Below are 56123 nucleotides of genomic sequence, written 5' to 3'. Positions count from 1 at the left end.
CCAACCCTCTCCCCCGCAGGCATGCGGGGGAGAGGGCTACGACAAGGTGACAACATGAACACTATTGACAATTCCACAATCCTCGACGACCGCGGCGGCGGCTACGCCCCCGCGCTGATCTGGTGCGCCGTCCTCGTCGTCTTCTGCGGCCTCTTCTATCCGGTCGTTTCGACCGTGCTCGGCGGCGCGCTGTTTCCGCATCAGGCGACCGGCAGCCTGATCGAGCGCGACGGACGCGTCGTCGGCTCGCGCCTCGTCGCGCAGCCGTTCGCCGACGCGCGCTATTTCCAGCCGCGGCCGTCGGCGGCCGGCTACGATCCGAAGGCCGCGTCGGGCAGCAACCTCGCGAGCAGCAATCCGGCGCTGCGCGAACGCATCGCGAAGGATTCCGCGGCCGTCGCCGCGCGCGACGGCGTCGCGCCGCTGCAGATACCGAGCGATCTCGTGACCGCGTCGGGTTCGGGCCTCGATCCGGATATCTCGCCGGCGGCGGCGCACGTGCAGGCGGCACGCGTCGCGCAGGCGCGCGGCCTGACCTACGCCCACGTCGAAGCGGCGATCAAGGCGCATACGCGCAAGCCGACGCTCGGCGTGTTCGGCGCGGCGCGCGTGAACGTGCTCGAACTCAATCTTGCGCTCGACGCGTCGCAGGGCACAAAGTAGCAACGTCTCCCTCTCCCCCAAGCTTGCTTGGGGGAGAGGGCTGGGGTGAGGGGGCGACGCTGCGGTTTTCCTCGACCTCGACGAAGTGCGATACGCCACCCCCTCACCCAACCCTCTCCCCCAACGGCAGTTGGGGGAGATGGCTTTGACCGATCGGTGACAATTTCAACATGGCAGAAAGCACCGACACCGACCGCGAACGCCACGCCAAAGCCGACGCGCTGCTCGGCCAGCTCGATCACGACGGCGCCGGCCGGCTCAAGGTGTTTCTCGGCGCCGCGCCCGGCGTCGGCAAGACCTACGCGATGCTGTCGGCCGCGCGCGATCTCGCGCGCCAGGGCGTCGACGTCGTCGTCGGCCTCGTCGAAACGCACGGCCGCGCCGATACCGCGAGCCTGCTCGACGGTCTGGAAATACTGCCGCGCCGCGCGATGACGCACGCCGGTCGCACGCACGACGAGTTCGACGTCGACGCCGCGCTCGCGCGCCGTCCGCGCGTGGTGCTCGTCGACGAACTCGCGCACCGCAACGTGCCGGGCAGCCGCCACGAGCGCCGCTACCAGGACATCGAAGACCTGCTCGCGGCCGGCATCGACGTCTACACCACCGTCAACATCCAGCATCTGGAAAGCCTGAACGACGTCGTGCAGCAGATCACCGGCGTGCGCGTGCGCGAAACCGTGCCCGACGCGTTCGTCGACCGTGCGCGCGACGTGGTGCTGATCGACCTGCCGCCGCGCGAGCTGATCGCGCGGCTGCGCCAGGGCAAGGTGTACCTGCCCGAACTCGCGGCGAGCGCGCTCGAACGCTTCTTCACCGCGTCGAACCTGACCGCGCTGCGCGAGCTTGCGGTACAGGCCGTTGCCGATCGCGTCGATGCCGACCTGCGCGAATACCAGACCGCGCTCGGCGGCGGCGCGGTGCCGGTGCGGCGCCGCGTGCTCGCGGCGATCGACGGCAGCGAGAATAGCGAATACCTCGTGCGCATCGCGCGTCGCGTCGCCGAACGCCGGCAGGCGCCGTGGACGATCGTGCACGTCGAAACGGGCCGCGAGGCCGCCGACCCGGAGCGTCGCTCGCGCCTGGACGCATCGCTGCGCCTGGCGCAACGGCTCGGCGGCGACGTCGAGACGCTGCGCGGCGTCGACGTCGCCGACGAACTGCTCGGCTACGCATCGCGCAACGGCGTCGCGACGATCGTGATCGGCCGCACGCGCGATCGGCCGTTCGCGCGATTGTTCAACCGCACGCTGACGCAGCAGCTGCTCGCGCGCGGCGCGCACGTGGAACTGACGATCGTCGCCACGCCCATCGCGCGCGCGAAGTCGCGCCGCGCGCTGCAGACGCCGCGCGGGCCGTGGCGCGACTACGGCTTCGCGCTCGCGGTGTCGCTCGCCGCGCTCGCGCTCGCGCATCTGGCCGACCGCTATCTGTCGGTGTCGAACCTGTCGCAGATCTTCACCGTCGCGGTGCTGATCGTCGCGGTGCGCTCGCGCATGAGCGTGGCGGTGTTCAGCGCGGTGGTGTGCTTTCTCGGCTACAACTTTTTCTTCGCGCCGCCGCGCTACACGCTCGCGATCGCCAACGGCAACGACGCGCTGACCGTGATCCTGTTTCTCGCCACGGCGCTGATCTGTTCGCGGCTCGCCACGCGTCTTGCCGCGCAGGTGCAGATGCTGCGCGACTCGAACGCGCACGCGAGCCTGCTCGGACGTCTCGGCCGCGATCTCGCCGCCGCGGCCGATGCGGGGCAGGTCGCCGCGATCGGCGCGCGCACGCTCGCGCGCGCGTTCGACGCCGAGGCGGCCGTGCTGACGCCGGCCGCCGCGAACGAGCCGCTCGCGATCGCCGCGGCGATGCCGGCCGCGTTCGCGCTCGGCGCGACCGACCGCGCGGCCGCCGACTGGGCGCTCAACCACGACCAGCCGGCCGGCCGCTACACCGACACGCTGAACGCGTCGGGCTGCTGGCTGCTGCCGATGACGGGCGACGGCCGCAAGCTCGGCGTCATCGCGCTGCGCCTGCCGCGCGAGGAAACCGTGCTGACGCCGCAGCGGCGCGATCTCGTGCAGGCGATCGTGCAGGACATCGCGCAGGCGCTCGCGCGCACGCTGCTGGCCGACGAGCTGGAGAACGCGCGCGTGCAGGGCGAAACCGAGCGCCTGCGCGCGGCGCTGCTGTCGTCGGTGTCGCACGACCTGCGCTCGCCGCTCGCGGCGATGCTCGGCTCGGCCGAGAGCCTGCAGCGCTACGGCGAGCGCATGGCCGGCACCGAGCGCGACGAACTGCTCGGCGGCATCGTCGCCGAAGGCCAGCGGCTCGACCGCTACATCCAGAACCTGCTCGACATGACGCGACTGGGTCACGGCACGCTCAAGCTCGCGCGCGACTGGGTCGCGCTCGACGAGATCGTCGGCGCGTGCGCGCTGCGTCTGCGCAAGGCGTTTCCCGAAACGCCGCTCGAACGCGACATCGAGCCCGGGCTGCCGCTGATGTACGTGCATCCGGCGCTGATCGAGCAGGCGCTGTTCAATATTATGGAAAACGCGGCAAAATTTTCACCGGCGGGCGCGCCGGTGCGCGTGCGCGCGACGCGTTCGGGCGGCGAGCTGACGATCGACGTGACCGACGCCGGGCCGGGCATTCCCGAAGACGAGCGCGCGCGCATCTTCGACATGTTCTATTCGGTCGAGCGCGGCGATCGCGGCAAGCACGGCACCGGCCTGGGCCTGTCGATCTGCCAGGGCATGATCGGCGCGCACGGCGGAGCGGTGCAGGCGTTGCCGGGCGACGACGGCGTGGGCACGACGATACGCGTGGTGCTGCCGCTGACGGCCGAACCGCAGCCCGACGTGGACGCCGACACCTGAGCGTCGACACGCGCGCGCGCCGCTGACACACTCCGCGCATGAACGACGCCGCCCTGCCGTGCGTGCTCGTCGTCGACGACGAGCCGCAGATCCGCAAGTTTCTCGACATCAGCCTGCGCGCGCAGGGCTACGCGACGCTGCTCGCGGCGACCGGGCACGAAGCCCTCGAACGCGCCGCGACGCGCAGCATCGACCTCGTCGTGCTCGACCTCGGCCTGCCCGACATCGAGGGTCACGATGTACTGCGCCAGTTGCGCGAATGGAGCGCGGTACCGGTGCTCGTGCTGTCGGTGCGCGCGAGCGAGTCGGAGAAGGTGCGCGCGCTCGACGCCGGCGCGAACGACTACGTGACCAAGCCGTTCGGCGTCGAGGAACTGGCCGCGCGCATTCGCGTGCTGCTGCGCGGGCGGCCCGGCGAAACGGCCGCGCCGGTGTACGACGACGGGCGTTTGCGCATCGATCTCGCGCGGCGCGAAGTGACGCTCGACGGCGCGGCGGTGCATCTGACGCGCAAGGAATACGCGATCGTCGCACTGCTCGTGCGGCATGCCGGACGCGTGGTCACGCAGCAGCAGCTGCTGCGCGAACTGTGGGGACCGACGCATGTGGAAGATACGCACTATTTGCGTATTGCCGTCGGCAAGCTGCGTCAGAAGCTCGGCGACGACGCCGCCGCGCCGCGCTGGCTCGAAACCGAGCCGGGCGTCGGCTACCGCTGGCGCGGCGTCTGAGCGACGCTACAGTCGCAGGTTCGGAAACAGCCCGATCACGCCGATGATGATGAGATACAGCGCGACGATGTAGTTGAGGAGTCGCGGGCTGATCAGAATCAGAATGCCGGCGATCAGGGCGATCAGCGGTGCAAGCGCGAAGTGGATGGTCATGGCGGCGTCGCTCGTCGTGGTGCTCGAACGCTAGCGGTTGCGCCGTGTCGATGGCAAGCGCGACGGCCCCGGCGGAGCCGTCGCGCCGGCAGTCACAACCCGAGCGCGGCTTTTACCTTCGCGCCGTATTCGCCGTCGGCCTTGGCGAAGTGCGCGATCGCGCGCAGCTTGATGTCGTCGGGCACGCTCGCGATATGGCGTGCGATATTGCCGACGAGCGCGTCGCGCTGCGCCGGCGTCATCAGTCGATACAGCGCGCCGGGCTGACTGTAATAGTCGGCGTCTTCGCGATGCTCGTAGCGCGCGACCGTGCCGCCGAACGCGGCATGCAGCGGCGGTTCGGCGTAGGCGGCGTCGTCGGTCGGACCGCCGCGCCCGTTCGGCTGATAGTTCGGATCCGAGCCGCCGTTGTCGTCGAATCGCATCGCGCCGTCGCGGTGCGCGCTGTGGTACGGGCAGCGCGGCTTGTTCACGGGCAACAGGCCGTGATTGACGCCGAGGCGGTAGCGCTGCGTGTCGCCGTACGAAAACAAACGGCCCTGCAGCATGCGGTCGGGCGAGAAGCCGATGCCCGGCACGACGTTCGCGGGATTGAACGCGGCCTGCTCGACCTCGGCGTGATAGTTCGCCGCGTTGCGATTGAGTTCGAGCACGCCGACGTCGATCAGCGGGTAGTCGGCGTGCGGCCACACCTTCGTGAGGTCGAACGGATTGATGCGATACGCCGCGGCGTCGGCCTCGGTCATCACCTGCACCTTGACCGACCAGCGCGGAAAGTCGCCGCGTTCGATCGATTCGTACAGGTCGCGCTGCGCGCTTTCGCGGTCTCGTCCGACGAGATCGGCGGCCTCTGCGTCGGTGTAGTTTTCGACGCCCTGCTGCGACTTGAAGTGGAACTTGACCCAGAACCGCTCGGTCGCGGCGTTGACGAAGCTGTACGTGTGCGAGCCGAAGCCGTGCATCTGGCGATAGTTCTTCGGCAGGCCGCGGTCGCTCATGAGGATCGTGACCTGGTGCAGCGATTCGGGGTGGCGCGTCCAGAAATCCCACGCGGCGGTCGCGTTGCGCAGGTTCGTCGCCGGATCGCGCTTTTGGGTGTGAATGAAGTCCGGAAATTTCAGCGGATCGCGGATGAAGAACACTGGCGTGTTGTTGCCGACGAGGTCCCAGTTGCCCTCGTCGGTGTAGAACTTCAGCGCGAAGCCGCGCACGTCGCGTTCGGCGTCGGCCGCGCCGCGTTCGCCGGCGACGGTGGAAAAGCGCAGAAAGACCGGCGTTTCCTTGCCGATCGCCTCGAACACCTTTGCGCGAGTGAAGCGCGTGATGTCGTGCGTGACGCGCAAGGTGCCGTAGGCGGCGGAGCCCTTCGCGTGCACGACGCGTTCGGGAATGCGTTCGCGGTCGAAATGCGCCAGCTTCTCGATCAGCCAGAAATCCTGCAGCGTCACCGGGCCGCGCGGGCCGGCGGTTTCGCTGTTCTGGTTGTCGGCGATCGGGCGGCCCGCGGCCGTGGTCAGGGTCTTGTCGGTCATGGCTTGCGGCTCCGTAGGGGACGAACGAACCTTAGCGGCCGCGTGACGATAGGGAAAATCGAATGATCGAATCGTATCGATAGCGGTTCGCTATCGGCTTGGCGCGGCAGCCGTGGCGCATTCGACGCGAAGCCGCCGGACGATCTTGTGAAAGGCGTAGGGACGCGAGACGTCGACCGCGCGGCGCATCGCCGGTCGACCGGGCGTTTTTAGTGCTGCGCGAGCCGCCGCCGACGCCGCGCCTTCGCGATGTACGGCTCGACGAACAGCCAGATGCCGCTCAATGTCGCGAGCAACAATCCGATCGCGCTCGTCGCGAACCAGCCGAACTTCACGGTGCCGCCGAACCACGAGCCGTCGTGCAGCGCTTCGATCGTGTCGGACCGTCGCGGCAGCACCTGCAGCAGTTCGCCGGTGTGCGCGTCGAACTGCGCCTCAAAGCCGGATTTCGCGATCAGCTTGATCAGGCCCTTCGACGGACGCAGCTCCACGCGTTCGACGTCGCGCCATTCGTCGACCGCGAGATCGGGATGCTCTTGCGCCGCGGCCAGCAGCACGGTCCAGTCGGCGATCGGCAGCGCGAGTTCGCGCTTCTGCTCGGGCGGCTGCACCCACGGCAGCGATTTCTTGAACTGCAGCAGCAGCCCGGTGACGGCGATCAGCGCCATCGGCAGCGCGAGCCATACGGACAGCCAATAGTGGATTTTGCGGTTGAGAAGTCCGGCGCGCATGGCGTTCACGATTCGTTCCAGCGGCGGACTATCTCACGGCTGCCGGCGCCGAATATTCCGTCTTGAGACCCAGTGCTGCCGGTTCCTCTGCTTGCCGGGCGGTGCGGCGGTGCCCCGCGAGAATCGATTGGTACAAGCCGTTCGTTTTGTATAGCGTGGCCCGCACGAGCGGCGGGAAAATCCGCCACCCGTGCGGTTCGAGGCGATCAGTCTTCTTCATGCCTCGGCTTGTACGCGTCGACGAGCTGTTTCTGCACCTGCGGCGGCACCGGCTCGTAGTGGCTGAACTCGATCGCATAGCGACCGCGACCGCCGGTCATCGACTTGAGTTCGGTCTGGTAGTCGGAGACTTCCGCGAGCGGCACCTGCGCCTTGATGATGATTTCGCCGCCGCGCGCCGAATCGGTGCCGCTGATGCGCGCGCGCTTGCTCGCAAGGCCGCCGGTCACGTCGCCCATCTGCGCGTCGGGTACGAACACCTCGAGATTCACCACGGGTTCGAGCAGGGTCGGCCGCGCCTTGCTGATCGCGTCGAGAAACGCTTTCTTGCCGGCCGTCATGAACGCGATTTCCTTCGAGTCGACCGGGTGATATTTCCCGTCGTACACAATGACGCGTACGTCCTGCATCTGGTAGCCGGCCACCGCGCCGTGTTCGAGCACCTGGCGCACGCCTTTTTCGACCGCCGGCAGGAACTGGCCCGGGATCGTGCCGCCCTTGACCGCGTCGACGAATTCGAAGCCGGCGCCGCGTTCGAGCGGTTCGATGCGCAGGAACACTTCGCCGAACTGGCCCGCGCCGCCGGTCTGCTTCTTGTGGCGGTGATGGCCTTCGGCGTTCGCGCCGACCGTTTCGCGGTACGCGATGCGCGGCGGGCGCGACTTCACTTCGACGCCGTAGCGCTCCTTCATGCGTTCGAGCGTCAGTTTCAGGTGCAGGTCCGAAAGGCCGCGGATGACGGTTTCGTTGAGCTCCTTGTTGTGCTCGACGCGGAAGCACGGATCTTCCTCACCGAGCTTGCCGAGCGCGGTCGCGAGCTTCTGCTCCTGTCCCTTGTGCGCCGGTTCCACCGCGAGTCCGAACATCGGGACGGGGAAGTCGAGCGGCTTCAGGTGGATCTGGTCCTCGTCGTGCGAGTCGTGCAGGACGGCGTCGAAGTGGATTTCTTCAATTTTTGCCACGGCGGCGATGTCGCCGGGGATCGCCTGGTCGATCTCGGTGTGATCCTTGCCCTTGAGTTTGAACAGGTGGCCGACCTTGAACGGCTTCTTGCCGTCGTCGATGAACAGCTGCGTGTCTTTCTTCACCGTGCCCTGGTAGACGCGGAACACGCTGAGCTTGCCGACGAACGGGTCGTTGACGATCTTGAACACGTCGGCGATGACGTGCCCCTTCGCGTCGTTCGTGGCCTCGATCTGCACCGCGTCGGCGCCGCTGCCCTTGACGAACGGCGGCGGGTTGCCTTCCTTCGGGTTCGGCAGCAGCCGGTCGATGAGGTCCAGGAGTTCCTTCACGCCGGCGCCGGTGCGCGCCGAGACGAAGCAGATCGGCACGAGGTGCCCTTCGCGCAGGCATTGCTCGAACGCGTCGTGCAGTTCCTGCCCGGACAGGCCCGACTCGCCCTCGTCGAGATAATGGCCCATCACGGTTTCGTTGATCTCGACCACCTGGTCGATGATGCGCTGGTGCGCGTCGGCCACCTTGTCGAAATCGGCGACGCCGTCGGGCTTGAAGAAACAGTCGACGACCGACTTGCCGTCCTGCGCGGGCAGGTTGATCGGCAGGCATTCCGGGCCGAACGCCTCGCGCAGCTGTTCCACGACCTTGCGGCAGTTCGCGCCGTCGATCTTGTTCACGATGAGCATTCGGCACAAATCGCGCGATTTGGCATATTCCATCATGCGATGCGTGCTGTGCTCGACGCCGTTGTGCGCGTTGACGACGATCGCGCAGGTTTCCACCGCGGCGAGCGCCGACAGCGTCGGGCCGCGAAACTCCGGATGTCCCGGCGTGTCGACGAGATTGATGTGGCAGTTGCCGACGTCGATCGACGCGATGGCCGCCGCAACCGAATGGCCGCGCTCCTTTTCCATCGGATCGAAGTCGGAAACCGTCGTGCCGCGCTCGACCGAGCCTTGCGTCTGAATGACGCCGCCGGCCTGCAGCAGCGCTTCGAACAGCGTGGTCTTGCCCGCGCTCGCGTGGCCCACGAGCGCGATGTTTCGGATGCCGTCTGTGGCGTAAGGCATGACGTGACCCTCCCAGCGGATGCATGGTTTCAAGGGCCGTCATGGTCGTCCGCTCTTGTCGAGCGCGACCGCAGCGAGCGAAAGCGCTCGGGCGGGCGGTCATGGCGGGTACGGCCGCACCCGCTTCGGGGCTGCCGTGGGTCATAGCCTTGCCGCTTGTCACACAAGCGTCAAGTTGCGATGCGCAACAGGATGCGGTGTAGGAACGGAAAATGGAAAACGCCCCGCGCCGGGGATACGGCGCGGGGCGGCGAAACGGCGGCGCGCGGGCCGGTGGTGGAGGTTCGGCCCACCCCTGTCGGGCCGAACGCTCGCACGCCGCGCTTTCGTCAATCTTCGAAGCGGCCGCAGAAGATCGCGCACTCGTCTTCGATCGTGACCGATTCGAGCATCATCGACATCGAGAACTGCCCGCCCTGGCCCTGGAACACCGACCAGCCGACCTTCTCGAACAGTTCCGGTCCCATCGTGCGGTTGACGTTGTTGATGTCGGTCGAGTCGAACAGGTTGCCGCCCGGGTTGAACAGTTCGAACTCCATGCTCGTGCCGGCGGTCGCGAGCGGCGATTCGAAAATGTGGATGCCGTCGGACAGCGGATAGTCGTTGGCGATGCCGAGCAGCGGACCGGCCTGCGTCTCGACCAGCGTATCGCTGCCGTTGCCGGCTTCGAGCTTGAACGTTGCGACGTCGATCGGGTAGCGCACGAAGCTGCCCGGATCGATCTCGATGCCTTCCGGGTTCGTCTTGAAGCTCATCGTGACCGGCGTTTCGAGCGGCAGGCCGGCGAACGGGCCGGCGGTCAGGTCGTTCCACACGACCGTGCCCTTGGCCTCGACGACGGCGCGCTGCGCCGGCACGCGATCGAGTTCGACGATGAACGAGTTGAACTGGTTGGTCGCGTCGAACCCCCAGCCGCCGAGCACCTTGCCGTCGCCGGAAACGGCCGTGACCGAGTTCAGCGTCCAGCCGTCGGGCACCGCGATGTTGCGCGCGGCGAGGAAGTCGGTCAGCAGCTGCATGCCGCCGGCCGGCGTCCATACGACCGCCTTGCGGTCGAAGCCGAAGCCGCTCGCGCCGCCGATGAGGTTGCCGTCGTCGCTGACGCCGAACGCGTACGCGCGATCGAAGAAGCTGCCGCTGCCGATGATGCCGATCGCCTGCACGCCCGTGGCGGCGGTCCAGCGCCATGCTTCGTCGCCCATCTTGCCGGCGCCTTCGCCGACGACCACGCTGCCGTCGCGGTTCGTCGCGAGCGCTTCGCCGACCTGCAGGCCGTCCGCGTCGAGAAACTCGGTGATGTTGCCGTCGACCCATTTCACCGCGCGGCGAAAGCCTTCGGCCGTGTCGTTCCAGCCGACGATCACCTTGCCGTCGCGACTGATCGCGTTGGCGCGCGACGCGCCGTCGGTGTCGATGCGCGGCAGCTCGACCATGCCGGTCGGACCCTGCCAGCGGAACGCGACGGCGTTGTCGGCGGTGAAGGCGAGGCCCACGGCGGTGCCGTCGTCGGCGACGTCGTACGCCGAGCTGAGCGTGCCGTCGAGCGCCACGCCGCCGGGCAGGCCGCCGAGCAGCGTCGGTTCGACGAGGTTGGAATTGCTGTAGGCGAGCGCCGCGACGAGCACGCCGTTCGCGTCCTCGTGCTGGCCGGCCTGCGGCTGGCCCCAGCTGTTCATCCCGTTCATGCCGGAGTAGCCGTCGAAGTCCTGCGCGCCGCGTGCCGCGGTCCAGCGCCAGGCGCCGCCGCCCATGTAGCTGCCGCCGGCGACGCGGCCGTGCTCGGACAGCGTGACGAGCTGGCTGTTCGGCAGATTGAGCGACGTGAAGGTACCTGCCGCGCCGGCGGCGCCGCACAAGGTCAGGCTGATCAGCCCGGCGATAACGCGAATGCGCATGAACGAAATCCTCGATGGCCCCGAAAGAGTTCCCGCCGCGGGGTCGCCGGGCCGGTCGCGGCTGGAGCGATCGACCCGGAGCGGCGGGCCGTTCGAGTATTCGCCACCGACCATCGGGCGCTTTCGCGCTCGATGCCGGCAGGTTTCACGTTGCCTTACTTTTCCATCACTTCGTTGATTCGACGGTGTTTTTTGTCGAGGCCGAAGCGGAACTCCGTCACATTCGAGTGCTACGGCGACGACAGAGGCCGTGGCGGTTCGGCCAGTGCGGTCGGAATCGGGCGCTCGCCGGCGAGCCGGCGCGCCTTTTCCAGCGCCTCCTGCCAGCCGCGCTCGTCGCCTTGCGCCCAGTACGACCACACCTGCAGCATCGAACAGCCGTAGTCGGCGTCGGCCCAGCGCGCCACGCGCGCGATCACCGGCGCCGCCGCCGCGCGGTCGCCGGCTTCGAGCAGCGCGCCGCCGTAGCTCTGCACGACGGCGGCGAGGTCGATCGGGATGTTCGCGGCCTCCGCGTCGCTCAAGACCTTTTCGTACGCGGCGCGCGCCTCGTCGCGCCGGCCCGCGTGCCAGGCGAGCTCGGCCGCGGCGAGTTGCGCGTAGATCCGTGCCGACGGGTTGCCGTTCGCCTCGGCCCATTGCGTGAACTCGACGACGAGCGCGCGCGCCTCGTCCGCGCGTTCGAGCAGCAGCAGCGCGCGCAGTCGCAGCCGGCGCAGCTCGGCGAGTTCGCGCTCGAACTGTTCGCCCGGCAGCGTTTCGATGGCCGCGCTCGTCAACCGCAGCGCTTCGACCGTATCGCCGTCGGCGAACGCGAGCCGGGCGAGCACGGCCTGCGCGCGCGCCAGCGTGTCGGCTTCGGCGGTCGGATCGATTTCCTTCATCAGGCCGCCGAGCAGCGCGCGGGCTTCCATCAGACGGCCGCAGTGCGCGAGCACGTCGGCGCGCACGACCGCCATCTGGTGCCGCAGCGGCGGACTCGCGCTGCGGCCGGCCAGCGACCAGAACGCGTCGGCCGTCTGCATCGCGTCGGCGGGCGCGAGCGATTCGAGCTGCGCGCGGGCGAGGCCGATCAGCGTCGTGAGCTGTTCGTTGACCGCGCCGAACGCGGCGAAGCGCGCCGCGGCGCGGCGCAGCGCGGCGATCGCTTCGGGATAGCGCGCGCGCTCGACGTCGACGATGCCGAGGTTGGCGTCGACGCGCGCGACCCCGAGCGCGTCGCCGGCCGTCTCGAGCGTGACGCGCGCCTGCGCGAACGTCGCGAGCGCGGCGTCGAACTGACGCTGCGCGGCCTGCGTGATGCCGAGGCCGGTATAGGCCTGGCCCAGCGCGCGCGTTTCGTTCAGCGGTTTCAAGCGTTCCACCGCTTCGCCGTACCAGCGCTGCGCGTCGGCCATGCGGTTGCGCCGCACCGCGGCGGAGCCGAGGCCGTTCAGCACGAAGCCCCGCAGGCGCGGTTCGCGCGCGGGGTCGAGCCGGTCGAGCAGCGGCAGCAGGCGCCGGTCGAGCGATTCGTAGTCGCCGGCGCGAAAATCGATCTGCGCGCGGCGGTAGATCAGTTCCGCGTCGTCGTCGGGTGCCGCGATCGCAGCGATTTCGCGGCGCGCGGCGTCGACGTTGTCGGCGAGCATCGCCGCCTCGGCGCGCTGCAGGCGTTCGGCGCGCTGGTCGGGGGCGGCTTCGCCGTGCGCGGGCCCGACGATCTGGTCGAGCGCGAGCCGCGTCGCGTCGAGCACGTTTGCCGCATTCGCCTCGACGCGCTGCAGCGGCGCGTCGCCGGCGTGCGCGTCGATCCGCACCTGCCAGCGGCCGTCGATCAGGCGCGCGCGTGGCGCCAGCACGAGCGGCGCGCCGCTGTCCTGCGCGAGCCTGAGCGCGTCGCCGGTACCGTCGCGCCGCGCCAGCAGCACGAGCGTCGTTTCGCTCGGCAGCACCGCGCGGCCGCGCGCGCGCAGGCGCGATGCGGCGAAATCCATCACGCCCAGGCGCACCCACGCCCACTCCGGACCTTCCTCGACGTCGACAGGCAGCACGATCGCCGCGCCCTGTGCGTTCGCCCTGGCCGCGGCGGCGGGCGGCGGCGCGGCCGACGGCCACAGCGCGATGCCGAGCGAGGTCGCCGCGATCAGCGCGACGGCGGCGAGGGCCGGCCAGATGCGGCGCGGTCGCGGCGGCGCCGCGATCGCCGGCGGTTCGGCGGCGACGGGTGTCGCGGGCGCGACCGGTGCCGTCGTCTCCGCGACCGGTGCGGTGTCGTTCGTCAGCGTTTCGGTCGGCATCACCCAGCGATAGCCGAAGCGCGGCACGGTGCGGATCGCGTGCTGTTCGTTGCCGGTGTCGCCGACGGCACGGCGCGCGCGCAGGATCGTCTGTGCGAGCAGCGTGTCGGAAACGTCGGCCTTGCCCCACACCGCGGCGATCAGTTCGTCGCGGCCGACCGCGCGCTCGCGCTGTTCGATGAGATAGGCGAGGCATTCGAACGCGCGCGGCGGCAAAGCGACGAACGCGCCCGCGCAGCGCAGTTCGCGCGCCGCGGGATCGAGTTGGTAGTCGCCGAAATGATGGACGCGCGAGCGCATAACCGCGGCAGGGTAGCGTGCGCGTCCGATCCGCGCCATCGCATGAGGCGTTCGCGCCGCCGATAATCGCGCGATGCGAACGATCGAACGAGCGCCCGTACGCGATGCACTGCTGATCCACGGCGCGGGCGGCGGCGGCTGGGAGTGGAACGTGTGGCGCCATGCGCTCGGCGTCGCCGGCTGGCGCACGCAGGCGCCCGATCTGATGCCGACGCCGGCAGGAATCGCACGAACGCATCTGGCCGACTACGTCGATGCGATGCGCGCGTGCGCGTCTTCGCTGACGCGTCCGGTGCTGATCGGCGCGAGTCTCGGCGGTCTCGTCGCGGCGATGGTCGCGCGCGACATCGATGCCTCGGCGCTCGTGCTCGTCAATCCCGTGCCGCCGCTCGGCTTCGCCGCCGCGCCGACCGCGCCCGACGCGCGCGCGGTCGTGCCGTGGGGCACGGCGCGGTCGTGGCGCGGCACCGTGCGTGCGATGCCCGATGCGGACGAACCCGCCCGGCTGTACGCGTTCCGGCGCTGGCGCGACGAGTCGGGCGCGGTACTGCGCGAGGCGCGCGCGGGCGTCGCGGTCGCGCCGCCGGCGTGTCCGGTGCTCGTGATCGCGAGCGGTCGCGACGACGACGTGCCGGTCGGCGCGAGCGTCGCGCTCGCGCATGCCTGGGGCGCGACGCTCGTCGAATTGCCCGAGGCGAGCCATGTCGGGCCGTTGCTGGGGCGTTGTGCGTACGACGTCGCACTCAGAGCTGCCGACTGGTTGGCAAAATCCACTTTGCAGTTAGTTACAAGCGCAACCCGCAGCTGAATGAACGCGCGGCAACCGCCGGAATTAACTGGTAATTCAGTCCGCGGAGCCTACTTTGATCGCCACGCAAGCGGGCATTGGGCTCGCAGGAGGCGTCAGTATGAAGCGTATCCACACCACCCTGGCTTTGGCGGCGGGCCTTGCGTTCGCCGGCTCCGCGATGGCGTGGCAGGACGGCTACTACAGCCGCGGCCGCGACGTCGGGTACGACTGGGCGACCGTCGTCGACGTCGATCCCATCGTCGAGAGCAATCGCCGTCCGGTCAGCCGCGACGTGTGCTATGACGAACCGGTCGATCGCTACGTTCCGGGCTATACCGCGCGCCGCGACTCCACCGGTTCGACGCTGCTCGGCGCCGTGATCGGCGGCGCGCTCGGCAACCAGGTCGGCAAGGGCGACGGCCGCAAGGCCGCGACGATCGCCGGCGCGCTGATCGGCGGTTCGATCGGCCACGACCGCGCGCGTCGCGACGGCGGCTACTACGAGACGAGCGGCTACTACGAGACCGACTACCGCACGCGCTGCCGCACGCAGACCGAATATCGCGGCAGCGACGAAGTGGTCGGCTACGACGTCACGTACCGCTACGAGGGCCGCACCTACCACACGACGATGGACCACCATCCGGGCAACCGCCTGCGGGTTCGCGTCGACAGCGATGTGACACCGGCCGAGTAACGTCGGCCGCACTACGGCGGCACTCCAACGGCCGCCGGCCCGGTATCGGGATGATGCCGGCTTCGGGACTACGGGCACCTTCGGGTGCCCGTATTTTTTTCGAGTGTGGAATATTCGTGGAAATATTCATTCGCGGCGCCGGTTAGCCGCGATTTAGCCGCGCTCGGCTAAGCTCCCCCGACTTCCCGCGGTCGCCCTCCATGTCCTCGCAGCCGGTTTCGTCTCTCCGCGACAGCGAGCCTGCGGGCGCGCCGGGCGATCCTGCGCGGACCGCGGCGCTGGCGCTGCCGTTCGACTATGAAGGCCGCGCCTGGCTGCGCAGCGTGCGCTGGCGCCGGCCGCCGTACGACCGCCGCGGCATTGCCGTCGCGTTCGTCGTCGCATTGCTGCTGCATCTGATCGGGCTGTGGTTCGTGCGCGACTGGATGCGGCTCAGGGTCGCGCCGGAAGACCGCAGCGACGTGATCGTCGTGAGCCTCGTCGAGCCGGTCGAGCCGGTGCTGTCGCCGCCGCCGCCGATCGACGAAGTCGAACCGCTTCAAGTATCCGCGCCGACGCCGGCACGGCCGTCGGCGCGCCGCGCGCCGCCGCGCACGAATCGCGCACCGGCGACGCCGGCCGCGCCCGTTGCCGATTCGACGCCGCAAGTGCGGCTGTACGCGCCCGACGGCCGGCTCGACCTGCCCAAGCTCGAGGCCGAACCCGCGATGGGGCCGTTCTTCGAGTTCCGCGCGCCGAAGGTCGTGGCCTCGCCGATCCTGCGTCACGACTCGCCGTTGCCGTATACGGCGACGAAGTTCGAAGAATACTGGCCGTCCGACGACGAAACGCTGCTCGACGAATTCATCCGGCGCAACATCGTCAGCAAGACCATGCGCACGAAGGACGGCGGCCAGATCACGTGCACGTGGGTGCTGTTCATTGGCGGCTGCGGGTTCGGTTACGCACCGCCGAACCCGGAGGGTCTGAAGAAGCTGCGGTTCGAGGCGCCGCTGAAGGCCGTGACCGTGCGGCGTGCGGAGCAGGCGGCTGCTGCGGCTGCGGCGGCGGAAGAGACGCCGCCGGTGTTGAATCTCAACCTGCCGGTGCCGGAAGAGAAACCCGTCGAGGGTGACGGGTTTCGTTAAATATTCAACGAAATATCAAAACGTAAGGAGGATGGCTCCTCTCCCCCAACTGCGGTTGGGGGAGAGGTCGGGTGAGGGGGATGACGCCGGAATTTGCGTCGAGTTCGACGAATTGCGACGCGTCGCCCCCTCACCCAACCCTCTCCCCCAGGCAAGCCTGGGGGAGAGGGCTCTCGTCACTTCCGCTGCGCCGCCGTCGCATCGCGCGCCGCGCGGAACTCCGAGTTCGCATCCCAATTCGGCCAGCGCGTGGAATTGGCGAGATCGGCGCCCACCGCGTGCAGCACCTGCAGGTCGCGCACGAGGCCCGTGAACGGCCAGCTCGCCTCCCATTCGTCGGCCGGCTGGTGATAGCGGTCGGCCGTGTACGCGTCTTCGGCCTTCTTGCCCGCTTCGACACCGCCGTCGATCCAGTCGTCGCCCGAGCCGTACGAAATCGCCGGCACGCCGCGCTTGGCGAACGGGAAGTGATCGGAGCGGAAGAAATGGCCCGCCTCCGGCTTCGGGTCCGTTTCGTAGGCGAGATTCCACTTTTTCGCCGTTTCCACGAGTTGGTCGAGCAGTTCCTGCTTGGCGCTGCCCGACGTCGTGAAGTTGCGCGTCGGGCCGTACGGGCTCAGCGCGTCGACGTTGAGCACCGCCACGGTGCTGGCGAGCGGGTAGAGCGGATTGGCCGAGTAGTATTCCGAACCGAGCAGGCCCTTTTCTTCGGCCGTCACCGCGAGGAACACGATCGAGCGTTCCGGCTTCGGGCCCTTTGCGAACGCGCGGCCGAGTTCGATCAGCGACGCGATGCCGGTCGCGTTGTCGACCGCGCCGTTGTAGATCTTGTCGCCCTTCGCGTCGGGCGCGCCGACGCCCAGATGATCCCAGTGGCCGCTGTAGACGATCGTTTCGTCCGGACGCTTCGTGCCCTCGAGCCGGCCCACGACGTTGTGCGACGTGATGACTTCGCGGTTGACCGCGTAGTTCGCCGACAGCGTCGCGTCCTTGAGCACCACGGGTTTGAACTCGCGCGTCTGCGCCTGCTTCTTGAGCGCGTCGAAATCCAGGCCGCTCTTTTTGAACAGGTCGACCGCGAAGTCGCGCTGGATCCAGCCTTCGAACGCCGGATGCGCCGCGGCGGGCTTGTCGCGCACGATGTCGAACATCGTGTTCGTGTTCGAGTTTTTCACCGTCGCCCACCCGTACGAGGCCGGCGCGGTTTCGTGCACGATCAGGAGGCCCTTGGCGCCCTGGCGCGCGGCTTCCTCGTACTTGTACGTCCACCGGCCGTAGTACGTCATCGCCTTGCCGCCGAAGTCGCCCTTGCCGGTCTCGAAATCGGGATCGTTGATCAGCACGATCGCGATCTTGCCCTTGAGGTCGACGCCCTTGAAGTCGTCCCAGTTGCGCTCCGGCGCCTTGACGCCGTAGCCCGCGAACACGAGCGGCACGTCTTCGAACGACACTTGCGCCGAGCCGTCCTGCGCCGCGCGCACGGCGATCTCTTCGCCCTGCTTGAGCAGCTGCTCCATGCCGCCGGCTTTCAGTTCGAGCTTGATCGGACCCTGGATCTCCGAGCGCGCGAGCGGCACGGCCTGCGTCCATTCGCGCTTGCCGTTCTTGAGATCGCCGCCGGGCGCGAGACCCACTGCCTTGAACTGGGCGCTCAGGTATTCGACGGTCTTGGTTTCGCCCGCGGTCGCCGGGCCGCGGCCCTCGAACGCGTCGGACGACAGGGTTTTGACTTCTTCGGACAACAGCTTCGGATCGATCGCGGGGCCGTCCGCGGCCTGAGCGCACGGAACCAGCGATACGAGCAGCAATGGCGCGAGATAAGACTTCACGACGAATCGCCTCACGGGGTGGGGACGGCCATGGTAGACCGCCGTCGCGCCGCGCGCGACGCCCTCTCGCGGCACTTGACCTTCGCGCGATCGGCGCAACACCGCTGGCTTCGCTGTCTCGTTCGTGACCGCGCGAACGGCGTGCGGCTATTTCATGCAACGGTGCCGACTACACTTGGCGGCGCATGTCCTCGAATTCGACCGCCAGCGCCGCCGCGCGTCACGCCGACCCGCACCATGCCGACCCCGCCGTCGCGGCCGGTCGCGTGCTGCCGGCGCGGCGCCAGTTGCTGCACGAGATCCGCTGGCGCCCGCCCGAGATCGATCGCCGGCGCATGCGCATCGCGCTCGCGATCGCGCTCGTCGCGCAGATCGTGCTGATGCTGCTCACGCGCGAGTGGATGCGACCGCCCGCGTTCGGCGATCGTCATGCGAGCGGCGTCGTGCAGGTGCGCCTGATCGAACTGCCGCCGCCGCCCGATGTCGCCGAAACCGCCGTACACGAATTGCCGCCGCTCGCCGTGACCGCGCCGCCGGCCGGCACCGCGCGCAACGCGCCGGCGCCGCCGAGGCCCGAACGCGCCGCGCGGCCGGTCGCGCCGCCCGCACCGGGCGAGGGTGCCGAGGCGGTCGTCGAAACGCCAGCGGCGCCGACGCTGTACAACGCCGACGGCTCGCTGAAGATCGCGCCGCGGCTGGCCCTGCCCGCGCCGCCGCGCGATCCGATCGAGCGCGGCAAGCTCGCGGCGCGCGAGTTGTCGCAGCGCGGCCACAACGTCGTGCGCTGCAAGCCGACGCGCTTTGCGCGCGCCTACAGCCCGGACGAAAGCGCCGGTGCGGAATTCGCGCGCAAATACGGCGCGTACGTGGGCCTGTACAACGCGCATACGGCGAAGGAAACGGCCGATCGCGCGATGGAGGCGGTCGAGAACTGCGACGCGGAATAGTCGCGGCTCCCGACCGGTGCGTCGTCAAAGTTTGCGCCGCAGCTCCGGCAGAATCGGCAGCTCGCGCACGCGCACGGTCGTCGCCGCGTAGATCGCGTTGGCAAGCGCAGGCGCCACGGTCGGCACGCCCATTTCGCCGGCGCCGGCCGGCTCGCGCTCGCTCGGCACGACGATCACTTCGACGTCGTTCGGCATCTGCGCCATGCGGCCGATGGGATAGTCGGCAAAACTGGATTGTTGTACCTGACCGTCCTTGACCGTGATCGCAAGGTTCAGCGCGGTCGAGATGCCGTCGATCGTGCCGCCGATCATCATCGCCTCGACGCCGAGCGGATTGACCACGCGGCCGACGTCGGTGACGCACACCGCGCGATGGATCTTCAGGTCGCTGCCGTCGACCGACACTTCGAACGCATGCGCCGTGTAGCCGCCGAACGTGAAGTGGCAGGCGATACCGACGCCGCGGCCGTCGGTGCGCCTGCGCTTCCAGTCGATCGCGTCGGCGCAGCGGCGCAGCACTTCGGCCAGACGGCCGGTGTCGAACTTCGGGCCGCCATGGCCGCGGTAGTCGATCTCGCGCGGCTCGCCGAGCAGCGCCAGGCGCAGCGCGACGGCGTCCTGCTTCGTTTCTATCGCGATCTCGTCGATGAAGCTTTCGGTCGCGAACGCCTGGAACGTGTGCGACGGCGCGCGCCACCAGCCGCGCGGCATGCCCGACTCGAGCGTGAAGAAGCGCTTGTCGAAATTCGCGACGAGGCCGGCCGGAAACGCGTCGGCGTCGAGGACGCTCGTGTTCGCCGGGCGTTCCCTGAGCGAGGCGTTGCGGTAGGCGACGGGCGTCGCCGCGCACAGGTGGGTGAAACCGATCACCTGGTTCTTGCGGTCGAGGTTGGCTTCGAGCCGGTGCACGCCGAACGGACGGTAGAAGTCGTGGCGCAGGTCGTCGTCGCGCGACCACATGAGCTTGACCGGCTTGCCGACCTTCTTCGCCACCATCACCGCTTCGGCGACGTAGTCGTTCTTGAGCCGCCGGCCGAAACCGCCGCCGGCGCGCGTCATGCGGATCTCGATGTTCTCGCGCGCAAGGCCGGTGAGATCGGCGATCGTCGTCGACGCGTCGTCGGGGTCCTGCAGCGACGCGACGAGCAGTGCGCGGTCGGGTTCGAGCTTGATCAGCGCGTGCGGCGGTTCCATCGTCGCGTGAGCGAGAAATGGAACCGTATACTTTGCGTTCAGCGTGCGCCTGGCCGCCTTGCGCGTCTTGGCCATGTCGCCGTCGGCGCGCAGCGAGAGGCCTTCGCCCTTGAGCGCCTCTTCGGCCGCCGCGGCGAGCCGCGCGGTCGATTCCTCGGCCCACGGGCCGGGCTTCCATTCGATCTTGAGTTTGCTGCGCGCCTTGAGCGCGGCCCAGGTGTTCGCCGCGACGACGACGACGCCGGCCGCGAGATTCGTATTGAACGCCGAGCCCGGCACCGGGCCTTCGATGGCAAACACGTCGACGACGCCGTCGACCTTGCGCGCCTGCGCGTCGTCGAACGACGCGAGCGAGCCGTCCAGGTGCGGGCAGCGCACGATCGCGGCGACGAGCGCGCCGCCGACGTACGCGTCGATGCCGTACTGCGCCTTGCCGGTGACGATCGCGCGCGCGTCGACGGTCTTGGCCGGCTTGCCGATGATGCGGAATTCTTCGGGCTTCTTGAGCGGCACGGCCTCGGCCGGCGGCAGGATCGCCGCGGCGCGTTCGACCAGTTCGGCGTACGGCATGCGCGAGCCGTCGGGGTGGATCACGTGACTGGCTTCGGTCGTGATGCGCTCGCGCGGCAGCTGCCACTGCTGCGCGGCCGCCTCGATCAGCAGCCAGCGCGCGACCGCGCCGACCTGGCGCAGGTCCTTCCAGCCGTTCGGTATGCTCGTGGAACCGCCTGCGCCTTGTTCGCCGTAGCGGTTGCGCGGTCCGTCGACGCCGATTTCGTAGCCGTACGGCAGTTGTTCGACGCGCACGCGATTCCAGTCGGCGTCGAGTTCCTCGGCGATCAGCATCGGCAGCGACGTCATGACGCCCTGGCCGATTTCGCAGCCGCGCGCGCCGACGACGATGCGGTTGTTGCGTTCGATGCGCACGAACGCGCCGAGCGATGTGAGCGCTTCGCCGAGCATGTCCATCGGCACCTTCGGCGGCGGGCCGGCGAGCGCCGGGCGCAGGCCGACGACGAGCGCGCCGCTCGCGGTGAGCATGACGCTGACGAATTGGCGCCGCGACAGTTTCGCGCTCACGACTTGGCTCCGGCGATGAGTTCGGCCGCGCGCTTGACCGCCTTGCGGATGCGCGGGTACGTGCCGCAGCGGCACAGGTTGGTCAGGCTCGCGATGTCGGCGTCGGACGGCTGCGCCTTGCGCTTCAAAAGATCGACCGCCGCCATGATCTGGCCAGCCTGGCAATAGCCGCACTGCGGCACGTCGTGTTCGATCCACGCCTGCTGCACGGCGTGCAGGTCGTCGGGTCCGGCGATGCCTTCGATCGTCGTGATCGACTGGTTGGCGAGCGCCGCCATCGGGATCAGGCACGCGCGCGTGGCCTTGCCGTCGAGGTGCACGGTGCAGGCGCCGCACTGGCCGACGCCGCAGCCGTACTTCGTGCCGGTCAGGCGCAGTACGTCGCGCAGGTACCACAGGAGCGGCATTTCAGGATCGCCCGTGTGGCGGAATTTCTCGCCGTTGATGGTGAGTTCGATCGGGCCGGTCGCCGCCGCGGGGGCGGCCGGCGCCGGCTCCTTGCCGGCTTTGTTCTGGGGGTCGCGCATGGGCTTGCTCCGCGGGTCAGAAGCGGATTGTCGCACGGCGCCGCGGCCGCTGTGGACCGGGGCGACGGTGCCGCGGCGGCGTCCGCGCGACGCGGCTTTGTTTACAAAGTGCTATGCGCGAACGCCGAAGCGGCGCCACGCGTAGTACACCGGCACGCCGGCCGCGATGATGGCGAGGCCGATCAGCGTGTCGCGCGGCTTGGCGATCGCGCTGGAGGCCACGACCCACCCGACCGCGGCGATGAAGGCGACCGGCAGCAGCGGAAACCCCGGCGCCCGGAACACGCCGTCGGCGCCTTCGCGGCGGCGGTAGTAGAACAGCGTCGCGCCGACCATCGCCGCGCCGATCCAGTCGCCGACGGTCGCGTAGTCGAGGAGCTGCCCGTATGTGCCCGACAGCGTCAGGATCACGGCCCAGCCGGCGAGTCCGAACAGCGCGATATCGGGCGAGCGGTGCTTTTCGTGAATGTGCGCGGCGCCGCGGAAGAACACGCCGTCGGCACCCATCACCTGGAACACGCGCGCGCCGGACAGGAGCGCGATATTGCAGAACCCGAACGTCGAGATCGCGATGCCCGCGGCGATGAGGTTCGCGCCGGTCGGGCCGAACGCGCGCTGCATGAGTTCGGCGGCCGGCGCCGTGCTCGCGGCGAGGCCGGCGTGGCCGAGCGCGTGCAGGTAGGCGAAGTTCGCGACGAGATAGCACGCGGTGCACGCGAGCATGCCGAGCACGAGCGCGCGCGGGATGCTGCGCTGCGGATCGCGGATCTCGCCGGCGATGTTGTTGATATACGACCAGCCGCTGTACGCGAACAGCACCGGCAGCATCGCGTTGCCGAAGTTCGCCTGCGTGTCGAGCGCGCGCCCGACGTTCGCGCCGTCGCCGACGCCGGTGAGCGCGAGGCCCGCGACGACGACCGCGACCACCGCCGCGAGCTTGAGCACCGTGAACACGTTCTGCACGAGCGCGCCGGCGCGGATGCCGTAGTAGTTGATGCCGGCCAGCAGCACGATCGCGCCGACCGCGACCGGCGGCACGAGGTTGGTATTGTCCGGCAGGCCCGCGAGGCGGCATGCGTACGTCGCGAACATCGTCGCCACCGCGGCGATCGAACCGGAATAGTTGACCAGCAGCATGATCCAGCCGAACAGGAACGCGACGAGCGGCCCGAACGCTTCGCGCAGGTAGACGTAGCCGCCGCCGGCCTGCGGGCGCCGCGCGCCGAGTTCGGCGAAGATGAACGCGCCGGCCAGCGCGAACAGGCCGCCGACGCCCCACGCGAGCGTGGTCATGCCGGCCGATTCGGTGCGCGACGCGACCGCCGCGGGATTCAGAAAGATGCCCGCGCCGATGATGCCGCCGACCACGACCATCGTCGCGTCGAACACGCCCAGCCGGCGCGCATAGCCGGTCTTGCCCGTTTCGCTCATCGTTACCCCCTGTTGATGCGGCGGAGCATGGCCGAGCGGTCGCGCGTTTGGCAATCTCGCCGCGTCGACCGGTTCGAAGCGCTGTCGTCGCGCGGATCGGGGCTTGGCGCAAGGGCCCTGGCCGAGCCACGAAACGCAGTCGGCACGAACGGACGGTCAGTCTGCGCCGGCCGATGCGGCCTTTCGAGGCAATACGCCGATTTCATGCAGCCAGGCTTCCAGCAGAGCAGGCCAGCTGGCGCCGACAGGGTGTTCCATGCGGCGCAGTCCAAAGGCATGGCCGCCTTTCGCAAAGAGATGAACCTCGCTGGGAACGCCGGCGGCGTTGAGCGCCCGCGCGTATATCGTGCTGTTGCAGACAGGGTCGACACCGTCATCCCAGGCCTGCAGCAGGAAGGTGGGGGGTGTGTTCTTCGAAACCTTGATCGAAGATTCCAGCACATCGCCGTCTCGGCAGAGGTGGCCCGGATAGAACGCGACGGCGAAATCGGGGCGACTGCTGAGTTTGTCCGCCGAATCGACCTCGGTGTAGGCGGGCTCGACGATGTTGCTGGTTTGCGCGACCAGAAATCCGCCTGCCGAGAATCCCATGACGCCGATCTTGGTCGGGTCGAGGCCAAGGTCGTGCGCCCTGGATCGAACGAGTTTGATCGTTCGCTGCGCATCTTGAAGCGGATAGCACGGGCATTCGTCGGGCCAATGATGGTTTTCCCGGGCCGGAACGCGATACTTCAGAAGTACGCAGGTAATGCCTTTCGCGGCGATCCAGTTGCAGATCTCCGTGCCTTGCTTCGTAACGACCACGGCCCTGAATCCCCCGCCCGGGAACACGATGATTGCCGCGCCGGTGTTGCGTCCCTTGGGCGGAAATACGGTCATTGTCGGAACCGAAACATCCCAGGCCGCCTCGGACGTCGATCCTTCCAGCGCATCCGGCGTCCGAGCGATCTCGACTCTCTCTTGCGCGGTCGCGCGAGCATCGTTGTCGGGCGCGGCGCCCGGCCAGATCGGAGACTGTTTCAAGCCGTGAGGCGGTTGCCAGGGCCCTTGCGCCCAGGTGCTTTCGTCGTTCGCTTTGCTCGGGTCGACAACGGCGCCATCGGCGGGTCGAGATTGTCCGGCGACGGCCATTCCCCCGGCCGTTGCGGCAAGAACGAAAGCAAGCGCTATGGCTTTGTTCAACATGCATGGCTTCCCGGGTGGCTCGCCGCGGTCCCATTGCGCTTGCCTTCGGGTGGAGTATGACCCGGATTCGACAAAGCGATGCCGCACCGGCGGGTTGCCGTTCGCCGATCATCCGTCGCGCGACTTTTTCGGGATCCGTGCCATGCCGCGCGCGGCTCCGTCGGAATCTTGCGCGGCGGCGCGCAGCGGGCCACAGTGCGGCCTTTCGCCTGCCGGAGTCCGCTCATGCCGCATCGATTGCTGTACGCCGCGCTGTTGTCCTTGGGCTGGGCCGGCGCCGCGAACGCGGCCGGCGTGCTGGTCAACGCGAAAATCCACACGATGGACGCGACCAGGCCCGCCGCGACGGCGCTCGCGTGGGATGACGCCGGCCGGGTCGTTGCCGTCGGTTCACGCGAGGAAGTCGTCGCGAAATATCCTGACGCCACGCCGATCGACGCCGACGGCGCGACGGTCGTGCCCGGCCTCATCGACGCGCATGCGCACGTGCTCGGCCTCGGTCTTTCGCTGCTCAACGCCGACCTGCGCGGCACGCGCTCGAAGGCGCAGATCATCGAGCGCCTGCAGGCGCATGCGAAGCAGTTGCCGCCGCAGGCGTGGATCGTCGGCCGCGGCTGGGACCAGAACGCGTGGGAGCGCAAGGAATTTCCGACCGCGCTCGATCTTGACGCCGCGTTTCCCGACCGCCCGGTGTCGCTCGAACGCATCGACGGCCATGCGACGTGGATCAATACGGCCGCGATGCACAAGATCGGCCGGTCGCTCGACGGCGACTGGCAGCCCGACGGCGGACGCATCGTGCGCGCCGACGGCAAGGCCACCGGCGTGCTGATCGACGGCGCGTCGGCGCTCGCCGACGGCGCGATGCCGGCGCCCGACGCCGAGCTCAAGCGCAAGGCCTACCGCCTCGCGTTCGCCGATCTCGTCGCCAACGGCATCACCGGCGTGCACGACGCCGGCGTGAGCCTCGACGATCTCGACGTGCTGCGCGGCCTCGCCGACGCCGGCGAGCTGCCGCTGCGCATCTACACGATGGCCGACGCCGACCACGCCGCGCTCGGCGCCCTGTGCAGGAACGGCCTGTACGCGCACGCGTCGGGACGTCTGTCGATGCGCGCGGTGAAGCTCTACATCGACGGCGCGCTCGGCAGCCGCGGCGCCGCGCTGCTCGCCGACTACAGCGACGATCCCGGCAACCGCGGCATTCTCGTCACGTCGCCGGAGGAACTCGCCCGCATCGTGCGCAAGGCCAAGGGCTGCGGCGTGCAGGTGGCCACGCACGCGATCGGCGACCGCGGCAACCGCCTCGTGCTCGACGCCTATGCCGCCGCGCTCGGCGACGACGCGAAAACCGATCACCGCTGGCGCATCGAACACGCGCAGGTCGTCGATCTCGCCGACATTCCGCGCTTCGCGCAACTGAAGCTCACCGCGTCGATGCAGCCGACCCACGCGACGAGCGACATGCCGTGGGCGCAGGCCCGGCTCGGCGAGAAGCGCCTCGCCGGCGCGTACGCGTGGCAGCGTTTCGTCAAGGCCGGCGTACCGCTCGCGCTCGGCTCCGATTTTCCGGTCGAAAAGGTGAGCCCGCTGCTCGGCCTGTACGCGGCGATCACGCGCGAAGATCTCGACGGCAAGCCGGCCGGCGGCTGGCTGCCGCAGCAACGGCTCACGCGCGAGCAGGCGCTGGCCGGCTTCACGCGCGATGCGGCAAAAGCGCAATTTGCGGAAAAGGAACTCGGTGCTCTGGCGCCCGGAATGCGCGCCGACTTCGTGCTGCTCGACGCCGATCCGCTGACCGCGCCGGAGGCGAAGCTGCCGGCGCTGAAAATCGTCGCCACCTATGTCGACGGACGCGTCGCCGGGCGCGGGACACCCTGAAAAAAGCTGCCGGAATCGCGCCTCGGACCAGGGGACTCCGGCAGTTGGGGGAGTCAGATCGGATCGTTGAAACCGTCGTCGAAAATCGCGTCGGTGCGGCAGTCGACCTTGGCCGACGCGCTCGACACCACGAGGCTCACATGCGTCGGCTGGCCGAGCAGATCGAGCAGGTCCAGTTCAACATGCGCGGCGTTGACGTCCAGTGAAGTCACGATCGCGCCGTCGCCGCTCGCGAGCTGTTCGTTGAGGCGGATCATCGCCGACGCGATGCCGGCGGTCGGCGGCACGGTGACGTTGAAGTTCGGCGGAATCGGATTCGGCAGCGCGCCGAGCGGTACGGGCAGGCCGAGTACGCTGAGCGTCAGGCTGCCGATCGACGTCGTGCCGGTGTCGAGCAGGCCGCCGGCCGGGCAGCCGCCGGCGACGCTTGCGCTCGCGTCGACATCGGTGAGCGCGAGCGACACGAGACCTGCGACGCTGACGCCCGCATTGTCCGTCTGCGCGGTCGACGTGTTGTTCACCGCGCCGCCGACGTTCGACCAGCTCGTCGTCACGGTCAGCGCGCCGGCGCTGATGCCGCCCGTGTTGACGAGCGGCAGCGCGTCGTTGTGCGAGAAGCCGGCCGACGCGTGCGCCGATACGTACGGCATCGGCGCGACGTCGGCGACCGGCGTGCCGAGCAGCGTGATCGTCGAGTCGACGCCCGCCGCGGCCGATCGCGCGCGCGGCGTTCCCGCGACGGCGCTCGCGCTCGCGACGACGAGAACGGTTGCGATCGCCAGACGATAGTGGATTGCTTTCATGACGGCTCCCCCGAAGCGGCGTTTTCACATCTGTGAAAACGTTATGCGACTGAATTTGTGCGCAAAGTAGCTGCCAGAACTGACAGGATAGGAAATGACGCGGGCTTCACGCGGTGCGCTCCACAGTGCCGACGTTGCGTCGCCGGTGCGTGAAATTCCGCCCGCGATTGCAAATCGGACAGGTCTCTTCGTCGCGTATTGAATGAAAATTCATAGCAATTTTCATTGTGCGGCGTGTTCCTCGCGCCCGCGTTTCGCCAGATTTCGGCCCCTGGCCCGGCCCGCCGGCCGGCGAGGCTTATGCACCGGCGCTCGTTGCGTTCTGCTGCAGTGCAAGAAAGAATGCGCCGGCGCCGATCCGGCGCCACCGCACGATCGAGGAGTCCCGTGAATCCCGTTGATCCGGCGCTTAACGCGCACGCCGGCTGGATCGTCGTCAAGTTTGGCGGCACCAGCGTTTCCACGCGTCCCCGCTGGGACACCATCCGCCGCATCGCCGCCGACTGGCGCGCGCGCGGAAAACGCGTGCTGATCGTGGTTTCGGCGCTGTCGGGCATCACGGACAAACTCAAAGCCATCGCCGAGTCGAAAGGCGACGCGGCGCGCCGCGCGAGCGTGCGCGACGAGATCGTCGCGCGGCACGAAGCGATGTTCGCCGAACTCGGCCTCGTCGACCGCGCGACATTGCAGTACTGGCTCGACCGCCTCGCCGCGCTCGCGGCCGACCCGCGCGCCGAAAACGGCGCACTGCCGTGGCAGGCCGAAGTGCTCGCGCTCGGCGAGCAGTTGTCGAGCACGCTCGGCGTCGCGTACCTCACCGCGCAGGGTCTGGCCACGCGCTGGCTCGACGCGCGCGAACACCTGCTCGCGCAGGCGCTGCCGAATCAGACCGAGTGGGGCCGCTATCTCTCGGCATCGGTGCCGACCGCGCCCGATCCGGCGATGGCCGCGCGCCTCGCCGCGCTCGGCGACGTGTTCATCTCGCAGGGTTTCATGGCGCGCAACGCGGCCGGCGAAACGGCGATCCTCGGCCGCGGCGGCTCCGATACGTCGGCGGCGTACTTCGGCGCGCTGCTCAAAGCCGAAAAAGTAGAAATCTGGACCGACGTCGCCGGCATGTTTTCGGCCAATCCGCGCATCGTGCCGGCCGCGCGCCTGCTGTCGCGGCTCGACTACGAGGAAGCGCAGGAAATCGCGACGACCGGCGCCAAGGTATTGCATCCGCGATGCCTGAATCCCGTGCGCGAGGCGCACGTGCCGCTCGCGGTGCGCGATACGAACCGGCCCGAATTGCCCGGCACCGAAATCGGCGCGACGGTCGGCGCCGCGGCGCCGAGCGTCAAGGCGATCAGCGAACGGCGCGGCATCACCCTGATCTCGATGGAGTCGATCGGCATGTGGCAGCAGGTCGGCTTTCTCGCCGACGTGTTCGAGCGCTTCAAGCGCCACGGCCTGTCCATCGATCTGATCAGTTCGGCCGAAACGAACGTCACCGTGTCGCTCGACCCGTCGGAAAACCTCGTCACGACCGACGTGCTGGCCGCGCTCGCGGCGGATCTCGCCGAAGTGTGCCGCGTCAAGGTGATCGCGCCGTGCGCGGCGATCACGCTCGTCGGCCGCGGCATGCGCTCGCTGCTGCCGCGCCTGGCCGGCGTGCTCGCCGAATTCGACATGCTGCGCGTGCATCTGGTGACGCAGTCGTCGAACAATCTCAACCTCACGATCGTCGTCGACGAAGCGGCGGCCGACGGCCTCGTGCCGACGCTGCACGCGGGGCTCGTCAAGGCCGAGGCGCTGCGCGCCGAAGACCCGGCGGTGTTCGGCCCGGCGTGGAGCGAGCTGTACGCCGCCGCGCAGGCGCCGCGCGCGACGCCGTGGTGGCGCGCGCGCCGCGACGAACTCGTCGCGCTCGGATCGAGCGGCGGTCCGCGCTACGTCTACGATCTGGCGACCGTGCGCGAACGCGCACGCGCGCTGCGCGCGTTCGCGGCGCCCGACCGCTGGTTCTACGCGCTCAAGGCGAACAGCCATCCGGCCGTGCTGCGCGCGATCGCCGACGAAGGCTTCGGGCTCGAGTGCGTGTCGCTGCCCGAGCTCGAGCGCGCCGGCGACATCGTCGGCGGCGAGCGCCTGTTGTTCACGCCGAACTTCGCCGCGCGCGACGAATACGAAGCGGCGCTCGCGCGCGGCGCGTTCGTCACGCTCGACAACCTGCATCCGCTGGAACACTGGGGCGAGTCGTTCGCGGGCCGCGACGTGATCCTGCGCGTGGACCTCGGCGTCGGCCGCGGCCATCACGACAAGGTGCGCACCGGCGGCGCCGGTTCCAAGTTCGGCCTCGATCTGTCGCAGGTCGACACGTTCCGCGAGCTGGCGCGGCGCCACGGCGCGCGCGTGACCGGCCTGCACGCCCACCTCGGCTCCGGCATTCTCGACGCGGCGCACTGGCGCGAGGTGTACGCGCAGCTCGCCGCGCTCGCGCAGCGCTTTTCGCGCATCGAATCGATCAATATCGGCGGCGGCCTGGGCGTGCCGGCGCGGCATGACGAAGCGCCGCTCGATCTCGCCGCGCTCGACGCGGCGCTGGCCGAGATCAAGCGCGCGTACCCGCAGTTCGCGCTGTGGCTCGAACCGGGACGCTATCTCGTCGCCGACGCCGGCGTGCTGCTCGCGCGCGTGACGCAGACCAAGCGCAAGGGCGACTATCGCTACGTCGGGCTCGACGCCGGCATGAACGCGCTGATCCGCCCCGCGCTGTACGAGGCGTGGCACGACATCGCGAACCTCAGCCGCCTCGACGATCCGGCCGACACGCTGTACCAGGTCGTTGGACCGATCTGCGAATCGGGCGACGTGCTCGGCACGAACCGGCGCCTGCCGGAATGCCGCGAAGGCGACGTCGTCGTCGTCGCTCAGGCTGGCGCCTACGGCGCGGTGATGGCGTCGCACTACAATCTGCGCGAACCGGCGCAGGAGATCGTATGGTGACGCCGCGCCGTGCGCATCCGGCGTCCGCGCGCGCTACGGGACGATGCCGTGACCGCTAGAATTCCCACTTCCGCGTCGCAAGGAGCTTCGTGATGTCGTTCGACCCGCGCCAGTCGCGGCATTTCCGTTTCGTCCGCGCCGACTACGCCGACGGGCAGGCGCAACTCGTCTACGCGTTCGACGGCGGCGTCGAACTCGTCGAGCGTGTGATCTTTCCCGGCGCGCCGGCGATCGCGCCCGCGCGCCGCGCGGCGTTCGACGCCGCGCTGAAGCTGCTGCATCTCGTCGCCGGCGTCAGCTACTACAAGGCCGGCGTGCCGGAAGCGATCGTCGTCGACGCCGGATCGCTCGACGATGCGACGGCCGATCTCCTCGACGAGCTGTACTTCCACGGCCTCGGCGAATTCGCGTACCACAACAAGCTCGATCTCGCCGGCCGCATCCGCTTTCCGCGCGGCGCGTCGGCGCCCGCGCCGGCCGCGGCGATCGGCTTGCCGCCGCGCAGCCTCGTGCCGGTCGGCGGCGGCAAGGATTCGCTGGTCAGTGTGGAACTGTTGAAAACGCTGCATGAAGACGCGACCGCCGCGTGGGTCGGCCTGTCGCCGCTGATCGCCGCGTGCGTCGAGCGCACGGGCCTGCCGGGGTTGAACGTCGAGCGGCGGCTCGCGCCGGAATTGTTCGAGTACAACAAGCTCGGCGCATGGAACGGGCACATCCCGGTCACCGCGATCAATTCGGCGATCCTCGCGCTCGCCGCCGTGCTGTACGGCTACGACGCCGTGGTGTTTTCGAACGAGCGCTCGGCGTCGAGCGCGACGCTCGAATACGCGGGGCAGGCGGTCAACCACCAGTGGAGCAAGGGCTGGGAATTCGAGCGCCGCTTCGCCGCGTACCTGCGCTCGCACGTCGCGGCCGACCTTGCGTACTGCTCGCTGCTGCGACCGCTGTCGGAACTGGCGGTGACGAAGCTGTTCGCGCGGCAGACGCGCTACGACGACGTGTTTTCCAGCTGCAACCGCAACTTCAAGATCCTCGGGCCCAAGCCGGCCGACCGCTGGTGCGGACAATGTCCGAAATGCCATTTCGTGTTTCTGGCGCTCGCGCCGTTCGTGACCAAGCCGCGCCTGCTCGCGATCTTCGGGCGCAATCTGCTCGACGACGAAACGCAGACGGCCGGTTTCGACGCGCTGATGGAGTTTCGCGAACACAAGCCGTTCGAATGCGTCGGCGAAGGCCGCGAGTCGCGCGCCGCGATGCACGCGCTGTCGCTGCGCGCCGAGTGGCGCGAGGACGCGATCGTCGCGCGGTTCGTCGACGAGGTATTGCCGCAGCTCGACGCGGGCGAGATCGACCTCGCGTCGCAGCTCGCGCCGTCCGACGAGCACGGCATCGCGCCTCGCCTCGCCGGTGTCGTCGATGCGTATCGCTGATCTCGCCGGCCGGCGGGTCGCGATCTGGGGCTACGGCCGCGAGGGCAGGGCGGTGCTCGCCGCGTTGCGTCTGCGCCTGCCCGCGCTCAGGCCCACGCTGCTGTGCAGCGCCGCCGAGGCGAGCACCGCGCAGGCGCTGTACGGCGACACGATCGAATGCATCACCGCCGAGCCGTATGCGGGCCTTCTGTGGACCTTCGACGTCGTCGTCAAATCGCCGGGCGTCAGCGCGTACGCGCCGGCGCTCATTGACGCGGTCGCCGCCGGCGTCGCGGTCTCGTCGGGCACCGCGCTGTGGTTCGCCGAAAACCCCGACGCGCGCGTGATCGCCGTCACCGGCACGAAGGGCAAGAGCACGACGTCGGCGCTCGTCGCGCACCTCCTGCGCGGACTCGGGCAGCGCGTCGCGCTCGCCGGCAACATCGGCCTGCCGCTGCTCGAACTGATCGACACCGACGCGATCGTCGATCGCTGGGTTGTGGAATTGTCCAGTTTCCAGACGCGCGAGGCGGGCCCGCTCGACGTCGGCGTGATCAACAACGTCTACGAGGAACATCTCGACTGGCACGGCTCGCGCGAGCGCTACGTCGGCGACAAGCTCGCGCTCGCCGAACGCGCGCGCACGCTGGTCGTCAACGGCCTGCAGCCCGAACTCGCCGCGCGCACCGCGGCGCATCCGGATCGCCGCTGGTTCGGCACGCCGGACGGCTGGCACGTGGCCGACGGCCACGTCTGCCATGGCGGCGAACGCGCGCTGCCGCTCGCAGACCTTCCGCTGCCGGGCGAACACAACGCGCTGAACCTGTGTGCCGCGCTGACGGCGATCGAGGCCGCCGGCGGCGAGGCGCGCGCGGCGATCGCCCACGCGCGCACGTTCCGGCCGCTGCCGCATCGCCTGCAGCGCCTGGGCGAAGCGGGCGGCGTCGCGTTCGTCAACGACAGTATCTCCACGACACCGCAGGCGACGATCGAGGCGCTGCGCAGTCTCGAGGGCCGCGCGGTCAGCGTGCTCGTCGGCGGCTTCGACCGCGGACTCGACTGGCGCGAGTTCGCACGTTACGCCCGGGCGCATCCGCCGCACGCGGTGATCGCGCTCGGCGCGAACGGCGCGCGCATCGCGGCGCTCCTGGCCGAAGAAGCGCCTGCGCTGCGCGTCGAACGCTGCGCGACGCTCGGCGAAGCCGTGGCCGCGGCGCGTGCGGCGACGCCGGCCGGCGGCGTCGTGCTGCTGTCGCCCGGCGCGCCGAGTTTCGACCAGTTTCGCGACTACGCCGACCGCGGCCGTGCGTTCGCGCAACTCGCCGGATTCGATCCGCAGACGATCGCGGGCATCGACGGCATCGGAATCGCGTAACACGGCAAAGGTCGCGCTTGTGCGCGTCGCGGACCACGCGCGACACTTCGGGTTCCGTCAGTCCCTGGAGACGCCCGATGAAATCCGCCGCCTTCCTGTTTGCGTTCGCCGCGCTCGCGCTCGCCGGCAACGCACACGCCGCCGTCGTCACGAATAAGATCGAGTACGACGTCGACGGCGCGAAGATGCAGAGCGTGCTCGTCTACGACGACGCCGGCGCCAAGCGTCCGGGTCTCGTCATGGCGCCGAACTGGATGGGCCTGGGCGAAGACCAGGTGTCGAAAGCCGCGACGATCGCGGGCAAGGACTACGTGATCCTCGTGGCCGACGTCTACGGCGTCGGCAACTGGCCGAAGAATCCCGACGAGGCCGGCAAGGCGACCGAAAAGATGTACAAGGAGCGCAATGTGCTGCGCAAGCGCATCAACGCCGCGCTCGACCAGCTGAAAAAGCAGGCCGGCGGCGCGCCGCTCGACGGCAAGAACTGGGGCGCGATCGGCTTCTGCTTCGGCGGCGCCACGGCGCTCGATCTCGCGCGCAGCGGCGCCGACGTCGCCGGCGTCGCGACGTTCCATGCGAACCTCGCGAGCGACGACGTGACGATGGCGAAGAACATCAAGGGCAAGGTGCTCGTGATGAACGGCGGCGACGACAAGTTCGTGTCGCCCGAGTCGATCCAGACGTTCGAAAAGGAAATGCGCGACGCGAAGGTCGACTGGCAGTTCATCAACTACGGCGGCGCCGTGCACTGCTTCGCCGAGCCGGACGAGCAGGGCCGCATCCCCGGCTGCCTGTACAACGAACGCGCCGCGAAACGCTCGTTCGCGCAGATGCGCGCGTTCTTCGCCGACGTGTTCAAACCGTAAAGCGCGAAGCCCGCGGCGCGGCGCGTTTCGCGCGCCGCGCCGCATCGGGCTTGGCGATCGAAAACACCCACGGACGCGTCGCGAGCACCAGGCCGGTATTGCGCCGCGCGGCCGGCGGCAGCGACGCGTCGAGTTCGGCGAGTTCGAGAAATTCCTGCGCCAGCCGTTCGAGTCGGCGCCGGATCAGCGCCTGCGACGCGGCGCCCAGTTCGCGCGTTTCGAGAAACAGCATTTCGTCGGCGCCGTCGAAGCCGGCGTCGATGAACTCGCGCAGCGCCGCGTCGCCGTAGCGGCGCTGCACCGGTCCGTGCCGGCGCCAGGTGACGTTGCGCGGTACGGCGAGCCGCGCACGGTCGCCCGGTTCGAGCACGATCAGGCGCAGACGGTCGAGCCGCGCGAGCGCGCGGACCGACGCCGGCGCCGACAGGCCGTAGTGCGCGCGGATATCGGCCGTCTTCCAGCCCGCGAGCAACAAGTGGAAAACGAGCATCAGCGTCTCGTCGCCGGCGAGCGCCTGTTCCTGCGCGAGCGACAGCTGCGTCGCGCGTTCGCTGCGTTGCCGCGCGAGCTTGGCGAGGTCGAAGAAATCGAGATCGGCGAGCGCGCACACCTGCGCGAGCCGCTCGACCGAAAACCCGCCGCGCGAGAACAGTCGCTTGACCGACGGTTCGGACAATTCCAGCGCCTGCGCAACGGCGCGATAGGTGACCCCGCGGGCGCGCAGCGCGCGCTTCAGGGCATCGATGAGGAGGCGCGACGAATCGAGGGGCGGCATCGGCAGGCTCCGGACTTCGAGTATCGCCAGACGATACTTTCGTCGGAAGTGTTGCACGGCGAGCGGGCGCTGCGCATCGTCGCCGCGAACACCAGGAGCCGATCCATGACCATGCGACCGCCGTCCGTCGTTCTCAACGACCGCCACAGCGCGCTCAACGCCTCCGTGCCGCTCGCGCTGGAGCATCCCGCCGGCCTGCCGGCGATCCGGGAAGCCGTCGCGCGCGCCGCACGCGCCGGCGTGCCGCTCGCGATCGCCGGCGCGCGGCACGCGATGGGCGGGCAGCAGTTTTGCCACGGCGGCGTCGTGCTCGATCTCGAACGCCACGCGGCGGTGCGCGATTTCGATGCGGCGCGCGGTCTCGTCACCGTCGACGCCGGCATCCGCTGGCCGGCGCTGCAGGCGTGGCTCGCGCAGCGGCGCGACGCCGAGGGCCGCGGCTGGAGCATTCGCCAGAAGCAAAGCGGCGCGGACGACTTCAGCATCGGCGGCTCTCTCGCGGCGAACGCGCACGGACGCGGTCTCGACTTCGCGCCGCTCGTCGCCGACATCGAGCGGTTCCGGCTCGTGCTCGCGTCGGGCGACGCGATCGACGTCGACCGCGCGAGCGCGCCGGAACTCTTCGCCGCGGCGATCGGCGGCTACGGCCTGCTCGGCGTGGTCGATACCGCAACGTTGCGGCTCGTGCCGCGGTGCAAGCTCGAACGGCGTGTGCGCCTCGTCGACGTCGCCGACGTCGCGGTCGCGTTCGACGCCGAGATCGCGCAGGGCAGTCTGTACGGCGACTTCCAGTTCGCGGTCGATCCGCGCGACGGCGACTTCCTGCGCCGCGGCGTGTTCGCCTGCTACCGGCCGTTGCCGGACGACGCCGCGATGCCGCCGGTCGCGCACGCGCTCGACGAGGAACGCTGGCGCGCGCTGATGCGGCTCGCGCACGTGGACAAGCGCGAGGCGTTCGCGCGCTACGCGGCGTTCTATCTCGCCAGCGACGGCCAGCGCTACGCGTCGGACGATCATCAGTTCGGCCTGTATCCCGACGGCTATCACGCGGCGCTCGACGACGAGCTCGGCCATCGCGGTTCGGAGATGATCGGCGAGATGTACGTGCCGGCCGCGCAGCTGGCGACGTTCATGCATCGCGCCGCGGACGATCTGCGCGTGCACGGCGCCGACGTCGTCTACGGCACCGTGCGCCGCATCCGCGCCGACCGCGAAACGCTGCTGCCGTGGGCGCGCGACGACTTCCTGTGCGTCGTGTTCAACCTGCACGTGCGTCACGACGCCGCCGGCATCGCCGCCGCGCGCGACGATTTCCGGCGCCTGATCGACAACGCGCTGTCGCTGGGCGGCAGCTATTACCTGACCTACCACGGGTATGCGCGCGCCGACCAGGTGCGGCACGCCTATCCGCGGATCGACGAATTCTTCGCGTTGAAAAACCGCGTCGATCCGCAAGGCGTGTTCGCGAGCGACTGGTATCGGCGGCTGCGGGCGACGCTGGCGGGCGCGCCGTGAGCTTCAGCGCGACCGCGCGGCTCGTGGCGCTCGGCGTGCACGGCGAAGCGCGCGCCGGCCGCGCCCGCGACGTACCCGCGGCGACGCGCCGGCTGGCCGCGCGCGCGACGCCGGCGTGGCTGCGTTCGCGCACGGTCGAGGCGCTGCTGCGGCGATTCGAGGCGTGGCTGCTGCCCGGTATCGCGGCGCACTACGTCGCGCGCAAGAGCGTGTTGTGGCAGGCCGCGCAGCAGGCGGTCGCGGGCGGCGTCGAGCGCGTCGTCGTGCTCGCGCCGGGTTGCGACGGCATCGGACCTGCGCTGCGCGAGCTCGGCGTCGACGTCGTCGAGGTGGTGCATCCGCGCGAGGCGAGGGCGCGCGCGCAACTGGCGGCGCCGGAAGCGCCGGTCGCGCGCGTCATCGCCGATCTCGGCGCCGAAGCGGATGTCGTGCGACGCCTGGCCGACGATCCGCGACCGACGTTGTGGATCGCCGAGGCGGTGCTGATGTATCTCGCGCCGGCCGCGGCGCGCGCGCTGCTGCGCGGCGCGCGGTCGGCAACCGCGCCGCAAACCCTGCTGTTCACCGCGATGGCACCGCGCGCGGACGGCAGCGCGGGATTCGGCGATGCGTCGCCGTGGGTCGCGCGCTGGCTCGCGTCGGTGCGCGAGCCGTTCCGCTGGGCGCTCGCGCCGGACGCGCTGCGGCGCGTGCTGGCGCGCGCGGGGTTCGACGTGATCGACAGCGCGAACGAAACGGCGAGCCCCGAGTTTTGCGCCGGCGAGGCGATCTACGTCGCGCGTCGCAACCGCTGAGACGCGCCTGCGCAGAATGATCGGCGGGGCGCAGAAGCGCGCGCTCCCACTCCGTGTTTTGGGGCCGGCGTCGCCGGCCCTTTTTTCGCGATTTGGCGGCCCCGATACGATTCGAACGTACGACCTTCCCCTTAGGAGGGGGACGCTCTATCCAGCTGAGCTACGGGGCCTTGCGATGGCGCGCGAGATTCTACCCGGCGCCGCGCGGGGAAGCGACACGCGCCGCACGGCTTGAAATGCGCCGCGCACGCCTCATTGGCTGTTTCGCCACCGGTCGCCTCGCGTCCGTCGTGGCACAGTCCCCGCGCCTTCGCCTCGGAGTATCCCCATGTCGCTGTCGATTCACGCCACCGTCGTCAACACGATCACGCATATGTTCGACAGCCTGTCGGCGCTGCTCGACAGGGCCGAGGCCGACGCCGTCGCGCGCGGCTACGACGTTTCGGTGCTGCTCGGCTCGCGCCTGGCGCCCGACATGTTCCCGCTGTCGCGCCAGATCCAGTCGGCCAGCGATACCGCCAAGGCCACGGTCGGTCGCTTGGCCGGCGTCGAGATTCCGAGCTTTCCCGATACGGAGACGACGCTGCCGGAACTGCGCGAACGCATCCGCAAGACGGTGGATTTCGTCCGGAGCGTGCCCGCCTCGAGCTTCGAGGGGGCCGATGCGCGCGAGGTGATCGTCAAGGCGCGCGACCGCACCTTCACGTTCACGGGCGCCGACTATCTCGTGACCTGGGGGCTGCCGAATTTCTATTTCCACATTACTACCGCCTACGCGATCCTGCGCCACAACGGCGTGTCGATCGGCAAGCGCGACTATCTCGGCCTGAGCTGAGCGCCCGTCGACCTCCCCGGGACGCGTGACGCGCCCGGGGTTACACCCGATTCACGCGCCCGGCCGATAATAGGCGCCGGTGCCGGGACGACCCGGCGCGCACCATTAACCCCGTGAGGACGACCTCACTTCGCAAGAAGGAGCATCGTCATGGCGTGGTTCTATCTCATTCTGGCCGGCCTGTTCGAAATCGGCTGGGCGATCGGCCTCAAGCACACCTGCGGCTGGTCCCGTCTCGTTCCGTCGCTGCTGACGCTCGCGGCGATGGGGATCAGCTTCTGGCTGCTGTCGCTCGCGCTCAAGGAACTGCCGATCGGCACCGCCTACGCGATCTGGACCGGCATCGGCGCGGCCGGTACGGCGATTCTCGGCATCGTGTGGTTCGGCGAAGCCGCCACGGCGATTCGTCTGGCGTCGCTGGCGCTGATCGTGCTCGGCGTGCTCGGCCTCAAGTTCGCGTCCAACGGGTAGGCGATCCGGCCGGCTTCCGGAACCCGGACAAAAAAAAGCCCCGGCAATCCTGTCGGGGCTTAGAGTACGTTGGAGTGTTCCGAACTGGCAGCAAGATTAACGCTGCGGGGGTTATTACTCGGTTAACGAAGCGTGTTGGGATCGTTCACGCGCGTATTCGACGTTAGTCGCGCTCCGGCAGGCTCACCCGGCCGCCGACGTCGTTGTGCGAGATGCCGTTCTTGCCGCCGGACTTGTGCTTCACCGTGAAATCGCCCTTTACGCCGTCGGCGTAGATGCCGCCGCTCGAGTCGGAGCCGACGTCGGCGTTGCCGCCGATGCGGGAAAAGCGGATGTCGCCGGAGCTGTCGTGGCCGACGCGCGCGTTGCCGTCGACGTTTTCGATGACGATGTCGCCGGAGCTGTCGTCCTCGATGTCGACGTTGCGGCGCACGCCGTCGATCTCGATGTCGCCGGAGCTGTCGTTGACGATCGTGACGTTGCCGCCGATGCGGTCGAGGTTGATGTCGCCCGAGCTGTCGGTGAGGCGCAGGTCGCCGAGCGCGTTGCGGATGCGGATGTCGCCGGAGCTGTCGGTCAGTTCGATCGCCCCGACGTCGGCGATTTCGATGTCGCCGGACGAATCGGTGAGTTCGAGGTTGAACGATTCGGGCACGCGCACCTCGAGATCGATATACGCGTAGGTCGAACCGAACAGCTTGAAGCCGCTCTGCGATTCGGGCGAGGTCGTCTCGACGCTCAGCGTCGAGCCGTTGCGGTTGTGCCGAAGCTGCAGCTGTTCGAGCGATTCGGCGGAGCTCGCGCAGGCGTTGCCGCGCAGTTCGACCTGTTTGAGGCCGGCGACGCCGCTGATGCGCAGGTCGCCGGCGCGCGTCTGCAGGCGCAGCAGGTTCAGGCTTTCGACCGGCAGGTCGAGATTGCGCTGCGCGTGGAATTCGCAGTCGTCGGCAAGCGCGGCGCCGGCGCCTGCGGCGAGGAGGACGGCCAGGAGGATTCGGGTCATGTCGGGCTCGCTGTGGTCGTGGACAAGGGTATGGATACGCTGACAGGGGATTCGGATGCACCGACCGCGCGCAGGGTTTAACGCCCGCCGGTATCATCGCGGCCCGCCTCGCCCGTACCGCCGCCGATGACCCAGCGCATGACCCTGATCGACACCGCCCCGATTCCCGGCGGCGGCGAGCTGCGGCTGTTCCAGGAGGGCGCGCACTACTCGATCAAGATCGCCGGCACCGGCGATCTCATGTCCACGCGCATGCACGGTTCGGAAGACGCGCTCGCCGATCTCGCCTGCCGGCGCATCGCCGCTCGCGCGCAGCCTTGCGTGCTGATCGGCGGCCTCGGACTCGGCTTTACGCTCGCAGCCGCCCTGAAGCACCTCGCTCCCGACGCGCGCGTCGTCGTCGCCGAACTGGTCGCCGGCGTCGTCGAATGGAATCGCGGGCCGCTCGGCGCGCACGCGGGCCATCCGCTGGGCGATCCGCGCGTCGACGTGCGGGTCGCCGACGTCGCGAGCGTGCTTCGCGCGGCGACGCAGCAGTACGACGCGGTGATGCTCGACGTCGACAACGGTCCGGACGGCCTGACGCATGCGAGCAACGCCTGGATCTACGGCGCCGGCGGTCTCAACGCGCTGTACGCGGCGCTGAAGCCCGGCGGTGTCGCGACGGTGTGGTCGGCCGGGCCCGACCGGCGCTTCACGGAACGGCTGCGCAAGAGCGGCTTCGCGGTCGAGGAGGTCACGGTGCGGGCGCACGGCAACAAGGGCGCGCGGCATCTCGTGTGGGTGGCCTCGCGGCGCTAGCGCACCGCTCGAAAGCCGATCGCGCAAGCGATGGATTTTCGGAGGGAGCACAAGCTTGGCTTGCGCCGCTCGATCGAGAAACGGGCAGGAGCCCGTTTCTCGACGATCCGCTACTTTTCCGTCAGATCCTTGCCGAGCCGCACCGCGTCTTCCTGGCCGCGGTAGTAGCCGCGCAGTACGGTCAGTTCGCGGTAGCCCCGGCTGCGGTAGAACTCGCGCGCGGCGACGTTGCCGGCGCGCGCTTCGAGAAACACGAGTTCGATGCCGGCGGTGACGGCCGATGCTTCGAGCCAGGCCAGCAGCGCCGCGCCGATGCCGCGGCGGCGTTGGGCCGGCGCGACGCCGAACAGCAGCAGGTGCGCGTCGGTGACGCCGTACTTCATGATGCCGAAGCCGGCCGGCGCGCCGTCGACGTCGCGTGCGACGGCGACGTTCGTCGCGCGATCGCGCACGCAGCGCTGCACCGCCCCCGGACCCCAGCGCCAACCGAGGCCCTGCTCGATGAATTCGCGCGACATCGCCGCGATGCGCGGTATGTCGCGTGCCTGGGCCAGTTCGATCGTGTAGGTGCGATGCATCGTGGTCGCGATATCGGGTGCGCTGGGGCAAGGTCAAGGCAGGTGCGCCCGTCTGCGGTCCTGCCAAAACGTTTCAAACGCCCTTAGCGACTGAATGCCTGTCGGCGCAATGGACGATGGTCTCGATGTTCGTTCTGCAACCCACAAGAATTGTTTCGCGAGTGCGCATTGTCTCCGGGGTGGACAAAGAAGGCGTTAAATCTTCTCAGTTGTTTACAAGTGTGCGTGAGCCGTTTCGCGTTTCATCCGCAACAATGCTTGTGTCCTGTGCCGCATGGATCGGCCGGATTTCCGCGTGAAGCGCTCCCCGCCGGTACGCGCTTCGCATCGCCGCAGGTTTTCATCTCGATCGGGTCCGGGCGCCGCTGGGTGCCTGTCATCCGTGCGGGTGAAACCACGTATCCGGGGTTGTCGCTCGCAATGGTTCGAACCATGACCAACACGCAAAGCGCAGTGCCGTTCTCGATTGCCGTCGATCTTCCGGCGTATCGCAAGTCGCTCGTCGAGCGGATGCTGCAGGGCTTGCAGCCGCACGCATCCGGCCTGTCGTGGACGTTCACCGACGCGGCAAGCGCCGATGTCGTGCTGCGTGCGGCCGACGCGCACGATATCTCGCCGAACCTGGTCGCCGACGTCCGGCGTCAGGACGGCCGCGTGGACGCGGTGCGCATCGACACGCCGTGGCGCGCCGGTGCGCTGCTCGATGCCATGCGGCAGATCGCGCTCTGGCTGCGACCCGAGCCGGTCGAGAGACGGGCGCTCGACGTGCTCGCCTGGCAGTGGCTCGCGCGCTGGTGCGAACTCGCCGCGTCGGACGCCCGGACGATCGAGTGGCGCGTCGGCCACCGCACGATCGCGCTCGCCGATCCGCGTGCGAGCACATGGACGCACTACGGCACGGTCGACGCCGATCCCGAAACGCTGCTCGCCGAGATGGCGCGAGAAGGTTTTGCGCTCGTCGCGTCCAGCGCCACGATTCCGGCGACGGCGCGCCAGGTTCCCCTGAAACCGCTGCTGTGGCAGTTCGGCGTGCGCGCCGGCGGCCGCGGCCCGCTGCCGGCGCTCGCGTCTCTCCGTGTGCTCAAGCTCAAGGGCTGGCCGTATCTGGCGGCCGGCGGACCGCGCGCGTTCGCCGAACTCATCGCGCAGACGCGCGCCGGCACGCACGACGCGGCATCGCTGTGCGCGCTGGCGATCGCGCCGCCCGCGCTCGTGTACGGCTTTCTCAATGCGTGCCGCGTCTGCGACTTCTTTCACGACGAATTGGTGGCCGTGGCGTTGCCGGCCCAGGTTGCCGCGGTACCCGCCGGCGCCGTGCGGCTCGGCGCGATGGTCGCGCACAGCAAGGAACGCCAGGCGATCTCGTCGATCCGCCGCGTGCTGCAGGCCGACCGCTCATGAGCGACGTGAAGCTGTTGTTCGCGGGGCCCATGGGCGCGGGCAAGACGACGGCGATCCGCGCGATCAGCGAGATCGACCCGATCAGCACCGAAGTGGAGAACACCGACTTCGCCGAGTCGAGCAAGGCCGAAACGACGGTCGCGATGGACTACGGCGAGATCACGCTCGACACGGGCGACATGCTGCGGCTGTACGGCTCGCCCGGGCAGAAGCGCTTCGAATTCATGTGGCCGCTGCTCGCGCAGGGCGCGCTCGGCGTCGTCGTGCTGATCGACAACTCCCGGCCCGCGCCGCTGGCCGATCTCGACGAGTACCTGTCGGCGTTCGCGCCGCAGATCGGCGCGGGACGCCTCGTCGTCGCGGTCGGCCGCCTCGACACCCATCCGAGTCCGACGCTCGACGATTACGTCGAGGCCGTCGCCCGTCACGGCAGCTTCCTGCCGGTCATCGGCGCCGACGTGCGCCGGCGCGACGATGTCGTCGGCATCCTCGAAGTGCTGTTCGAGCAGATCGAAACGCTGGCGGCCGACGATTCCCAAGCCGACGCGCCCGACGCCTGGCTCGACTACGTACAGACAGCGAGAGCCCGATGAGCCAGATTTCGCGCAACCTGCCCGCAACGCTCAAAACGGCCATCGACGACGCCGTGCGCGACCTGCACGGCCGCATTCCCGCCGCGATCGGCTGCGTCATCGCGACGGTCGACGGGCGGCTCGTGTCGCACGTCGTCGACAACGACGCCGATCCGCAGCGCATCGCCGCGATGATCGGTTCGATGGTCGCGCTCGGCGAAACGATCGGGCGCGAGGTGCGCATCGATCGTTCGCAGTACGTCGTCGTCAACGCGCTGAACGGCACGTTCTTCGCGCAGCGCGTGCCGAGCAGGAAGGAGCTTTTCGTCGTTTCCACATTGGCAAGGCCGAGCACGAACCTCGGCATCATCCTGCACGAGACGCGCACGACGGCCGCCACGATCGGCCGCGCGGTCGACGCGTGGATCGAACAACACCAGGCGTCGCAGACCGCGCAGGCCTGAACACCGTCGCCCGCCGGTTGCGGGCAGCTCAGACAGCGGGAAACATCATGGCCAAGCTCGACCTCAGTGCTCTCTCCTCGATCGACGGATTCGTCGGCGCCGCGCTCGTCGATTCCGACAGCGGCATGGCGCTCGCCAAGCTCGGCGGCGGCAACGTCGATCTCGATCTCGCCGCGAGCGGCAACGCCGAAGTCGTCAAGGCCAAGCGCCGCGTGGCCTCGTCGCTCAAGCTCGACGATTCGATCGAGGACATCCTCATCAGTCTGAGCCGCCAGTACCACCTGATCCGCCCGCTCGAGCGCAATGCGGCGCTGTTTCTGTACGTCGTGCTCGACCGCGCCAAGTCGAACCTCGCGCTGTCGCGCCACGAGCTCAAGAGCTTCGAGCAGCAGCTGGAATTCGCGTAGGCGGCAATCGTCCGTGCGTGCGGCTACGTACGTTCGGCGAACCTGAAGGAAGGCTGGCCGGGCACGGCCCGCGGATTGAAGCGGGCCGTGTTTTATTCAACGCAACCTTTATGATCGCGCCGACCGGACGCGACTTCGTACAGGCCGGCGGCGCCGGCCCGGGGCGCGTCCGCCTTCGGAGCCGCTCCATGAAACGTCTCGTTCTCGCCGCCGCCGCCCTCGTCGCACTCGACGCGCATGCCGGCGACACCGTCCGCATCGGGTCGAAGGTGATCAGCGTCGGCGACGGCGTCGGCAAGGTCGTGCAGATCGCCGGCAATCCCGACCGTACCGAACCGGTCGAGAACAAGTACGGCGCGAAACAGGCCGAGCGCTACGAGTATTTCCGCGACAACAAGACGATTCAGATCACGATCGAGCAGGGCAAGGTCGTGGCGATCCAGGAAATCCGCTGACGCGTCCGCGCGGCTGGCCTGTCAGTCGCCGCTGATGTACTTCGGGCCCTTGCCGGCCGTTTTTTCGTAGACGCCGCCGCCGGCGCGGCGGTATTGCGTGAAGCCGTGCTTGCCTGCGTGCTTTTCGGTCGTCAGGTGCGCACCGCCGATCGCGACGCTGGGCGCCGACAGCTTGCGGTGGACCTGCCCGCCGCAGCGCGGACACTGCGTCAGCGGCGCGTCGGCGAGTTTCTGCAGCGCGTCGAAACCGGTCGCGCAGTGCGCGCATCCGTCGGTGTCGGCGATGTATTCGTAGATCGGCATGGCGTCGAACTGTAGGCGGCCGTGCGCGCGTTCAAGCCGCGGCCGACGCGTTGGCACGCCAGGCGTCTTCCATCGCCTTCCAGCGGTTGACGATCGCGCAGAACAGCCGGGCCGTCTGCTCGCTGTCGTAGACGGCCGAATGCGCCTCGTTGCTGTTCCACTCGAAACCGGCCGCGGATACGGCTTTCGACAGCACCGTCTGGCCGTACGCGAGGCCGCCGAGCGTCGCGGTGTCGAAACAGCTGAACAAGTGGAAAGGGCTGCGCTTGTGGCCGGTGCGACGAATCGCGGCGTTGAGGAAGTTGAGGTCGAACGACGCGTTGTGGCCGACCAGGATCGCGCGCTGGCAGTCGTTCGCGCGCATCGCGCGGCGGACCGGCTTGAACACGTGGTCGAGGGCTTCTTTCTCGTCGAGCGCCGCGCGAAACGGGTGGGTCGGATCGATGCCCGTGATTTCCAGCGCACGCGGATCGATGTTGGCGCCCGGAAACGGCACGACGTGCGAAGACACGGCGGGTTCCGGATGCACCCAGCCGTCGGCGTCCATGCGGATGACAACGGCGGAGATTTCCAGCAGCGCGTCGCGTTCGCAGTCGAAACCGCCGGTTTCGACATCGACGACGACCGGCAGGAATCCGCGAAAACGGTTCGCCAGCTGGATGGCGACGGGCAGGGGCTCTGACATGGGCGGGAAGGATACCGGATGCGCCGCCCCGGCCAAAGCGCGGCGGCGACCCGTGGGTAGCGTGCGGTTCATACGCGACGCGTTTTTAACCGATTCGCAACGAATGCGCCGCGATCGCTGCGCATTCGTCAATGGCGCAGGTAGCGGCCGATCAGCGCGAGTACGGCCGCGAGCGCGAGGAGCGCGGCGCCGGACAGCGGCGTGAGCATCAGGAACGGCAGGCCGACGACCGCGGCGGCGATCGCCCAGGTGTAGAAATCGTTGGTGGCCGCCGGATAGGTCGTGGCGCCGACGAGGCGCGCAATGACGTAGTCGACGCTCAGTTTGCCGGGGCCGTTGAAGATCAGCGGCAGCAGCATCACGACGAACAGCAATGGCAGCTTGAAGTTGCCGTGGCCGGCGTCGGTGATCGCATAGCCTTTCAGAAGATCGCTCCACATCGTCCACATGTCGGGCCAGTGCACGGCGGCGGTCGCGACGAAGGTCAGGAACAGCAGCGAGAACGCGAAGAAGCGCGTTCCGAAGCCGAGCCACAGCGCGAGGCCGCCGGCGATCTCGAACCAGGTCGCGACGCTCCACGACAGGTCGGCCGGAATGACGTTGAACGGCCACGGAAACTTGGCCTGGATATCGGCGAACCAGTTTTCGCCGTGCAGCTTTTCCAGGCCCGATTCCCAGAATTCCCAGCCCATGACGAGGCGCAGGACGAAACGCGGCAGCACTTCGCCGGCGCCGCGCAGGCGCGCGTTCAAGCCTTCCCAGGCGTTCAGGACGCCGGTTGCGAGGGTACTCATCGGTTGTTCTCTTGTGGTGTTGTGGAAGAGGTTGCAACCCTCTCCGCCAGGCTCGCTTGGGGGAGAGGGCAGGGCGAGGGGTTACGTCGCCGTCTTCCTCGTCGTCGACGAAGTGCGACGCGTCGCCCCCTCACCCCGGCCCTCTCCCCCGACAGCCGTCGGGGGAGAGGGAGAATTACGCGGCCGTCGTACCCAGAATCGCGTCACGACGCCTCAGTTCGCGCAGCATTGCAATGCCGCCGTCCCGCAGCTTTTCGACGTGATCGGGCGCGACTTCCGCCAGCAGTGCATCGAGCACTTCAAGACCGGTGCTCCGCGTGTTTTCTTGCAGACGCTCGATCAGCATCGCGGTGATCGCGTTGATTTCCATGAACCCGACCTCGTCGGCGCGATCGCGCACGAGCAGGAGCAGCGTCGGCTCGTCCGGCGCGGCGTCGGGCTGATAGTCGGGACGGATCCGATGCACCGGGTAGCGATAGCCGAGCGGCCACGCGAGCGGCGAAACCACCGGCACGCCGGCGACCGGGTCGCCGTCGGGATCGTGTGCGGCATCGGCGATTTCATGCTCGTCGAGCGACAGCGCGAGTTCGGCCCACTCGTAGTGGGCCAGTTCCAGCAGAAACGGCGGATCGCCGCGGTCTTCGCCCTGCCGCCGTTCGAGATAGCGCAGAAATTCGCGCGCGAATTCCGGAAACAGCGGCGTCTGTGCGCGGTGTTCGCGCAGAAAGTCGCGCGCCAGGGCATACCACGCGTCATCGCCGCGCAGCGAACGGATGACCGGAAAATTCGCACTGAGCAAACCTTCCACATTGTTGAAGAACAGCTCGCGGTACACGGCCATGCGTTCGGGCGCGACGCCGTCGGGCAGGTCGGCCGACTCCGGCGCGCGGATGCACGCCGCGAAATGCCGCTGCAGATCCTGGGTGCGCGACGGTTCAGCCGGCGGCGACATGGCGTGCCCGCGCGGGTTGTTCGTGCCGCGCCTGCGCGGCGCGGATGCGATCGAGCTCGCCGACGAGTTCGGCGAGCGGCGGAAAATTGAAGTCGCGTTCGAGCAGCGTCGGACGTACCCCGAACCGCGCATAGGCGTGTTCGAGCAGCGACCAGACCGGATCGATCACGGGCGCGCCGTGCGTATCGACCTTCAGATCTGGCGCTTCGTCGTAGTGCCCGGCGACGTGGTAGTACGCGATGCGTTCGCCCGGCATCGCCGCGAGAAACGCGTCCGGGTCGTAGCCGTGGTTGATGCTGTTGACGTAGACGTTGTTGACGTCGAGCAGGAGGTCGCAGTCGGCGGCGTCGAGTACGGCGCGGACGAACGTCGCCTCGTCGAGCTCGCGGCCCGGCGCGGCGTAGTACGACACGTTTTCGATCGCGATGCGGCGCCCGAGCACGTCCTGCGCGCGGCGAACGCGCGCGGCGACGTAGTCGACCGCTTCTGCCGTGAACGGTATCGGCATCAGATCGTACAGATGGCCGTCGTCGGAGCAGTACGACAGGTGCTCGCTGTAGAGCGCGATGCCGTGCGCGTCGATCAGGCGGCGGATTTTGACGAGCAGCGTTTCGTCGAGCGGTTCGGGACCGCCGAGCGACAGCGACAGCCCGTGGCAGACGAACGCGTGGCGTTCGGTAAAGGCGCGCAGTTCGCGCCCGAGCGCGCCGCCGACGTTGATCCAGTTTTCCGGCGCGATTTCGAAGAAGTCGATCGCAGCGTCGGGCGCATCCCGCAGCGAGCCCATCAGGGCTCGCCGCAGGCCGAGGCCCGCGCCGTGAAACGCGGTACGCGGGCTCATCGCGGACTCCTTACATGCTGCCGCCGCACTTGCCTTCGCCGCACTTGCCTTCACCGGCCTTCTTCTTGGCGCCGGCGGCGGCTTCGGTTGCCTTCTTGTCGCCCTTGTCGCCGCCGCAGGAACCTTCGGCCGACTTCTTGGCGCCGCCGCACTTGCCTTCGCCGCACTTGCCTTCGTGCGCCTTCATGTGGGCGGCGAACTCGGCTTCGCTGATCGAGCCGTTCTTGTCGGTGTCGATGGCGTCGAACTTCTTGCCGCCGGCTGCGTCGAACTCGGCCTTCGACACCGAGCCGTCCTTGTTCGTATCCATCTTGGCGACGCCGCACTTGCCTTCGCCGCACTTGCCCTCGCCGAAGCCGGTGGTCATGTAGCCGCCGGCGAGCTGGTTGAGCTGGAACGCGGTGTCGGCGTGCGCGAGCGACGCGACGGACAGGCTGCCGATGAAGGCGAGGGTCAGCGGTTTCGCGATCTTCGTGGACATTGCAAGTTCTCCGTGGTGGGCGAGCGCGAGCTCGCAGGGGTATCGGCTGCGGTTGCAGCTGCACCGCCTCGCGCGTGGGAGAACCTGCCTTGAGGTCTGCCCTCCGTCCGCGCGGGACGATAACGTTATGCCTTACGTATTGCGGCTCACAAGCGGATGCGATGCTGCAGTGCAAGGCGCCGGATCGTGAGTGGCAATCAACGGGCGACGCGGTTGTCGTCCGTCGCGCATTCAAGACCCGGGCTGATCGCAAAAGCTTTCATACGCGCCGCACCGTTAAGAAGTCGTTCGTGGAAAAAGGCGCATCTTGCCATTGTTCCGGCGCGGTGCGGGCGGATGCGCAATCTTCGCTTGGCCGATCAATCGCTTGCGTGCGCGACGATCCGCGTGAATCGTCGCCGACCCGCGACGTCCGGCGCGACGGATGGTCGCAAAAGCAAAGGGCGCGGATTGCTCCGCGCCCCTTGTCGGCAGTTTTCGCAAACTCGTGCCGATGAGACGTGCACGCGTTGCGACGAGGCGCCGGCCGTGCGGCGCCCTAGATGACGGTCAGAAGTAGACCTGCGCGCGCACTTCGGTGATGTTCGGATCGACCGAGAGATTGCCGCGCTCGCTGGTCGCGCGAATGTAGTTCGCCTGCAGCTTCAGGTGCGTGCCGAGGTACCAGTTCGCGCCGAACGTCCAGTCGTGCTGCTTGCCGCCCTTGACCAGGCCGTCGTTGAGGTCGAGCTGCGAATAGCGCAGCGCGAGTTCGACGGCGCCCCACGGATTGGCCGGCTTGACGTTGCCGAACGCGCCGCTCTTGTACGCGCGCGACTCCCCGGTGACGACCCAGCTGCCGTACACGTAGTAGCCGTCGCCGACGTAGTCCGGACGGTTGTCGCGGTTCGCGCTGATCTGCAGCCATTCGCCGACGACCGAGAACGGACCTTCGGCCCACGCGCCTTCGACGCCGAAGCGGTTGATGCGGTCGGTGCCGGCGAGATTGCCGGTGTCGACGAAGCGCAGCGCCGTGAGGTTGGCCTCGGGGCGCGCGCGGAAGCGGGCGACCTCGTCGTCGCGCTCTTCGACCGAGCCTGCGAGGCCCAGGTGCACGACGCTCTTGTCGGTCTTGACCGGATTCCACACGACGTGGCCGGCCCAGGTGTTGCCGTCGTTGTCGCCGTTCAAGTCGCCGCCGGAGTAGTAGCCGGCCTGCAGGATCACGCCCGGCACTTTTTCGTAGGTCCAGTCGAGGCCGATGCGGCGGCCCTGGTTGACCGCCTGCACCGGCAGCGGGCGTTCCAGGAACGTCGTGGCGCCCGAGCCGACGGTGCCTTCGTCGTAGCCGACCCAGGTCTTGGACTGGCCGATGCGGAAGTCGCCGGCGTTCTTCGTGAAGATGCGGAAGAACGCGTCGACCCACAGGCGGCTCTGGAAATCGTAGCCGGCGGTCAGTTCCCACACGCCGTTCTTCTTCGCGTAGAGATAGGTCTCCTTGCGGCGCCACGTCTGGATGTTCGGATTCGACACCTCGTCGCTGAACGCGTTGAGGTCGTACTGGAAATTGCCCTTAACGCCGAATTCGACGCCGTCGTCGGTCTTGAACTTCGTCGGCCAGTCGTTGAGCCAGTCGTAGGCCTGGGCCGGGCCGGCGAGGGCGAGCGCAAGGGCGCCCGCGAGTACGGGTTTCGTGAACATGGTTTTGCCTTGTTATGGGAACTGGAGCGGATCTGCCGCGACTAACGCAATTTTAATGCCGCGGCGGCGATGGGGCAAAGCACGAATCGCGCCATGTTGTGTTTCGACACGATCTTTCACCCGACCTCCCGTTGGTCCGGCGCGCGTTCGGGCGTACGGCTGCATTGCAACATCGCGTCCGGGATGCGTCGAATGGTGCTCGGTTGAAAGCTTATGCCGGTTTGGGGGAGCCGCACGTCGTGCTGCCCCGCATCCCGGCGCCGGGGATCCCGGGCACTTCTTTTCGAACGAGCTGTCGATTGTCGGGCGGTATTGCCGGGCGGTATCCCCGCGCCGGAACTCTCGCCGAACCCGATCGGAATCGACGTCATGAATGAAGCCGACTACGCGGCGTTGGGCGAGCATCTGCACGAGGTGCGGCCGATTTTTGACGCGTACTGCCAGCGTTACGGCTTTCGCCCCGTCGATCCGATGACGCTAGGACGCTATCCGAGAATTCGCATCGAGCGGCCGGGCCCGGTCAAGATCTGGTTCGACCTGTGGATGGAACTGGACGGCGACGGCCGCCGCTACGAAACTTTCTGGCGCGGTGCCCCGTACGAACTGTCGACAGGCGCGCACTTCGATGTTTCGGACGGATCGCGTTACGGGGTGCGATTTCAGAAAGCGCTGGCATGCTTCTCGGCCATGCCTTTCGAACGGGTCGGTGCGGTCCTGATGGCGGAAATGGAAACATACCTTGTTGTGGTTCAGCGCTGGGACGAGGCGTATTTGCGGCGCGACGGCATCCAGGTGCAGCTCGGAACGGGCGTGCTGCTTTGACGCCGCCGTGGTGCGGGAAAGTGATCGAGTGAATCCGCTTTGAACGCAAACACGGTCGCCATGGACAAAAAACGCGCTGATCTTCTCAAGAGGCACGTCATCGAGTGGCTGGCGCTGGTTGCCGTCGGGCTCGTCTTCTGTGCTTTCTTCGCATACCGCGCCGAGATATGGACGGGCGTCAAATGCTTGCTTCTGTTTGTGTTCTTAAGTAGTTCGTTCTTTGTATACTGGTATTTTTCAGTATTCAAAAAGTCGTAACGATGCGCGATCGCGTGTCGAGGCGACCCGGCGCGCGGTTGAGTTGTTTGCGCTCCGTATGGTGGGGCGCCTCGCCCGGAACGTCCGCCGGCGTGTCTTTGAAGTCGGAGGGGAGAAATGCTGACGAGATATTGGATCCGATTCCGGGAACCTATACCGATCGATGCGCTGCGGCTCGGCTGCGGCGTCACCGCCCGCTCTGCGGATGATGCGATGAGCCTGTTGCGTGAGAAGGTGTTCCGAGGAGTCGCCTTCACCGTAGCCGATATGGAAGCGGACATCGATGTTTCGAGGATCGAGGACCTGCGCATTCGTCCAAACATGGGCGTCGTCGTATGGAGAGGCATCTGGTTTCCGTTGGGCTACGACTGATCGACCAACCATGAGCCAAATCAACGAAAATCTATTTTGAAACCAACATCACATTGGTCGACGGTACGATCGTACGAAGGACTGGGCCGTTCCATCGCACTCTGATTGAGCTTGCACAAGTCCAGCGTGTGGTTGCGGTGTCACGAGATGCCGTGACTCACGATGAAGTTGTGCTTGTCTTTATTGGCAGCAATGGCGAGGAGTCCTGGGTTTCGGGGTTCGACAAGAATTTTGCCGAACTGGTCGAAGGTCTGAAGTCCACGCTCCCTGGGTTTGGGAGTCTCGACGACCTCTCGAGGGCCCCAGCTTTTTCCGGGGCCAGAAGTGAACTCTGGAAAAGGAACGGCCGCGGCGACGGCGCGCCTTCGTAGCCGCCCTTCGAAACGACGAGATTGTCCATTTGTCGTTTCAGACGGAACAGTCGACCGGACCGGGACATCCGGTTCGGTCGACATCCCGCGTATCGACGAAGCAGGTTGCTCGCCGACGCCTGTCCGAGCTTAGCTCGGCGTCTTGTCCTTGTACTCGCACAAATCCCGAATCACACACTCCGGACACGCCGGTTTGCGCGCCTTGCACACGTAACGCCCGTGCAGGATCAGCCAGTGGTGCGCGTCGCGCTTGAATTCTTGCGGTGTGGTTTTTTCCAGTTTGTCTTCCACCGCGCGAACGGTTTTGCCCGGCGCAAGGCCCGTGCGGTTCGCGACGCGAAAGATATGCGTGTCGACCGCGATCGTCGCCTCGCCGAATGCGGTGTTCAGCACGACGTTCGCCGTCTTGCGCCCGACGCCCGGCAGCGCTTCGAGCGCTTCGCGCGTGCGCGGCACTTCGCCGTCGTACTGTTCGACGAGGATGCGGCTCGTCGCGACCACGTTCTTCGCCTTCGCGTTGTACAGCCCGATCGTCGAGATGTAGCGCTTGAGCCCTTCTTCGCCGAGATCGGCGATCGCCTGCGGCGTGTTCGCCACCGGGAACAGCTTCTTCGTCGCCTTGTTGACGCCGACGTCGGTCGCCTGCGCCGACAGCGTGACGGCGACGAGCAGCTCGAACGGCGTCGAGTAGTCGAGCTCCGTCGTCGGGTGCGGGTTGATCTCGCGCAGGCGGCTGAAGATTTCGGTGCGCTTCGCGGCGTTCATGCGGCGGCGGATTCTCGAGTGAGCGCCTGACGCGCGGCCAGGCCGAGCGCAAGCAGGATGAAGATGCCGGCCGGCGTCGCGGCGAGCGTCGCGAGCGCGGCCGGCAACGGCGCGTCGCGCAGCACGCCGACGACGAGTACGAGCAGTGCGACCAGCACCGGCCCTCGCCACGCGGCGAGCGGCGCGTCGCGGCACCGCGCGAGCCACGCGACGTTCGCGACGACGAGCGGCAGCGCCGCGGCGATCGGCCGGTACAGCGGATAGCGCCACGCCGCGAGCGCGAGCCCCGCGACGCCGACCGCGGTCGCGAGGACGAGCGCGAACGCCGGCATGCCGATCGCGCCGCGCGCGGCGACACGCGTTGCGGCGGCGAGCGCCATCGCGATCAACGACGCGACGACGACGGCGGCCGCAAGCCCCGCGGCACGGCCGGCGTCGGTCGCGACGGCGGCGAGCGGCAGGGCGCCGAGCAACAAGGCATGGTCGCGATGGATCTCGTTCATCGCGCGATTCTACTTTTCCGGCGCGGCGAACAACGCGTCGCGGTTCGCCGTGCAGTATTCGCGCGCCTTGCGCACGGCCGCGACGATCGCGCGGGGCGTGATCGTCGCGCCGGCGAACTGGTCGAAGTCGCCGTCGTCCTTCTTCACGGCCCAGCGCGCGTCGGCGCCGCGATCGCGAAAGCGCGCGAGCCACGCGCCGCCGTCGGTGGCGAACGCGTCGCCGAGTCCCGGCGTTTCGGCATGTTCCACAATGCGCACACCGGCGACGCCGCCGTCGTAGCGCACGCCGACGACGAGGCGTATCGGCCCGGCATAGCCCTGTGCGACCGCGTCGACGACGACCGCGCTCGGCTTGCCGCCGAGCCGGCCGCGCAGCACGTTCGCCGGCTCGCGCGTGCCGAACGCGTCGGGTTGCGTCACGGCCGTACGGTCGGCGAGCGGATCGTTGTCGTACGCGTCGGGCGGCAGCACGCTCGCGAGCAGCGCGAGCGCGTGGCGATGCGCTTCGCGCTCGATGCGCGCGTGCGTCGCCCAGGTCGCAATCGCGAGCAGCGCGGCGCAGGCGGGCAGCGCGACGGCGAGCGCGCGTACGCCGCTACGCATGGCGGCCGTGCCCGAACACGCGCGGTCGCGTGTAGCGATCGATCAGCGGCGCGGCGCAGTTCATGATCAGCACGGCGAACGCGACGCCGTCGGGATACGCGCCCCAGCGCCGGATCACGAGCGTCAGCACGCCGACGCCGGCACCGAACGCGAGCCGTCCGCGCGGCGTCGCGCAGCCGGTGACGGGGTCGGTCGCGATGAAGAACGCCGCGAGCACGAGGCCGCCGGAAAACACGTGCTGCAGCGGAAACGGATGACGGTCGGCGTCGGCGAGCCAGAACGGCACCGACAGTGCGACGACGCTGCCGATCACCGCGACCGGCACCTGCCAGTGGATCACGCGGCGCCACAGGAGGTAGAAGCCGCCGAGCGCGTACGCGTTGGCGATCCACTCCCAGCCCTTGCCGCCGAAATCGCCGAACGCGGGGTTCGCGCGAATCTCGCCGATCATGAGGTCTTTCGACGCGAGCGTGCGCACGATGTCGAGCGGCGTCGCCGAAGCGACCGTGTCCCACGCGAGCGGCGCGGGCAGGGCGCCGGTGAAGATCGCGTGCAGCGCGTCGAGGAACGCGACCGGCGCGACGTCGAGCGGCGCCGGCGCGAGCCAGCGCGTCATGTCGAGCGGAAACGCGACGAGCACGATCGCATAGCCGGCCATCGCCGGGTTGAACAAGTTGCGGCCGAGGCCGCCGTACGCGTGCTTGGCCAGCGCGATCGCGACGGTCATGCCGGCGAGCGCGATCCACCACGGACTCAGCGGAGGAATGCACAACGCAAAAAGTACCGCCGTGACCGGTGCCGAAAGGTCGCCGAGAAACGGCCGCAGCGGCGCGCCGCGCGCGCGCAGCATCGCCGCTTCGAGCGCGACGGCGAACCCGGTCGCGAGTGCGATCTGCACGAGGATCGCCGGGCCGAAGAAGAAGACGTGCAGGGCGACGCCGGGCACGAGCGCGATCAGCACGTCGAGCATCACCCGGCGCACGCTGGTCGGCGCGGGCCAGTGCGGGGCGGGGGCGGTGGCGAAGGTTTTCACAATGGGAATCCCTCTCCCCCAAGCTTGCTTGGGGGAGAGGGCTGGCCGCTCGTGCGCATCCTGCGCCCGCGGCATTGGCACATCCCTGTGCGGCAGGTGAGGGGCGGCGCTGCGCACTTCCTCGACCTCGATGCAGCGCAATGCGCCGCCCCCTCACCCCAACCCTCTCCCCCACAGGCTTGTGGGGGAGAGGGAGCACAAAGCTCCCGCTGCTCATTCCGTGTCGCCCTCCGGCGGCTTCCCTTGCGCCGCCTTCTTCGCCTTCGCGCGCGCGATCGCCGCGAGCACGTCGGACTTGCCCATCGTCTTCGGCGGTTCGGGTTCCGGCGCGGCTTCGGCCGCGGCCTTCGCGGCCTGTTCCTGCGCCAGCGCCTCGCGCCGCGCCGCCACGCGTTCGACGCGCTCGGCCGCCTCGCGTTCGAGCCGCGCGGTGCGCGCGTGGAAACGTTCGCGCGCGTGGTCGGCGCGCGCACGGTCGGCGCGCTGCTCGGCGAACGCGCGCTTGGCCTGCCGGTACGCGTCGACGAGCGGAATCTGCGACGGGCACACATACGCGCAGCAGCCGCATTCGATGCACGCGTCGAGCGACAGCGCGCGCACTTCGGTGTCGTCGCCCGCGCGAATCGCCGCGTACAGCTCCTGCGGCATCAACTGCGCCGGACATACGCGCGAACATTCGCCGCAGCGGATGCACGGAAGCTCCGGCGCCTGCGCGCGGATGTCGTCGGCGCCGAGCACGAGCACCGCGTTCGCGCCTTTGACGATCGGCACGGCGTCGTGCGGCAGCGCCGCGCCCATCATCGGCCCGCCGACGACGAGCCGTGCCGCATCGCCGGTGTAGCCGCCGGCCGCGCCGACGAGAAACCCGATCGGCGTGCCGAGCCGTGTTTCGACGTTGCGCGGCGCGCGCACGCCGGCGCCGGTGACCGAGACGATGCGCGACGTCAGCGCCTCGCCGTGCGCGACCGCGCGCCACGCCGCGTACGCCGTCGCCACGTTGTGGCACAGCACGCCGATGTCGCGCGGCAGGCCGCCGGCGGGTACTTCGCGGCCGGTGAGCACGCGGATCAGCTGGCGTTCGCCGCCTTCGGGATAGATCGTCGGCACGGGCACGATTTCTATCGGTTCGAGGCCGGATTCGCGCAGCGCCGTCGCAAGCGCGGCGCGGGCTTCGAGCATGCGTTCTTCGATCGCGACGACCACGCGCCCGGCGCCGACGATGCGTGCGAGCAGCGCCGCACCGTGCAGCACGTCGCCCGCGCGCTCGCGCATGAGGCCTTCGTCGCAGGCGATATGCGGCTCGCATTCGGCACCGTTGACGATCAGCGTCGCGACGGACGCGGCGAGCTTGGCGGGGCTCGGAAACGCGGCGCCGCCGAGGCCCACGATGCCGGCCTCGCGCACGCGCTCGCGCAACGCCGCGGGTTCGGCGTCGCGCCAGGCGAGCGGCGGCAGGCGGTTCCATGTGTCGCGGCCGTCCGGCTCGATGACGATGCACGGTCCGTCGCCGCCGGCGAGCGGCCGCGATTCGATGGCGCGCACGACGCCGGAACTCGACGCGTGCACCGGTGCACTAAGGCCGGCTGCGGCGCGTGCGACGGTGTCGCCGCGCAGCACGACCTGTCCGGGCACGACGCACGGTTCGGCCGCGAGGCCGGCGTGCTGCGCGAGCGGCAGCACGAGTTCGGGCGGCAGGGGGCAGGGAACGACGGCGGCGGCCGCGGCCGGTTTTTGCGGCGGCAGGCGCAGGCCGCCGTGGAATCGCGAAAGGGCCATGCGTCCATTGTAGCGGCGCGGCGCGGCGGCAATGCGCCCTTGCGATGCGCCCCGACCGGCCGCATGGCATAATCCCGGGCCTTTTTGCGGGTCCGGCACGTTCGACGACGACCGCAAGACCCTTTACAACCAGCGAGAGAACACCATGGACTTCTTCATTTCCAGCGCTTTTGCGCAGGCGGCGCCGGCGCAACCGGCTCCGGGCGGCGGCCTCATGAGCCTCCTGCCGATGCTCGCGATCTTCGCGATCTTCTACTTCATGCTGATCCGCCCGCAGATGA

General features: G+C 68.7%; 52 protein-coding genes and 1 tRNA gene (1 of these 53 only partly in view). 25 read left to right on the top strand and 28 right to left on the bottom strand.

The genetic code is table 11. The features are described 5' to 3' along the window. Positions 1–54 precede the first annotated feature (54 nt). From kdpC to OD750_RS24010, 3 genes are all read left to right on the top strand, one after another. Positions 55–663, top strand: coding sequence for a potassium-transporting ATPase subunit KdpC (kdpC, locus tag OD750_RS24020; protein WP_263541160.1), 609 nt, complete (start codon positions 55–57; stop codon positions 661–663). Between the two features lie 170 nt (positions 664–833). After that, entirely contained in the window at positions 834–3533 is a 2700-nt protein-coding gene (locus tag OD750_RS24015) for a sensor histidine kinase (protein WP_263541159.1), read from the top strand. A gap of 38 nt (positions 3534–3571) precedes the next feature. Then, on the top strand, positions 3572–4264 hold the full coding sequence (locus tag OD750_RS24010) for a response regulator (protein WP_263541158.1): 693 nt from the start codon (positions 3572–3574) through the stop codon (positions 4262–4264). A 6-nt stretch (positions 4265–4270) separates the two neighbouring features. Here the strand turns inward: OD750_RS24010 and OD750_RS24005 are convergent, their stop codons facing one another. From OD750_RS24005 to OD750_RS23980, 6 genes are all read right to left on the bottom strand, one after another. After that, a complete protein-coding gene (locus tag OD750_RS24005) occupies positions 4271–4417 on the bottom strand; it encodes a DUF3096 domain-containing protein (RefSeq protein WP_263541157.1) in 147 nt (48 codons plus the stop codon). A gap of 92 nt (positions 4418–4509) precedes the next feature. Continuing rightward, the gene (locus tag OD750_RS24000; RefSeq protein WP_272842134.1) at positions 4510–5949 is read right to left on the bottom strand and encodes a catalase; all 1440 of its coding nucleotides are present in this window, start codon (positions 5947–5949) and stop codon (positions 4510–4512) included. Between the two features lie 209 nt (positions 5950–6158). Continuing rightward, on the bottom strand, positions 6159–6680 hold the full coding sequence (locus OD750_RS23995; RefSeq protein WP_263545229.1) for a PepSY-associated TM helix domain-containing protein: 522 nt from the start codon (positions 6678–6680) through the stop codon (positions 6159–6161). A 206-nt stretch (positions 6681–6886) separates the two neighbouring features. Then, positions 6887–8929: an elongation factor G gene (gene fusA, locus OD750_RS23990; protein WP_263545227.1), complete on the bottom strand. Its 2043-nt coding sequence runs from the start codon at positions 8927–8929 to the stop codon at positions 6887–6889. A 329-nt stretch (positions 8930–9258) separates the two neighbouring features. After that, the gene (locus OD750_RS23985; protein ID WP_263545226.1) at positions 9259–10824 is read right to left on the bottom strand and encodes a hypothetical protein; all 1566 of its coding nucleotides are present in this window, start codon (positions 10822–10824) and stop codon (positions 9259–9261) included. A gap of 230 nt (positions 10825–11054) precedes the next feature. Next, positions 11055–13403, bottom strand: coding sequence for a winged helix-turn-helix domain-containing protein (locus OD750_RS23980; protein WP_263545225.1), 2349 nt, complete (start codon positions 13401–13403; stop codon positions 11055–11057). Positions 13404–13476: 73 nt separating this feature from the next. Here OD750_RS23980 and OD750_RS23975 point away from each other — a divergent pair, with 73 nt between their 5' ends. From OD750_RS23975 to OD750_RS23965, 3 genes are all read left to right on the top strand, one after another. After that, entirely contained in the window at positions 13477–14211 is a 735-nt protein-coding gene (locus OD750_RS23975) for an alpha/beta hydrolase (RefSeq protein WP_263545224.1), read from the top strand. A 100-nt stretch (positions 14212–14311) separates the two neighbouring features. Continuing rightward, entirely contained in the window at positions 14312–14890 is a 579-nt protein-coding gene (locus tag OD750_RS23970) for a glycine zipper 2TM domain-containing protein (RefSeq protein WP_263545223.1), read from the top strand. A gap of 200 nt (positions 14891–15090) precedes the next feature. After that, positions 15091–16017, top strand: a complete 927-nt coding sequence (locus OD750_RS23965; protein WP_263545222.1) for a hypothetical protein — start codon at positions 15091–15093, stop codon at positions 16015–16017. A 176-nt stretch (positions 16018–16193) separates the two neighbouring features. On the opposite strand, the gene OD750_RS23960 is transcribed toward OD750_RS23965, so the two are convergent. Then, complete coding sequence (locus OD750_RS23960) at positions 16194–17846, bottom strand: M28 family metallopeptidase (RefSeq protein ID WP_425508258.1); 1653 nt, start codon at positions 17844–17846, stop codon at positions 16194–16196. Between the two features lie 185 nt (positions 17847–18031). Between OD750_RS23960 and OD750_RS23955 the strand changes: the two genes are divergently transcribed. Beyond that, positions 18032–18793: a hypothetical protein gene (locus OD750_RS23955; protein ID WP_263545221.1), complete on the top strand. Its 762-nt coding sequence runs from the start codon at positions 18032–18034 to the stop codon at positions 18791–18793. 24 nt (positions 18794–18817) lie between these two features. On the opposite strand, the gene OD750_RS23950 is transcribed toward OD750_RS23955, so the two are convergent. The 4 genes from OD750_RS23950 to OD750_RS23935 form a co-directional block, all read right to left on the bottom strand. After that, entirely contained in the window at positions 18818–21067 is a 2250-nt protein-coding gene (locus OD750_RS23950) for a xanthine dehydrogenase family protein molybdopterin-binding subunit (protein ID WP_263545220.1), read from the bottom strand. Then, positions 21064–21594, bottom strand: coding sequence for a (2Fe-2S)-binding protein (locus OD750_RS23945; protein ID WP_263545219.1), 531 nt, complete (start codon positions 21592–21594; stop codon positions 21064–21066). The genes OD750_RS23950 and OD750_RS23945 overlap by 4 nt, the downstream gene beginning before the upstream one ends. 111 nt (positions 21595–21705) lie before the next feature. Then, positions 21706–23025, bottom strand: coding sequence for an APC family permease (locus OD750_RS23940; protein WP_263545218.1), 1320 nt, complete (start codon positions 23023–23025; stop codon positions 21706–21708). A 156-nt stretch (positions 23026–23181) separates the two neighbouring features. Further along, a complete protein-coding gene (locus OD750_RS23935; protein ID WP_263545217.1) occupies positions 23182–24210 on the bottom strand; it encodes an alpha/beta hydrolase in 1029 nt (342 codons plus the stop codon). Between the two features lie 225 nt (positions 24211–24435). Between OD750_RS23935 and OD750_RS23930 the strand changes: the two genes are divergently transcribed. Further along, a complete protein-coding gene (locus OD750_RS23930) occupies positions 24436–26091 on the top strand; it encodes an amidohydrolase (protein ID WP_263545216.1) in 1656 nt (551 codons plus the stop codon). Between the two features lie 53 nt (positions 26092–26144). On the opposite strand, the gene OD750_RS23925 is transcribed toward OD750_RS23930, so the two are convergent. Further along, a complete protein-coding gene (locus OD750_RS23925; RefSeq protein ID WP_263545215.1) occupies positions 26145–26894 on the bottom strand; it encodes a hypothetical protein in 750 nt (249 codons plus the stop codon). Positions 26895–27281: 387 nt separating this feature from the next. Here OD750_RS23925 and OD750_RS23920 point away from each other — a divergent pair, with 387 nt between their 5' ends. From OD750_RS23920 to OD750_RS23905, 4 genes are all read left to right on the top strand, one after another. Next, positions 27282–29882, top strand: coding sequence for a bifunctional aspartate kinase/diaminopimelate decarboxylase (locus tag OD750_RS23920; RefSeq protein ID WP_263545214.1), 2601 nt, complete (start codon positions 27282–27284; stop codon positions 29880–29882). A gap of 92 nt (positions 29883–29974) precedes the next feature. Then, the gene (murL, locus tag OD750_RS23915; protein ID WP_263545213.1) at positions 29975–31312 is read left to right on the top strand and encodes a UDP-N-acetyl-alpha-D-muramoyl-L-alanyl-L-glutamate epimerase; all 1338 of its coding nucleotides are present in this window, start codon (positions 29975–29977) and stop codon (positions 31310–31312) included. Next, complete coding sequence (murD, locus tag OD750_RS23910) at positions 31299–32666, top strand: UDP-N-acetylmuramoyl-L-alanine--D-glutamate ligase (protein WP_263545212.1); 1368 nt, start codon at positions 31299–31301, stop codon at positions 32664–32666. Before murL ends, murD begins: the two co-directional genes overlap by 14 nt. A gap of 77 nt (positions 32667–32743) precedes the next feature. Continuing rightward, on the top strand, positions 32744–33532 hold the full coding sequence (locus OD750_RS23905; protein WP_263545211.1) for a dienelactone hydrolase family protein: 789 nt from the start codon (positions 32744–32746) through the stop codon (positions 33530–33532). On the opposite strand, the gene OD750_RS23900 is transcribed toward OD750_RS23905, so the two are convergent. Next, positions 33522–34307, bottom strand: coding sequence for a helix-turn-helix transcriptional regulator (locus OD750_RS23900; RefSeq protein ID WP_263545210.1), 786 nt, complete (start codon positions 34305–34307; stop codon positions 33522–33524). The two genes, OD750_RS23905 and OD750_RS23900, sit on opposite strands and share 11 nt — an antisense overlap. 105 nt (positions 34308–34412) lie before the next feature. On the opposite strand from OD750_RS23900, the gene OD750_RS23895 reads away from it, so the two are divergent. Together OD750_RS23895 and OD750_RS23890 are read left to right on the top strand one after the other, a co-directional pair. Beyond that, positions 34413–35822: an FAD-binding protein gene (locus OD750_RS23895; RefSeq protein ID WP_263545209.1), complete on the top strand. Its 1410-nt coding sequence runs from the start codon at positions 34413–34415 to the stop codon at positions 35820–35822. Then, the gene (locus OD750_RS23890) at positions 35819–36616 is read left to right on the top strand and encodes a class I SAM-dependent methyltransferase (protein WP_263545208.1); all 798 of its coding nucleotides are present in this window, start codon (positions 35819–35821) and stop codon (positions 36614–36616) included. The genes OD750_RS23895 and OD750_RS23890 overlap by 4 nt, the downstream gene beginning before the upstream one ends. A gap of 93 nt (positions 36617–36709) precedes the next feature. On the opposite strand, the gene OD750_RS23885 is transcribed toward OD750_RS23890, so the two are convergent. Further along, positions 36710–36786, bottom strand: a tRNA-Arg gene (locus OD750_RS23885). Positions 36787–36944: 158 nt separating this feature from the next. On the opposite strand from OD750_RS23885, the gene OD750_RS23880 reads away from it, so the two are divergent. Both OD750_RS23880 and sugE read left to right on the top strand, forming a co-directional pair. After that, entirely contained in the window at positions 36945–37451 is a 507-nt protein-coding gene (locus OD750_RS23880; protein ID WP_263545207.1) for a DUF1993 domain-containing protein, read from the top strand. A gap of 150 nt (positions 37452–37601) precedes the next feature. Beyond that, on the top strand, positions 37602–37922 hold the full coding sequence (gene sugE / locus OD750_RS23875) for a quaternary ammonium compound efflux SMR transporter SugE (protein WP_263545206.1): 321 nt from the start codon (positions 37602–37604) through the stop codon (positions 37920–37922). A 163-nt stretch (positions 37923–38085) separates the two neighbouring features. Here the strand turns inward: sugE and OD750_RS23870 are convergent, their stop codons facing one another. Next, complete coding sequence (locus tag OD750_RS23870) at positions 38086–38925, bottom strand: DUF4097 domain-containing protein (RefSeq protein ID WP_263545205.1); 840 nt, start codon at positions 38923–38925, stop codon at positions 38086–38088. A gap of 138 nt (positions 38926–39063) precedes the next feature. Between OD750_RS23870 and OD750_RS23865 the strand changes: the two genes are divergently transcribed. After that, the gene (locus tag OD750_RS23865; protein WP_263545204.1) at positions 39064–39726 is read left to right on the top strand and encodes a spermidine synthase; all 663 of its coding nucleotides are present in this window, start codon (positions 39064–39066) and stop codon (positions 39724–39726) included. 110 nt (positions 39727–39836) lie between these two features. Here the strand turns inward: OD750_RS23865 and OD750_RS23860 are convergent, their stop codons facing one another. Next, entirely contained in the window at positions 39837–40304 is a 468-nt protein-coding gene (locus OD750_RS23860) for a GNAT family N-acetyltransferase (protein ID WP_263545203.1), read from the bottom strand. A gap of 432 nt (positions 40305–40736) precedes the next feature. Between OD750_RS23860 and OD750_RS23855 the strand changes: the two genes are divergently transcribed. The 5 genes from OD750_RS23855 to OD750_RS23835 all read left to right on the top strand — a co-directional run bounded on the left by OD750_RS23855 (position 40737) and on the right by OD750_RS23835 (position 43603). Then, positions 40737–41705 (top strand): hypothetical protein, encoded by a 969-nt coding sequence (locus OD750_RS23855; protein WP_263545202.1) that lies wholly within the window; start codon positions 40737–40739, stop codon positions 41703–41705. Further along, positions 41702–42298, top strand: a complete 597-nt coding sequence (locus OD750_RS23850) for a GTP-binding protein (protein ID WP_263545201.1) — start codon at positions 41702–41704, stop codon at positions 42296–42298. Before OD750_RS23855 ends, OD750_RS23850 begins: the two co-directional genes overlap by 4 nt. After that, on the top strand, positions 42295–42741 hold the full coding sequence (locus OD750_RS23845) for a roadblock/LC7 domain-containing protein (RefSeq protein WP_263545200.1): 447 nt from the start codon (positions 42295–42297) through the stop codon (positions 42739–42741). Before OD750_RS23850 ends, OD750_RS23845 begins: the two co-directional genes overlap by 4 nt. A 47-nt stretch (positions 42742–42788) precedes the next feature. Then, entirely contained in the window at positions 42789–43148 is a 360-nt protein-coding gene (locus tag OD750_RS23840) for a roadblock/LC7 domain-containing protein (protein ID WP_263545199.1), read from the top strand. Between the two features lie 188 nt (positions 43149–43336). Beyond that, positions 43337–43603: a DUF2845 domain-containing protein gene (locus OD750_RS23835; protein ID WP_263545198.1), complete on the top strand. Its 267-nt coding sequence runs from the start codon at positions 43337–43339 to the stop codon at positions 43601–43603. 21 nt (positions 43604–43624) lie between these two features. Here OD750_RS23835 and OD750_RS23830 read toward each other — a convergent pair whose 3' ends face one another. From OD750_RS23830 to OD750_RS23800, 7 genes are all read right to left on the bottom strand, one after another. Continuing rightward, a complete protein-coding gene (locus OD750_RS23830) occupies positions 43625–43906 on the bottom strand; it encodes an FmdB family zinc ribbon protein (RefSeq protein ID WP_263545197.1) in 282 nt (93 codons plus the stop codon). A 31-nt stretch (positions 43907–43937) separates the two neighbouring features. Then, positions 43938–44591 carry a ribonuclease T gene (gene rnt, locus OD750_RS23825; RefSeq protein WP_263545196.1) on the bottom strand — a complete coding sequence of 218 codons (654 nt, stop codon included), beginning with the start codon at positions 44589–44591 and terminating at the stop codon, positions 43938–43940. Positions 44592–44719: 128 nt separating this feature from the next. After that, on the bottom strand, positions 44720–45385 hold the full coding sequence (locus OD750_RS23820; protein ID WP_263545195.1) for an HvfX family Cu-binding RiPP maturation protein: 666 nt from the start codon (positions 45383–45385) through the stop codon (positions 44720–44722). Positions 45386–45560: 175 nt separating this feature from the next. Continuing rightward, positions 45561–46337: an HvfC family RiPP maturation protein gene (locus OD750_RS23815; protein WP_263545194.1), complete on the bottom strand. Its 777-nt coding sequence runs from the start codon at positions 46335–46337 to the stop codon at positions 45561–45563. Next, positions 46321–47178 carry an HvfB family MNIO-type RiPP peptide maturase gene (locus tag OD750_RS23810; protein ID WP_263545193.1) on the bottom strand — a complete coding sequence of 286 codons (858 nt, stop codon included), beginning with the start codon at positions 47176–47178 and terminating at the stop codon, positions 46321–46323. Before OD750_RS23810 ends, OD750_RS23815 begins: the two co-directional genes overlap by 17 nt. A gap of 10 nt (positions 47179–47188) precedes the next feature. After that, positions 47189–47659 (bottom strand): HvfA family oxazolone/thioamide-modified RiPP metallophore, encoded by a 471-nt coding sequence (locus OD750_RS23805; RefSeq protein WP_263545192.1) that lies wholly within the window; start codon positions 47657–47659, stop codon positions 47189–47191. 549 nt (positions 47660–48208) lie between these two features. After that, positions 48209–49339, bottom strand: coding sequence for an OprO/OprP family phosphate-selective porin (locus OD750_RS23800; RefSeq protein WP_263545191.1), 1131 nt, complete (start codon positions 49337–49339; stop codon positions 48209–48211). Between the two features lie 369 nt (positions 49340–49708). Here OD750_RS23800 and OD750_RS23795 point away from each other — a divergent pair, with 369 nt between their 5' ends. Then, complete coding sequence (locus OD750_RS23795; protein ID WP_263545190.1) at positions 49709–50161, top strand: hypothetical protein; 453 nt, start codon at positions 49709–49711, stop codon at positions 50159–50161. A 375-nt stretch (positions 50162–50536) separates the two neighbouring features. Continuing rightward, positions 50537–50791: a hypothetical protein gene (locus OD750_RS23790; RefSeq protein ID WP_263545189.1), complete on the top strand. Its 255-nt coding sequence runs from the start codon at positions 50537–50539 to the stop codon at positions 50789–50791. A gap of 500 nt (positions 50792–51291) precedes the next feature. On the opposite strand, the gene nth is transcribed toward OD750_RS23790, so the two are convergent. From nth to rsxC, 5 genes are all read right to left on the bottom strand, one after another. Then, positions 51292–51927: an endonuclease III gene (nth, locus tag OD750_RS23785; protein WP_263545187.1), complete on the bottom strand. Its 636-nt coding sequence runs from the start codon at positions 51925–51927 to the stop codon at positions 51292–51294. Then, on the bottom strand, positions 51924–52430 hold the full coding sequence (locus OD750_RS23780) for an Rnf-Nqr domain containing protein (protein ID WP_263545186.1): 507 nt from the start codon (positions 52428–52430) through the stop codon (positions 51924–51926). Before OD750_RS23780 ends, nth begins: the two co-directional genes overlap by 4 nt. Before the next feature lie 9 nt (positions 52431–52439). Next, complete coding sequence (locus tag OD750_RS23775; RefSeq protein ID WP_263545185.1) at positions 52440–53033, bottom strand: RnfABCDGE type electron transport complex subunit G; 594 nt, start codon at positions 53031–53033, stop codon at positions 52440–52442. Then, the gene (locus OD750_RS23770) at positions 53026–54066 is read right to left on the bottom strand and encodes an RnfABCDGE type electron transport complex subunit D (RefSeq protein ID WP_263545184.1); all 1041 of its coding nucleotides are present in this window, start codon (positions 54064–54066) and stop codon (positions 53026–53028) included. Before OD750_RS23770 ends, OD750_RS23775 begins: the two co-directional genes overlap by 8 nt. A 213-nt stretch (positions 54067–54279) precedes the next feature. Then, positions 54280–55842, bottom strand: coding sequence for an electron transport complex subunit RsxC (gene rsxC, locus OD750_RS23765; RefSeq protein WP_263545183.1), 1563 nt, complete (start codon positions 55840–55842; stop codon positions 54280–54282). Positions 55843–55987: 145 nt separating this feature from the next. On the opposite strand from rsxC, the gene yajC reads away from it, so the two are divergent. After that, positions 55988–56123, top strand: partial view of a preprotein translocase subunit YajC gene (gene yajC / locus OD750_RS23760; RefSeq protein WP_263545182.1) — the 5' portion only. It continues 200 nt past the right edge of the window; only the first 136 of its 336 coding nucleotides appear in the window; its start codon is at positions 55988–55990; the stop codon falls past the right edge of the window.

This window comes from Tahibacter soli, from assembly GCF_025717065.2.
Taxonomy (GTDB): domain Bacteria; phylum Pseudomonadota; class Gammaproteobacteria; order Xanthomonadales; family Rhodanobacteraceae; genus Tahibacter; species Tahibacter soli.
The sequence above is the reverse complement of the archived record's forward strand: the minus strand, read 5'-3'. Positions and strand labels throughout refer to the sequence as shown.

What these genes read in the sequence shown, in the direction of transcription:
- kdpC (WP_263541160.1), top strand. Translation starts at nt 55, where the DNA reads ATGAACACTATTGACAATTCCACAATCCTCGACGACCGCGGCGGCGGC.
- OD750_RS24015 (WP_263541159.1), top strand. Translation starts at nt 834, where the DNA reads ATGGCAGAAAGCACCGACACCGACCGCGAACGCCACGCCAAAGCCGAC.
- OD750_RS24010 (WP_263541158.1), top strand. Translation starts at nt 3,572, where the DNA reads ATGAACGACGCCGCCCTGCCGTGCGTGCTCGTCGTCGACGACGAGCCG.
- OD750_RS24005 (WP_263541157.1), bottom strand. Translation starts at nt 4,417, where the DNA reads ATGACCATCCACTTCGCGCTTGCACCGCTGATCGCCCTGATCGCCGGC.
- OD750_RS24000 (WP_272842134.1), bottom strand. Translation starts at nt 5,949, where the DNA reads ATGACCGACAAGACCCTGACCACGGCCGCGGGCCGCCCGATCGCCGAC.
- OD750_RS23995 (WP_263545229.1), bottom strand. Translation starts at nt 6,680, where the DNA reads ATGCGCGCCGGACTTCTCAACCGCAAAATCCACTATTGGCTGTCCGTA.
- fusA (WP_263545227.1), bottom strand. Translation starts at nt 8,929, where the DNA reads ATGCCTTACGCCACAGACGGCATCCGAAACATCGCGCTCGTGGGCCAC.
- OD750_RS23985 (WP_263545226.1), bottom strand. Translation starts at nt 10,824, where the DNA reads ATGCGCATTCGCGTTATCGCCGGGCTGATCAGCCTGACCTTGTGCGGC.
- OD750_RS23980 (WP_263545225.1), bottom strand. Translation starts at nt 13,403, where the DNA reads ATGCGCTCGCGCGTCCATCATTTCGGCGACTACCAACTCGATCCCGCG.
- OD750_RS23975 (WP_263545224.1), top strand. Translation starts at nt 13,477, where the DNA reads ATGCGAACGATCGAACGAGCGCCCGTACGCGATGCACTGCTGATCCAC.
- OD750_RS23970 (WP_263545223.1), top strand. Translation starts at nt 14,312, where the DNA reads ATGAAGCGTATCCACACCACCCTGGCTTTGGCGGCGGGCCTTGCGTTC.
- OD750_RS23965 (WP_263545222.1), top strand. Translation starts at nt 15,091, where the DNA reads ATGTCCTCGCAGCCGGTTTCGTCTCTCCGCGACAGCGAGCCTGCGGGC.
- OD750_RS23955 (WP_263545221.1), top strand. Translation starts at nt 18,032, where the DNA reads ATGTCCTCGAATTCGACCGCCAGCGCCGCCGCGCGTCACGCCGACCCG.
- OD750_RS23945 (WP_263545219.1), bottom strand. Translation starts at nt 21,594, where the DNA reads ATGCGCGACCCCCAGAACAAAGCCGGCAAGGAGCCGGCGCCGGCCGCC.
- OD750_RS23940 (WP_263545218.1), bottom strand. Translation starts at nt 23,025, where the DNA reads ATGAGCGAAACGGGCAAGACCGGCTATGCGCGCCGGCTGGGCGTGTTC.
- OD750_RS23935 (WP_263545217.1), bottom strand. Translation starts at nt 24,210, where the DNA reads ATGTTGAACAAAGCCATAGCGCTTGCTTTCGTTCTTGCCGCAACGGCC.
- OD750_RS23930 (WP_263545216.1), top strand. Translation starts at nt 24,436, where the DNA reads ATGCCGCATCGATTGCTGTACGCCGCGCTGTTGTCCTTGGGCTGGGCC.
- OD750_RS23925 (WP_263545215.1), bottom strand. Translation starts at nt 26,894, where the DNA reads ATGAAAGCAATCCACTATCGTCTGGCGATCGCAACCGTTCTCGTCGTC.
- murL (WP_263545213.1), top strand. Translation starts at nt 29,975, where the DNA reads ATGTCGTTCGACCCGCGCCAGTCGCGGCATTTCCGTTTCGTCCGCGCC.
- murD (WP_263545212.1), top strand. Translation starts at nt 31,299, where the DNA reads ATGCGTATCGCTGATCTCGCCGGCCGGCGGGTCGCGATCTGGGGCTAC.
- OD750_RS23905 (WP_263545211.1), top strand. Translation starts at nt 32,744, where the DNA reads ATGAAATCCGCCGCCTTCCTGTTTGCGTTCGCCGCGCTCGCGCTCGCC.
- OD750_RS23900 (WP_263545210.1), bottom strand. Translation starts at nt 34,307, where the DNA reads ATGCCGCCCCTCGATTCGTCGCGCCTCCTCATCGATGCCCTGAAGCGC.
- OD750_RS23895 (WP_263545209.1), top strand. Translation starts at nt 34,413, where the DNA reads ATGACCATGCGACCGCCGTCCGTCGTTCTCAACGACCGCCACAGCGCG.
- OD750_RS23880 (WP_263545207.1), top strand. Translation starts at nt 36,945, where the DNA reads ATGTCGCTGTCGATTCACGCCACCGTCGTCAACACGATCACGCATATG.
- sugE (WP_263545206.1), top strand. Translation starts at nt 37,602, where the DNA reads ATGGCGTGGTTCTATCTCATTCTGGCCGGCCTGTTCGAAATCGGCTGG.
- OD750_RS23870 (WP_263545205.1), bottom strand. Translation starts at nt 38,925, where the DNA reads ATGACCCGAATCCTCCTGGCCGTCCTCCTCGCCGCAGGCGCCGGCGCC.
- OD750_RS23865 (WP_263545204.1), top strand. Translation starts at nt 39,064, where the DNA reads ATGACCCTGATCGACACCGCCCCGATTCCCGGCGGCGGCGAGCTGCGG.
- OD750_RS23860 (WP_263545203.1), bottom strand. Translation starts at nt 40,304, where the DNA reads ATGCATCGCACCTACACGATCGAACTGGCCCAGGCACGCGACATACCG.
- OD750_RS23855 (WP_263545202.1), top strand. Translation starts at nt 40,737, where the DNA reads ATGACCAACACGCAAAGCGCAGTGCCGTTCTCGATTGCCGTCGATCTT.
- OD750_RS23850 (WP_263545201.1), top strand. Translation starts at nt 41,702, where the DNA reads ATGAGCGACGTGAAGCTGTTGTTCGCGGGGCCCATGGGCGCGGGCAAG.
- OD750_RS23845 (WP_263545200.1), top strand. Translation starts at nt 42,295, where the DNA reads ATGAGCCAGATTTCGCGCAACCTGCCCGCAACGCTCAAAACGGCCATC.
- OD750_RS23840 (WP_263545199.1), top strand. Translation starts at nt 42,789, where the DNA reads ATGGCCAAGCTCGACCTCAGTGCTCTCTCCTCGATCGACGGATTCGTC.
- OD750_RS23835 (WP_263545198.1), top strand. Translation starts at nt 43,337, where the DNA reads ATGAAACGTCTCGTTCTCGCCGCCGCCGCCCTCGTCGCACTCGACGCG.
- OD750_RS23830 (WP_263545197.1), bottom strand. Translation starts at nt 43,906, where the DNA reads ATGCCGATCTACGAATACATCGCCGACACCGACGGATGCGCGCACTGC.
- rnt (WP_263545196.1), bottom strand. Translation starts at nt 44,591, where the DNA reads ATGTCAGAGCCCCTGCCCGTCGCCATCCAGCTGGCGAACCGTTTTCGC.
- OD750_RS23820 (WP_263545195.1), bottom strand. Translation starts at nt 45,385, where the DNA reads ATGAGTACCCTCGCAACCGGCGTCCTGAACGCCTGGGAAGGCTTGAAC.
- OD750_RS23815 (WP_263545194.1), bottom strand. Translation starts at nt 46,337, where the DNA reads ATGTCGCCGCCGGCTGAACCGTCGCGCACCCAGGATCTGCAGCGGCAT.
- OD750_RS23810 (WP_263545193.1), bottom strand. Translation starts at nt 47,178, where the DNA reads ATGAGCCCGCGTACCGCGTTTCACGGCGCGGGCCTCGGCCTGCGGCGA.
- OD750_RS23805 (WP_263545192.1), bottom strand. Translation starts at nt 47,659, where the DNA reads ATGTCCACGAAGATCGCGAAACCGCTGACCCTCGCCTTCATCGGCAGC.
- OD750_RS23800 (WP_263545191.1), bottom strand. Translation starts at nt 49,339, where the DNA reads ATGTTCACGAAACCCGTACTCGCGGGCGCCCTTGCGCTCGCCCTCGCC.
- OD750_RS23795 (WP_263545190.1), top strand. Translation starts at nt 49,709, where the DNA reads ATGAATGAAGCCGACTACGCGGCGTTGGGCGAGCATCTGCACGAGGTG.
- OD750_RS23790 (WP_263545189.1), top strand. Translation starts at nt 50,537, where the DNA reads ATGCTGACGAGATATTGGATCCGATTCCGGGAACCTATACCGATCGAT.
- nth (WP_263545187.1), bottom strand. Translation starts at nt 51,927, where the DNA reads ATGAACGCCGCGAAGCGCACCGAAATCTTCAGCCGCCTGCGCGAGATC.
- OD750_RS23780 (WP_263545186.1), bottom strand. Translation starts at nt 52,430, where the DNA reads ATGAACGAGATCCATCGCGACCATGCCTTGTTGCTCGGCGCCCTGCCG.
- OD750_RS23775 (WP_263545185.1), bottom strand. Translation starts at nt 53,033, where the DNA reads ATGCGTAGCGGCGTACGCGCGCTCGCCGTCGCGCTGCCCGCCTGCGCC.
- rsxC (WP_263545183.1), bottom strand. Translation starts at nt 55,842, where the DNA reads ATGGCCCTTTCGCGATTCCACGGCGGCCTGCGCCTGCCGCCGCAAAAA.